At 74.5% G+C, this 56,760-nt stretch carries 51 protein-coding genes, 1 tRNA gene, 1 pseudogene and 1 riboswitch (2 of these 54 running past the window's edge); of the genes and pseudogenes, 21 read left to right on the top strand and 32 right to left on the bottom strand.

All coding sequences use genetic code 11. The features are described 5' to 3' along the window. The 3 genes from OU787_RS01840 to OU787_RS01830 all read left to right on the top strand — a co-directional run. Positions 1–538, top strand: the 3' portion of a protein-coding gene (locus OU787_RS01840; protein WP_268658284.1) for an ATP-grasp domain-containing protein. It extends 344 nt beyond the left edge of the window; only the last 538 of its 882 coding nucleotides appear in the window; its start codon lies beyond the left edge, outside the window; the stop codon is at positions 536–538. Beyond that, entirely contained in the window at positions 535–1,293 is a 759-nt protein-coding gene (locus OU787_RS01835) for an ATP-grasp domain-containing protein (RefSeq protein WP_268658283.1), read from the top strand. The genes OU787_RS01840 and OU787_RS01835 overlap by 4 nt, the downstream gene beginning before the upstream one ends. A gap of 150 nt (positions 1,294–1,443) precedes the next feature. Then, entirely contained in the window at positions 1,444–3,156 is a 1,713-nt protein-coding gene (locus OU787_RS01830; protein ID WP_268658282.1) for a sensor histidine kinase, read from the top strand. A gap of 50 nt (positions 3,157–3,206) precedes the next feature. Here OU787_RS01830 and OU787_RS01825 read toward each other — a convergent pair whose 3' ends face one another. After that, entirely contained in the window at positions 3,207–4,562 is a 1,356-nt protein-coding gene (locus OU787_RS01825) for an RNA polymerase sigma factor (protein ID WP_442788409.1), read from the bottom strand. Beyond that, positions 4,562–4,981 carry a YciI family protein gene (locus OU787_RS01820; protein WP_030464190.1) on the bottom strand — a complete coding sequence of 140 codons (420 nt, stop codon included), beginning with the start codon at positions 4,979–4,981 and terminating at the stop codon, positions 4,562–4,564. The genes OU787_RS01825 and OU787_RS01820 overlap by 1 nt, the downstream gene beginning before the upstream one ends. A 236-nt stretch (positions 4,982–5,217) precedes the next feature. Here OU787_RS01820 and OU787_RS01815 point away from each other — a divergent pair, with 236 nt between their 5' ends. After that, entirely contained in the window at positions 5,218–5,760 is a 543-nt protein-coding gene (locus tag OU787_RS01815) for a hypothetical protein (protein WP_268658281.1), read from the top strand. A 33-nt stretch (positions 5,761–5,793) separates the two neighbouring features. Here the strand turns inward: OU787_RS01815 and OU787_RS01810 are convergent, their stop codons facing one another. The 5 genes from OU787_RS01810 to OU787_RS01790 form a co-directional block, all read right to left on the bottom strand. Continuing rightward, positions 5,794–7,839: a hypothetical protein gene (locus OU787_RS01810; RefSeq protein ID WP_268658280.1), complete on the bottom strand. Its 2,046-nt coding sequence runs from the start codon at positions 7,837–7,839 to the stop codon at positions 5,794–5,796. Continuing rightward, complete coding sequence (locus OU787_RS01805) at positions 7,836–8,762, bottom strand: VWA domain-containing protein (protein ID WP_268658279.1); 927 nt, start codon at positions 8,760–8,762, stop codon at positions 7,836–7,838. The genes OU787_RS01810 and OU787_RS01805 overlap by 4 nt, the downstream gene beginning before the upstream one ends. A gap of 200 nt (positions 8,763–8,962) precedes the next feature. Continuing rightward, positions 8,963–9,427 carry a DUF5682 family protein gene (locus OU787_RS01800; RefSeq protein ID WP_268658278.1) on the bottom strand — a complete coding sequence of 155 codons (465 nt, stop codon included), beginning with the start codon at positions 9,425–9,427 and terminating at the stop codon, positions 8,963–8,965. A gap of 137 nt (positions 9,428–9,564) precedes the next feature. Then, a complete protein-coding gene (locus OU787_RS01795) occupies positions 9,565–11,556 on the bottom strand; it encodes a DUF5682 family protein (protein ID WP_268658277.1) in 1,992 nt (663 codons plus the stop codon). Further along, on the bottom strand, positions 11,556–12,647 hold the full coding sequence (locus tag OU787_RS01790) for an AAA family ATPase (RefSeq protein WP_030463336.1): 1,092 nt from the start codon (positions 12,645–12,647) through the stop codon (positions 11,556–11,558). The genes OU787_RS01795 and OU787_RS01790 overlap by 1 nt, the downstream gene beginning before the upstream one ends. A gap of 280 nt (positions 12,648–12,927) precedes the next feature. On the opposite strand from OU787_RS01790, the gene OU787_RS01785 reads away from it, so the two are divergent. After that, on the top strand, positions 12,928–13,713 hold the full coding sequence (locus tag OU787_RS01785; protein ID WP_268658276.1) for a GNAT family N-acetyltransferase: 786 nt from the start codon (positions 12,928–12,930) through the stop codon (positions 13,711–13,713). Between the two features lie 40 nt (positions 13,714–13,753). Here OU787_RS01785 and OU787_RS01780 read toward each other — a convergent pair whose 3' ends face one another. The 7 genes from OU787_RS01780 to OU787_RS01750 form a co-directional block, all read right to left on the bottom strand. Continuing rightward, on the bottom strand, positions 13,754–14,386 hold the full coding sequence (locus OU787_RS01780) for a hypothetical protein (protein WP_268658275.1): 633 nt from the start codon (positions 14,384–14,386) through the stop codon (positions 13,754–13,756). Positions 14,387–14,489: 103 nt separating this feature from the next. After that, positions 14,490–17,972: a DUF4132 domain-containing protein gene (locus tag OU787_RS01775; protein ID WP_268658274.1), complete on the bottom strand. Its 3,483-nt coding sequence runs from the start codon at positions 17,970–17,972 to the stop codon at positions 14,490–14,492. A 268-nt stretch (positions 17,973–18,240) separates the two neighbouring features. Then, positions 18,241–21,897 (bottom strand): WGR and DUF4132 domain-containing protein, encoded by a 3,657-nt coding sequence (locus OU787_RS01770; RefSeq protein ID WP_268658273.1) that lies wholly within the window; start codon positions 21,895–21,897, stop codon positions 18,241–18,243. A 140-nt stretch (positions 21,898–22,037) separates the two neighbouring features. Further along, the gene (locus tag OU787_RS01765) at positions 22,038–22,604 is read right to left on the bottom strand and encodes a hypothetical protein (protein WP_157852534.1); all 567 of its coding nucleotides are present in this window, start codon (positions 22,602–22,604) and stop codon (positions 22,038–22,040) included. 32 nt (positions 22,605–22,636) lie between these two features. Then, complete coding sequence (locus tag OU787_RS01760) at positions 22,637–23,896, bottom strand: DUF7224 domain-containing protein (RefSeq protein ID WP_268658272.1); 1,260 nt, start codon at positions 23,894–23,896, stop codon at positions 22,637–22,639. A gap of 2 nt (positions 23,897–23,898) precedes the next feature. Continuing rightward, positions 23,899–24,630 carry an ATP-binding cassette domain-containing protein gene (locus OU787_RS01755; protein WP_327059346.1) on the bottom strand — a complete coding sequence of 244 codons (732 nt, stop codon included), beginning with the start codon at positions 24,628–24,630 and terminating at the stop codon, positions 23,899–23,901. 526 nt (positions 24,631–25,156) lie between these two features. Then, a complete protein-coding gene (locus OU787_RS01750) occupies positions 25,157–25,834 on the bottom strand; it encodes a response regulator (protein ID WP_030463344.1) in 678 nt (225 codons plus the stop codon). Between the two features lie 340 nt (positions 25,835–26,174). Between OU787_RS01750 and OU787_RS01745 the strand changes: the two genes are divergently transcribed. Then, positions 26,175–28,136, top strand: a complete 1,962-nt coding sequence (locus OU787_RS01745) for an APC family permease (RefSeq protein WP_030463345.1) — start codon at positions 26,175–26,177, stop codon at positions 28,134–28,136. Between the two features lie 49 nt (positions 28,137–28,185). On the opposite strand, the gene OU787_RS01740 is transcribed toward OU787_RS01745, so the two are convergent. The 6 genes from OU787_RS01740 to OU787_RS01715 all read right to left on the bottom strand — a co-directional run bounded on the left by OU787_RS01740 (position 28,186) and on the right by OU787_RS01715 (position 33,394). Next, the gene (locus OU787_RS01740; RefSeq protein ID WP_268658271.1) at positions 28,186–29,148 is read right to left on the bottom strand and encodes a DUF4232 domain-containing protein; all 963 of its coding nucleotides are present in this window, start codon (positions 29,146–29,148) and stop codon (positions 28,186–28,188) included. Between the two features lie 134 nt (positions 29,149–29,282). Beyond that, positions 29,283–29,819, bottom strand: coding sequence for a GNAT family N-acetyltransferase (locus OU787_RS01735; protein WP_268658270.1), 537 nt, complete (start codon positions 29,817–29,819; stop codon positions 29,283–29,285). Between the two features lie 60 nt (positions 29,820–29,879). Further along, a complete protein-coding gene (locus tag OU787_RS01730; protein WP_442788408.1) occupies positions 29,880–31,223 on the bottom strand; it encodes a DUF5685 family protein in 1,344 nt (447 codons plus the stop codon). A 183-nt stretch (positions 31,224–31,406) separates the two neighbouring features. Next, entirely contained in the window at positions 31,407–31,793 is a 387-nt protein-coding gene (locus OU787_RS01725; RefSeq protein ID WP_268658268.1) for a DUF6188 family protein, read from the bottom strand. Between the two features lie 165 nt (positions 31,794–31,958). Next, complete coding sequence (locus OU787_RS01720) at positions 31,959–33,035, bottom strand: NUDIX hydrolase (RefSeq protein WP_268658267.1); 1,077 nt, start codon at positions 33,033–33,035, stop codon at positions 31,959–31,961. Between the two features lie 170 nt (positions 33,036–33,205). After that, positions 33,206–33,394: a YegP family protein gene (locus tag OU787_RS01715; protein ID WP_030464552.1), complete on the bottom strand. Its 189-nt coding sequence runs from the start codon at positions 33,392–33,394 to the stop codon at positions 33,206–33,208. Positions 33,395–33,696: 302 nt separating this feature from the next. Between OU787_RS01715 and OU787_RS01710 the strand changes: the two genes are divergently transcribed. The 3 genes from OU787_RS01710 (at position 33,697) to OU787_RS01700 (ending at position 37,500) form a co-directional block, all read left to right on the top strand. After that, positions 33,697–34,943, top strand: a protein-coding gene (locus OU787_RS01710; protein WP_442788407.1) for an IS3 family transposase whose coding sequence is annotated in 2 segments (ribosomal slippage) — positions 33,697–33,985 and positions 33,985–34,943 — 1,248 coding nt in all. Because the reading frame shifts where the segments join, the coding sequence is not laid out codon by codon here. 132 nt (positions 34,944–35,075) lie between these two features. Further along, on the top strand, positions 35,076–36,305 hold the full coding sequence (locus tag OU787_RS01705) for a hypothetical protein (protein ID WP_268658265.1): 1,230 nt from the start codon (positions 35,076–35,078) through the stop codon (positions 36,303–36,305). 46 nt (positions 36,306–36,351) lie between these two features. Continuing rightward, positions 36,352–37,500, top strand: a complete 1,149-nt coding sequence (locus OU787_RS01700) for a YaaC family protein (RefSeq protein ID WP_268658264.1) — start codon at positions 36,352–36,354, stop codon at positions 37,498–37,500. A gap of 87 nt (positions 37,501–37,587) precedes the next feature. On the opposite strand, the gene OU787_RS01695 is transcribed toward OU787_RS01700, so the two are convergent. Beyond that, positions 37,588–38,386 (bottom strand): IS5 family transposase gene (locus OU787_RS01695; RefSeq protein WP_268658263.1). Its coding sequence is split into 2 segments (ribosomal slippage): positions 37,588–38,089 and positions 38,088–38,386, totalling 801 coding nucleotides; the frame shifts between segments, so codons are not numbered across the junction. Positions 38,387–38,457: 71 nt separating this feature from the next. Between OU787_RS01695 and OU787_RS01690 the strand changes: the two are divergent. Both OU787_RS01690 and OU787_RS01685 read left to right on the top strand, forming a co-directional pair. Next, positions 38,458–38,634 (top strand): annotated as a pseudogene (locus OU787_RS01690) (transposase); the annotation flags it as partial. Positions 38,635–38,866: 232 nt separating this feature from the next. Further along, positions 38,867–39,478, top strand: a complete 612-nt coding sequence (locus tag OU787_RS01685; RefSeq protein ID WP_268658262.1) for a DUF4190 domain-containing protein — start codon at positions 38,867–38,869, stop codon at positions 39,476–39,478. A 209-nt stretch (positions 39,479–39,687) separates the two neighbouring features. Here OU787_RS01685 and OU787_RS01680 read toward each other — a convergent pair whose 3' ends face one another. Next, positions 39,688–39,831 (bottom strand): hypothetical protein, encoded by a 144-nt coding sequence (locus OU787_RS01680; RefSeq protein WP_268658261.1) that lies wholly within the window; start codon positions 39,829–39,831, stop codon positions 39,688–39,690. 785 nt (positions 39,832–40,616) lie between these two features. Here OU787_RS01680 and OU787_RS01675 point away from each other — a divergent pair. The 3 genes from OU787_RS01675 to lysA all read left to right on the top strand — a co-directional run bounded on the left by OU787_RS01675 (position 40,617) and on the right by lysA (position 42,677). Next, positions 40,617–40,823, top strand: coding sequence for a hypothetical protein (locus OU787_RS01675; RefSeq protein ID WP_268658260.1), 207 nt, complete (start codon positions 40,617–40,619; stop codon positions 40,821–40,823). 32 nt (positions 40,824–40,855) lie between these two features. After that, complete coding sequence (locus OU787_RS01670) at positions 40,856–41,191, top strand: SAV_915 family protein (protein WP_268658259.1); 336 nt, start codon at positions 40,856–40,858, stop codon at positions 41,189–41,191. 112 nt (positions 41,192–41,303) lie between these two features. After that, positions 41,304–42,677, top strand: a complete 1,374-nt coding sequence (gene lysA, locus OU787_RS01665; protein WP_051817061.1) for a diaminopimelate decarboxylase — start codon at positions 41,304–41,306, stop codon at positions 42,675–42,677. 202 nt (positions 42,678–42,879) lie between these two features. Here lysA and OU787_RS01660 read toward each other — a convergent pair whose 3' ends face one another. The 4 genes from OU787_RS01660 to OU787_RS01645 all read right to left on the bottom strand — a co-directional run bounded on the left by OU787_RS01660 (position 42,880) and on the right by OU787_RS01645 (position 47,083). Beyond that, positions 42,880–43,164 (bottom strand): hypothetical protein, encoded by a 285-nt coding sequence (locus OU787_RS01660; protein ID WP_268658258.1) that lies wholly within the window; start codon positions 43,162–43,164, stop codon positions 42,880–42,882. A gap of 74 nt (positions 43,165–43,238) precedes the next feature. Next, positions 43,239–45,557, bottom strand: a complete 2,319-nt coding sequence (metE, locus tag OU787_RS01655; RefSeq protein ID WP_268658257.1) for a 5-methyltetrahydropteroyltriglutamate--homocysteine S-methyltransferase — start codon at positions 45,555–45,557, stop codon at positions 43,239–43,241. Positions 45,558–45,701: 144 nt separating this feature from the next. Beyond that, a riboswitch (cobalamin riboswitch) is annotated at positions 45,702–45,939 on the bottom strand. Between the two features lie 68 nt (positions 45,940–46,007). Then, positions 46,008–46,769 (bottom strand): precorrin-6A synthase (deacetylating), encoded by a 762-nt coding sequence (cobF, locus tag OU787_RS01650; protein ID WP_268658256.1) that lies wholly within the window; start codon positions 46,767–46,769, stop codon positions 46,008–46,010. 59 nt (positions 46,770–46,828) lie between these two features. Next, positions 46,829–47,083, bottom strand: coding sequence for a hypothetical protein (locus tag OU787_RS01645; protein ID WP_268658255.1), 255 nt, complete (start codon positions 47,081–47,083; stop codon positions 46,829–46,831). On the opposite strand from OU787_RS01645, the gene OU787_RS34510 reads away from it, so the two are divergent. Next, the gene (locus OU787_RS34510) at positions 46,976–47,239 is read left to right on the top strand and encodes a MarR family transcriptional regulator (protein ID WP_327059449.1); all 264 of its coding nucleotides are present in this window, start codon (positions 46,976–46,978) and stop codon (positions 47,237–47,239) included. The two genes, OU787_RS01645 and OU787_RS34510, sit on opposite strands and share 108 nt — an antisense overlap. Positions 47,240–47,271: 32 nt before the next feature. On the opposite strand, the gene OU787_RS01635 is transcribed toward OU787_RS34510, so the two are convergent. Beyond that, on the bottom strand, positions 47,272–47,598 hold the full coding sequence (locus tag OU787_RS01635) for a DUF1330 domain-containing protein (RefSeq protein WP_123558254.1): 327 nt from the start codon (positions 47,596–47,598) through the stop codon (positions 47,272–47,274). Positions 47,599–47,841: 243 nt separating this feature from the next. On the opposite strand from OU787_RS01635, the gene OU787_RS01630 reads away from it, so the two are divergent. Next, positions 47,842–48,540 carry a DUF3152 domain-containing protein gene (locus tag OU787_RS01630; RefSeq protein WP_268658254.1) on the top strand — a complete coding sequence of 233 codons (699 nt, stop codon included), beginning with the start codon at positions 47,842–47,844 and terminating at the stop codon, positions 48,538–48,540. 97 nt (positions 48,541–48,637) lie between these two features. Then, positions 48,638–49,933: a M20 metallopeptidase family protein gene (locus tag OU787_RS01625; RefSeq protein WP_268658253.1), complete on the top strand. Its 1,296-nt coding sequence runs from the start codon at positions 48,638–48,640 to the stop codon at positions 49,931–49,933. A gap of 21 nt (positions 49,934–49,954) precedes the next feature. Here OU787_RS01625 and OU787_RS01620 read toward each other — a convergent pair whose 3' ends face one another. Next, positions 49,955–50,761 carry a phosphotransferase gene (locus OU787_RS01620; RefSeq protein ID WP_268658252.1) on the bottom strand — a complete coding sequence of 269 codons (807 nt, stop codon included), beginning with the start codon at positions 50,759–50,761 and terminating at the stop codon, positions 49,955–49,957. 178 nt (positions 50,762–50,939) lie between these two features. Between OU787_RS01620 and OU787_RS01615 the strand changes: the two genes are divergently transcribed. Then, on the top strand, positions 50,940–51,188 hold the full coding sequence (locus tag OU787_RS01615) for a hypothetical protein (RefSeq protein ID WP_268658251.1): 249 nt from the start codon (positions 50,940–50,942) through the stop codon (positions 51,186–51,188). A 60-nt stretch (positions 51,189–51,248) separates the two neighbouring features. Here the strand turns inward: OU787_RS01615 and OU787_RS01610 are convergent, their stop codons facing one another. Both OU787_RS01610 and OU787_RS01605 read right to left on the bottom strand, forming a co-directional pair. After that, complete coding sequence (locus OU787_RS01610; protein WP_030460817.1) at positions 51,249–52,646, bottom strand: NADP-dependent succinic semialdehyde dehydrogenase; 1,398 nt, start codon at positions 52,644–52,646, stop codon at positions 51,249–51,251. A 68-nt stretch (positions 52,647–52,714) separates the two neighbouring features. After that, positions 52,715–52,785, bottom strand: a tRNA-Cys gene (locus tag OU787_RS01605). Positions 52,786–52,999: 214 nt separating this feature from the next. Here OU787_RS01605 and OU787_RS01600 point away from each other — a divergent pair. Next, complete coding sequence (locus OU787_RS01600) at positions 53,000–53,470, top strand: helix-turn-helix domain-containing protein (protein ID WP_268661783.1); 471 nt, start codon at positions 53,000–53,002, stop codon at positions 53,468–53,470. Positions 53,471–53,480: 10 nt separating this feature from the next. Then, positions 53,481–53,894: a VOC family protein gene (locus OU787_RS01595; RefSeq protein ID WP_030460815.1), complete on the top strand. Its 414-nt coding sequence runs from the start codon at positions 53,481–53,483 to the stop codon at positions 53,892–53,894. 148 nt (positions 53,895–54,042) lie between these two features. Here OU787_RS01595 and sph read toward each other — a convergent pair whose 3' ends face one another. Then, positions 54,043–55,023: a sphingomyelin phosphodiesterase gene (sph, locus tag OU787_RS01590; protein ID WP_268658250.1), complete on the bottom strand. Its 981-nt coding sequence runs from the start codon at positions 55,021–55,023 to the stop codon at positions 54,043–54,045. Positions 55,024–55,213: 190 nt separating this feature from the next. Between sph and OU787_RS01585 the strand changes: the two genes are divergently transcribed. Beyond that, a complete protein-coding gene (locus tag OU787_RS01585) occupies positions 55,214–55,945 on the top strand; it encodes a Clp protease N-terminal domain-containing protein (RefSeq protein WP_268658249.1) in 732 nt (243 codons plus the stop codon). 171 nt (positions 55,946–56,116) lie between these two features. Here the strand turns inward: OU787_RS01585 and OU787_RS01580 are convergent, their stop codons facing one another. Then, positions 56,117–56,760, bottom strand: partial view of a type 1 glutamine amidotransferase domain-containing protein gene (locus OU787_RS01580; RefSeq protein ID WP_030460812.1) — the 3' portion only. It continues 67 nt past the right edge of the window; 644 of the gene's 711 nt are visible here — the last part of the coding sequence; the start codon falls outside the window, past its right edge; its stop codon occupies positions 56,117–56,119.

Here is a 56,760-nt window from a genome sequence, read left to right as displayed (position 1 = left end):
GGCCGCGTTCGCCGCGGTGGACGCGGACCGCTACCCGCTGGTCGTCAAGCCCGCCGACGGGTCCTCGGGGCGCGCCGTCCACCTGGTCGAACGGCCCGATCAGCTCGCCGAGTTGGCCGCGCCCGCGGACGGCGGCCTGCTGATCGCCCAGCCGTACGTGCCCAACGACGGCTGCGACCTGAAGGTGTACTGCGCGGGCGGCGAGTTCTTCGCCACCCGGCGCACCTCGCCGCTGCACCCGCACCACCCCGCCGTGGAGCGCCCCGTCCCGCTGCCGCGCGAGGTCGCCGCGCTGGCCGCGCAGGTCGGCGAGGTGTTCGGCCTCGACCTGTACGGGCTGGACGTGCTGGTCGGCCCGGACGGGCCGGTGGTCGTCGACATCAACGACTTCCCGAGCTTCCGCCAGGTGCCGCGCGCCGTCGAGCGGGTGGCCGACGCCGTGGTCCGGCTCGCCCGCAGCGGCTCCTCCTGGCCGACCCCCGGCGCGGGCCCGCTGCTCACCGACGCCGGGGTCCCCGACGCCCGGGCCGCCCGGTGACGCCGCCCCGGCCGCTGCGGATCGCCCTGGTCGCCCGCGAACCCGGCCACCCGCTGCTCGCCGGGGCACTGCGCCTGCTGGAACGGGACGGGCACCTGACGGCCGGTCCGGACGAGCCGGCCGACGTGGTGCTGCTCAAGGCCCGCGACGCCCGGTCGCTGCGCCGGGCCGAGGCGTACGGGCGGGCGGGCACGCCGGTGCTCAACTCCGCCGCCGTCACCGCCCGTTGTCAGGACCGGGACTGGATGGAGCGCACCGCCCGGGCCGCCGGACTGCCGTTCGCCCCCACCCTGGGCGGCGGCGTCCTGGCCGCACTCGGCTGGCCCGGGCCGGTGGTGGTGAAGAGCCGGTACAGCCGCAAGGACGACCTGGTGGCCCGCGCCGACACCCCCGCGCAGTGGCACGCGCTCGCGCGGGCGTGGCCGGACGAACCGGTGCTGCTGCAGCGGCCGGTGGCCGGCGACGGCTGGGACCGCAAGGTGTGGGTGGTCGGCGGGCAGGTCTTCGCCGAGCAGCGCCGCTCCGAACTGGAGCCCGGCGGCCCGGAGCGCCGTCCCTGGGCGCCCGACCCGCAGGAGCGGCGGATCGCGCTGGCCGCCGGGACGGCGTTCGGACTCCAGGTGTACGGCGTCGACCTGCTGCCGGGCCCGGACGGGCCGGTAGCCGTCGACGTCAACGCCTTCCCCGGCGTCCGCCTCCAGCCCGGCGCCCCCGAGGCGCTCGCCGCGCTCGTGCTGCGCACCGCCGGGCGCTGAGCGCCGCCACCCCGCCGGCCGCGACCTGCCGTGTGACCTGCCGGTTCCCGGGCCGGCGGGCCCTGCCGCGGGCCCACCCCGTCGGTCCGCCCGGTCGCGGGCGTCTGCGAGAATCGGTGCGCGGCGGAGCCACGGACGAGGAGGAGCGCGGTGCGCGAGGAGGAACCGCGGTCGCGGATCCCGCAGCTGAGGCTGGACGAGCTGCTGGCCGAGCTGCAGGCCCGGATCGACGTGGCCCGGGGCACCCGGGACCGGGTGCACAGCCTGCTGGAGGCCGTGCTGTCGGTCGGCCGGGAGCTGGAGCTGACCCAGGTGCTGCGCCGGATCGTGGAGGCCGCGGCCGTCCTCGCCGACGCCGAGTACGCGGCGCTCGGCATCATCGGCCCGGACGGCGACACCCTCTCGCAGTTCATCACCGTCGGCCTGACCGAGGAGGAGATCGCCCGGATCGGCCCCTACCCGACCGGCAAGGGCCTGCTCGGCGAACTCATCCGGCACCCGCAGCCGCTGCGCCTGGAGGACCTCACGTCGCACCCGGCGTCCACCGGCTGCCCCGCCCACCACCCCGAGATGCGGACCTTCCTCGGCCTGCCGGTGCGGGTGCGCGACGAGGTGTTCGGCAACATCTACCTGACCGACAAGCGCGGCGCGACCGGGTTCGACGACGACGACGAGTCGGTGATCGCCACCCTCGCGGTCGCCGCCGGCGTGGCCATCGACAACGCCCGGCTGTACGAGGAGGCGCAGCGCCGGCAGCGCTGGCTGACCGCCACCGCCGAGATCAACCGCCGCCTGCTGTCCGGCAGTTCGCGCACCCAGGTGGTGGAGTTGATCGCCCAGCGGGCCTGCGACATCTCCGGCGCGCAACTGGCCGACGTGCTGACCGCACTGCCCGGCGGCGCCGCCCTGCGGGTCGAGCTGGCCTTCGGCGGGAACGTCGACGGGCGGGTCGGCGTGGAGGTGCGGGCGGCGGGCACGATCTCCGGCGCGGCCTGCGCCACCGGCTTCCCGGTGACCTCGCACGACCTGGCGCGGGACCCGCGCTTCCCCGGCTGCGTGCCCCGGTTCGCGGGCATGGGCCCGGCCGTCGCGGTGCCGCTGGGGCGGGCCGAGGGCCACACCGAGGGGGTGCTGCTGCTGGTGCGCGGCAGCGGCGAGCCGGAGTTCACCGAGCGCGAGATCGACCCGCTGCTGGGCTTCGCCGACCAGGCCGCGCTCGCCCTGGAACTGGCCGAACGGCGGCGCGACGCCGAGCAGTTGGCCGTCCTGGAGGACCGCGACCGGATCGCCCGGGACCTGCACGACCTGGCCATCCAGCGGCTGTTCGCCACCGGCATGACGCTGCAGAGCGCGTCCCGGTTCATCGACCACCCCGGGGCGTCCGACCGGGTGCTGCGGGCGGTCGGCGACCTGGACGAGACCATCAAGATCATCCGCTCGACGATCTTCGGGCTGCGGGTCCGCGAGGCCGGTGCCGGACAGGGCCTGCGGGCCCGGGCCGTGCACGTGGTCGAGGAGGCGCAGGCCACCCTCGGCTTCGCACCCCGCCTCAGCATGGAGGGCCTGCTCGACACCGACGTGCCGCCCGCCGTCGCCGACCACCTGGTCGCCGTCCTCGGCGAGGCGCTCAGCAACGCCGCCCGGCACGCGAAGGCCGGCCGGGTCGAGGTCGCCCTGCAGGCGGTCGGCGGCCACGTCGCCCTCACCGTCCAGGACGACGGCGTCGGCATCCCCGCCCAGGGCCGCCGCAGCGGCCTGCGCAACCTCGAGGAACGCGCCCGCGCCCTCGGCGGCACCCTCGCCGTCACCAATCCGCCGACCGGCGGCACCGTCCTCAACTGGACGGTACCGCTGGGGCACTGACGGTCCGTCAGGAACCGGTCGAGTTCTCTCGATTGGTTGCTGACGGTCCGTCAGGGGGCTTCCAGCGCCGCCGCCTTGCGCAGCAGCACGGCCCGCTCGCGGGCGTTGCGGCACAGGCGGGCGGCGAGTTCGAGCTCGGTGCGGGCCTCGGCGGTGCGGCCCAGGCGGGTGAGCAGTTCGCCGCGGACGCCCGGCAGCAGGTGCGAGCCGGGCAGGCGGTCGGCGGCGAGCAGCTCGTCCACGAGGGCCAGCGCCTCGGCCGGGCCGCTCGCCATGGCGACGGCCACCGCCCGGTTCAGCTTGACCACCGGGGACGGCGCCACCCGGCCGAGCGCCTCGTAGAGCAGCACGATCCGCTCCCAGTCGGTCTCCGCCACCGACGGCGCCACCGCGTGGCAGGCCGCGATCGACGCCTGCAGCCCGTACGGGCCCAGGCCCCGCCCGGCCGTCGCGGCCCGGCCGAGCGCCGCCAGCCCGCGCCGGATCGCGGGGCGGTCCCAGCGGGTGCGGTCCTGGTCCTCCAGCAGCACCGCCTCCCCGTCCGGCCCGGTCCGGGCCGGGAAACGGGCCGCCGTCAGCTCGAACAGCGCCAGCAGGCCCTGCGGTTCGCCCTCGCCCGGCAGCAGGGCCGCCAGCGTCCGGGCCAGCCGGAGCGCCTCGTAGGCGAGGTCCGGGCGCAGCAGGTCCTCGCCCGCCGTCGCGGTCGACCCCTCCGTGAACACCACGTACAGCACGCTCAGCACCGCGCCCAGCCGCTCGCGCCGCTGCTCGGCGGGCGGCAGCCCGAACGGGACGCGGGCCGCGGCGATCGTCTTCTTCGCCCGGGTGATCCGGGCCTGCACGGTCGGCACCGGCACCAGGAACGCCCGGGCGATCTCCTCGCTGGACAGGCCGCTCACCACCCGCAGCGTCAGCGCCACCCGGGCCTCCGGCGCGAGCACCGGGTGGCAGGCGGTGAACACCAGCGCCAGCACGTCGTCGTCGATCCGGTCCGGGTCCCACGGCAGGTCGTCCGCCCGCCCGCCGCCGGGCGCCGCCCCCGCGTGCGCCTCGCCCTCGGCGAGCGGGCCCGCCAGCAGGGCGTAGCGCCGGTCCAGCGCCGCGCGGCGGCGGAAGGCGTCGATCGCCCGCCGCCGCGCGGCCGTCAGCAGCCAGCCCACCGGCTCGGCGGGCACGCCGTCGCGCGACCAGGCCACCAGCGCCTCGGCGAGCGCCTCCTGCGCGACGTCCTCGGCCAGCGCGAAGTCCCCGCCCCAGCGGGCCAGCGCGCCCACCACCCGGGCGGACTCGATCCGCCAGACCGCGGCGACGGCCCGCCGGGCCGACTCCGTCACCGGCGGGCCCTCGGAGCCGGGCCCGGCCGGGTCGGCGCCGGCCGGCGGCGGGCCGTCGTGGGTGGAGGGCATCAGAGCTGGCCGGTCCGCTCGCGCCAGGCCCGCTCCATGGCGACCCACTCGTTGTCCTGCGGGAACTCGTCGATGCTCGGCACCCGGCGCACCTCGCACTTCGCCCCCGGCATCGCGGGCAGCCGCTTCGCCCACTCCACGGCCTCCTCCTTCGAGGCCACGTCGATCAGGTAGAAGCCGCCGAACAGCTCCTTGGTCTCCCCGTACGGACCGTCGGTGACCACCGGCACCTCGCCGTCGTAGTCCACCACCACGCCCTGCGACGGGTCGTCCAGCCCCTCGGCGGCCACCAGCACGCCCGCCCGGATCAGCTGCTCGTTGAACCGGCCCACCGTCTCGAGCATCTCCTCGAACGGCGTCTCCCCCATCTTGGCCATGGTCTCGTCCGTCGCCCGCATGATCAGCATGTACTTCGCCATCGTCGTTCTCCTCGCTCGGGGGGCCTTCTCACGACCCCTTCTATCCCAAGGTCGAACGGCGCGGACCCGGATCGACACCGGAACCGGAAAAGTTTTCCGCTTTTCCCCGCGGCTCCTCGCGGCTCCCCGAAGCTCCCCGCGGCTCCTCGCGCACCGGCCGCCCGGCGGCTTCCGGTAGGCTCCGGACCTCCGCGCCGATGATCATCCGGACGGGCGCGGGGGAGGGGAGCCGAGCGGTGAAGCGGGTCGTGCGGTGGGGCGCGGTGACGGTGATCGGCGCCGTGGCGGCGGGCGGGTACGCGTTCGGGGTCCTCGACGAGTCCGCGCCGGGACGCGGCTGCCGGGGCACCGGCGACCGGGTGCGCAGCATGGAGACCGCGATGACCGCCCTGGACCTGCCCGCCGGCGCCGCCCCCGCCCCCGGGAGCCCCGACCGGGACGGGCGGAGCGGCCCGGTCACCGAGTCCGGCTGCTTCACCGACCACTCCGGCGTCCCCTGGGCGTACGCCGCCGGCAGCTACACCGGCGCCGGCCCGCGCGAGCAGGTGCGGGAGTTCTACCGCACCGCCGCCCTCGCCGACGGCTGGCACCACCAGCCCGACCCGGACGAACCGGACGGCGGCCTGTGCTTCACCCGGACCGTCGACGGCCACCCCAGCCTGCTGACGGTGGGCTTCACCGGGTACGCCGCCGACAGCGGCGCCTACCGGGTCGAGGTCGGCCACTTCGTCGACGACGGCGCCACCCGCTGCGCCGCCCCGGCCACCGTCCGGTACTGACCGGCACTCAGACTCGGCCCGCGGCCGGGGTGCTCAGGGCCGGGCCTCCTCCCGGTGCAGGTCGAGGGCGGTGAGCAGGTGGAGCGCCGCGTCCGTCCAGCGGTCGGGGGACGGGTCGGCGGCCAGGGCGTCCAGCAGGGCGGCGGCGGTGCGCAGGCCGGTGCGGCGCAGAGCGGCCGCGGCCGGGGCCAGTTGGTGCGGGAGGGCAGCGTCCAGGCCGGTGCGGGCGAGTTCGGCGAGCGCGGTGCGGGCGGCGGTCAGGGCCGCGGCCAGCGGGTCGGCGGCGGCCGGGGGCAGGGCGGTGAACGGGTGCGGGTCGGTCTCGGCCGCCAGGTCCGGGTGGACCAGCCCGGCGGCCGTGCGCACCGCCAGCGGGTCGAGGACGGGACGGCCCGCCTCCGGCCGCAGCAGGCCGCTGACGTGCGTCACCGTGCCGGACTCCAGGGCCGCCGCCAGGGCGTCGATCCGGCCCGGGCAGAGCACGTCGTGCTCGGCGGAGAGCCGCACCTCCGTGCCCGCCGCGTCCCGCAGGACGGCCTCCAGCCGCTGCCGGGCCGGGTCGTAGCCCAGCGGGCCGACCTCCGCCACGGCCAGCACGTGCGCGTTCTCCGCCTCGATCCGGGGCCGCACCGGCCGCGGCGGACGCCCGCCCAGCGCCCGCAGCCGGGCCGCCGCGTCGTGCAGCAGCAGCGGCGCGGGCAGCGACGCCCAGGCGTCGCCGAGCGGCGTGACGCTGGTCGAGGCGATCCGGCCCCGCTCCACCGTCACGGCCCGGCCCGCGCTGCGCGAGACCGACTCGCTGACCAGGTTCGACCCGGCCAGCGCCCGCACCGAGTGCCCGAGCAGCCGCCGCCCCGCCAACTCCGCGCCCGTGCCCGGCCGTCCCTCCGGCACCGCCCACTGCTTGCGCAGCACCAGGGCGATCCCGGCGTCCGGCTGCGCCAGGTAGAGCTCCGTGCACCGCTCCGCCCCGCCCCGGCCGGCCGACACCCGGCAGCCCAGCGCGACCAGCCGGGTCCGGCGCAGCTGGGTGACCGCGCTCTCCCCGGTGCCCAGCGCCAACGCCCGGTCCGCCGCCCGCAACCGGGCCCGCAGCTCCACCAGCAACTCGGCCACCCGGTCCGGGTCGTGCCGGGTGTCCCGGTCCGCGTACGCCGCCAGCTGCACCCGCAGCTCGGCCGCCGCGGCGGCCGGCCAGTGCGCCGACGCCGCCGTCAACTCGGCCTCCACCCGGGACAGTTGGGCCAGCAGGACCGGACTCGTCCGGGCCGTGCCGGTGCGCAGCAGCTCCTCGGTGAGCGCCGCCACCGCAGCCGTTGCTGTCGCCGCAGCCGTCGCCGTTGCGGGAGCCGGCTGCGCCCGGTCCGCCGTCGCCGCCGCCGTTCCGGCATCCGCCTGCTTCGGGCCGCCCGCGGTGCGTGCCGAACCGGACGGCGTGCCGTCCTCGTCCGCCGCCCGGAACGCCCACACCGCCAGCGTCACCAGCTCGCCGTGCCGGGCCGCGGTCGCCCCGCTCAGCGCGAAGTTCAGGCTGCGCGGGACGGGGAAGCGGACGGTGCAGCTGGGCAGCTCCACCGACGGTGCCGGGTGCGCGGCGTCCATCCGCTGCACCGTCACCCGCACCCCCCGCTCCCAGGCCCGCCGGGCCGCCGCGAGGGCCGGGCGGCCGAACGCCGCCAGCAGCGCCGCGTCGTCGAACTCGGCCGGAGACCAGGGGAGTTCGGGCTCCGGAGGCGGGACGGTCGCCTTTGCCCCGGGTGCGGAATCGGATTCGGACGAGGACTCGGATGCGGATTGCGGCTGGGCCTGGGCCTGATAGGCGAGGACCAGGCCCACCAGGTGGCGGCAGACGCCCGGGGCCGGGCAGCTGCACGTCCCCGCCTCCAGCGGGACCCCGGCGGGCAGGGCCGCCCGGCTGCCGTCCGGGAACGCGGCCGTGACCTCGCCGGTCGCGTCGAGGGACACCGCGGCCCCGGCGCCCGAGTCGAGTTCGCGGGCCGCCCGCTTCACCAGGCCGCGGTTGGCCAGCGCGGCCAGCGTGTCGGCGTCCAGCGCCAGCAGGTCCGCCCGGGCGTTCACCGGCCCACCTTCTCCGCCACGAACGCGGCCAGCGCGCCCGGTGTCATCGCGCCCACGTGCGCCCCCAACCCGACCAGCCGGGCCGCCAGTTCGCGGTCGTACACCGGTTCCGCCTCCTCGTCCAACGCGGCCAGCCCGAGCACCGTGCTGCCCTGCTCCACCAGCGTCCGCACCCCGCGCAGCAGCCGGCCGGTGTCGCCGCCCTCGAAGAAGTCCGACACCAGGACCACGATGCTGCGCCGCGGGTTGTCCAGCAGCCCGGCCGCGTAGTCCACCGCCCGGGCGATGTCGGTGCCGCCGCCGAGCTGCACCCGCATCAGCAGCTCCACCGGGTCGCTCACGTCCTCGGTCAGGTCGACCACCGAGGTGTCGAACGCCACCAGGTGGGTGCGCAGCCCCGGCAGGTTCCACAGGCAGGCCGCCGTCACCGCGGAGTGGATCACCGACCCGGCCATCGAGCCCGACTGGTCGACCAGCAGCACGAGTTGCCACCGCTCCAGGGTGCGCCGCGTCCGGGAGTGGAAGTACGGCCGCTCGATCAGCAGCCGCCGCTGCTCCGGCTGGTAGTGCGCGAGGTTCGCCCGCACCGTGGACCGGAAGTCGAAGTTCCGGGCCAGCGGGACCAGGCTGCGGCCCGGCGCCCGCGCCCCGGTGAACGCCCGGCGCACCTCCGGACGCAGCCGCGCCAGCAGCTCGCGCACCACCGCCTCCACCAACCGGCGGGCCAGAGAGAGGAGTTCGGGGTTCATCAGGTGCTTGGTGCGCAGCACCGCGCGCAGCAGCGCCGGGCTCGGCTCCACCCGGGACAGCACCTCCGGGTCGGTGACGATCTCGTCGATGCCGTACCGCTCCACCGCGTCCCGCTCCAGCCGCTCCACGGTCTCCTTCGGGAACAGCCGGTGCACGTCCTCCAGCCAGTCCACCGGCGTCACCACGGACGGCCCGTCGCCCCCGTGCCGCGAGCCGCCGCGCCGCGAACCGCCGCGCCCGCTGCCGCCGGAACGCCGGACCCCGCGCCGTCCCGCCTCCGGGTCGCGCCCGTACAGCCACTCCAGCGCGGCGTCCTGCGCGGCCGCCCGCCCGTCGAGTGGACCGGTGCAGCGCTCGGCGGGCGCGCCGAGGATCAGGCGCCAGCGTTCGAGGCCCTCGTCGGGGAGGTGGGAGGACGGGGTCGCGGGGGAGGACGGGGGCGCGGGGGAGGACGGGGGCGCGGGGGAGGGGCCGGTGTCTTCGGGTGCCGGGAGGGGGTGAGCGCGGCCGGGGACGGGGCCGGGGCCAGGCCGTAGCGGGTCAGCAGGTCGGTGACGGCGAGTTCGAGGCCGGCGGCGCGGGCGAGCAGGGACGGGTCGGCGGTGGTGCGGAGCAGGCCGCGGGCCGAGCCGGTGCGGCCGCGGCGGGCCAGCAGGCGTTCGGCGATCCGCTCGCGTTCGCGGGGCGGGAAGTAGCCGAACGCCTGGCGGAGCGCGGGCAGGCCGCGCAGGAAGTCGCCGGTCGGCAGCCGGGTGACGATCGCGTCCAGGGCGTCGAACAGGGAGGCGTCGTCGGCGGCGTCGAGGGCGGGACCGGTCAACTGCTCGCGGGCCAGCACGAACAGCCCCGACAGCCAGTCGCCGAGCCGGGCCGGCTCGCCCGCCAGCGCCCGGGCCTGCCGGGCGACTTCGTCGGGGGAGACCGCCGTCGCCGGGTCGTCCGCGCTTGCGCTCTCGGCCCCGGGCCCGTCGGCGGTCAGGGACCAGCGCAGGCCGAGGGCGGCGCCGCGCAGGTCCGGGGTGCGGCGGGGTCGGCGGCGACGCGGGTGGCGGTGGCGAGGGCGGCCGGGCGGGTGAGGGTGAGGACGGGGGCGGCGTGGCGGAGGGCGTCGCGGACGGCGGTGGCGGCGCGCAGGCGGGCGTGGTCGACGCCGGTGCCGCCGTGCAGGCCCTCGGCCAGCCACAGGGCGCGGTGCAGGGCCGCGTCGACCAGGCCGGCCAGCCGCGGGTCGGCGGCGACGCCGTACACCCGGTCGTGCCGCCACAGGTCCAGGGTGGTGGCCAACGCCTCGCCCACCGCGCCGAGTTCGGGCACGTCGCCGAGCCGGGCGGTGAGCGTGTCGAGGAGTTCGCCGGTCAGCGTGCTGACGCCGCACAGGACGGCGTCGAACAGCAGCCCGGCGAGGGCGGCCGGGTCGGTGCCGGTGTCGCGGGCCCGGCCGGCGAGGGCCACGGAGGCCGCGTCGGGCAGCCGGGCCCCGTACGCCCCGGCCTCGATCAGGGCGGCGTCGCGCCGGTGCGCCCAGCCCTGCGGGTCGGGCTCCCAGCGTTCGGTGAAGACCGGGTCGCCGCCGCCGGTCGGGCCGTCCGCCCTGAGGTGGCCGGGCACTCCCAGCACCCGTAGCCGGTGCAGGAAGCGGCTGCGGCGCAGGCCGTCCGGGGTGGTCAGGTCGGCGGTGGCGGGGCGGCCCGGTTCGACGCCGCAGACGGCCTGTTCGGCCGCCACGTCGTGGACCAGCGGCGGCGCGGGCGTGTCCGGGTGCAGCCGGCCGCGCCGGGTGCCGGTGCCGGCCGCGACCAGCGCCCGGACCAGCGGGTCGGCGCCGCTGGTCGGACGTTCGCGCCCCTGCCAGGGCAGCGGCTGCTCCAGCGCCTCGCCGACCAGCCCGGAGGCCAGGCCGTCCAGCACGTCGGCCCGCGAGCGCACCCGGTGCCCGCGCATCGCCGCCAGGCCCTCGGCCAGGGTGCGGGCCGCGATCAGGTCGGCCGTCGACACCGGCACCCGCTCCTTCCGCAGCCGCCGCACCACCTCCTCGACCAGGCCGTCCGCCGCGCCCTGCGGCCCGCGCTCCCACAGCAGTTGGTAGTAGCCGGGGGAGGGCATGCCGGACTGGTAGCCGCCGAACGCGTCCAACTGGGCGAAGGAGTACGGCACCAGGTGGCTGCCGCCGACCGCACCCTCCGGCGGTCGCGGCACCTCCGGCCAGCCGTCCGCCGCCGGGTCGTCCGCGGCCGCGCTGTTGGTGGCCGGGTTGTCCGCAGCCGCGCGGTCCGCGGCCGGGTCGTCCGCAGTGGGCCCGGCCGCGACCAGCGTGCGCAGCGCGGGCGTGTGGAAGCCGCCGGTGACCACCAGCACCGGTCCGTCGCCGCGGGCCAGCGCGGCCCGCACCCAGCGCGCCATGTACGCCTCGCGGGCGGTGTCGCCGGCGTCGGCGGCCGCGTCGCCGCGCACCAGCGCGAAGTAGGCGTCCAGCCGTTCGGCCAGGCCGGCCGGGTCGGGGAGTTCGACCAGGCCGTCCCACAGGGTGTCCGGCGAGTCGGTGCCGAACGCCCGGCACAGCCGCTCGGTGGCCTCCGCGTACCGGGCCTCGGCGTCCGCGAACCGGTTCGCCAGCGGGCGGGCCCGGTCGGTGAACGCCGGGTGCCAGGCGGGCAGGTCGACGAAGCGCACCTGCGCGCCCGCCGCCCGGCCCTCGGTCAGCGCCACCCACTCCGGCGAGTACGCGCACAGCGGCGCCCAGGAGGTGGCCGTCCGCTCCTCGTCCCGGTAGTGGCTGAACACCGCGACCGGCAGTTCGTGGCCGAGCAGCAGTTCGTCCAGCCGCGGGTTCAGGTCCGCCGGGCCCTCGATCAGCACGTGCGCGGGCCGCAGCCGCGCGACGGTGCGGGCGACCAGCGCCGCGCAGGCCGGGGAGTGGTGCCGGACGCCCAGGAAGACCGCCTCCGGGCGCTGCGCCGTCCCCGCCATCAGTCGGCCAACAGGTGCCGGGCGTCGTACAGTTCGCGCCAGCGGCCGCCCTTGCGGCGCTCGGCCTGCTGCTCCAGGAAGCGGCGCAGCCGGGCCAGGTCGTCCGGGCTGTCCTTGGCCGCGGTGCCGGCCAGGCAGGTCACCAGGTCCGCGGCGCTGCCCGGCTCCTGGCGCAGGAACCAGCCGCGCACGCCGACCGCGTGCGCCACCGACACCGCCTCCGCCGTGCTCAGCACCGCCGAGGACGGGCCCTTGCCGCCGTCCGGCGCGCGCAGCTCCCGGAAGGTCGCCACCAGCACCTCCAGCAGGTCCCGGTCCGGGGCCGGCTCGACGCCCGAACGGCGCAGCAGCGCCGCCGACTCGGCCTCCACCAGGGCCACTTCGGTGGCGAAGTCGGCGATCGGGAAGACCGTCTCGAAGTTGAACCGCCGCTTGAGCGCGGCGCTCATCTCGTTGACGCCCCGGTCCCGGGTGTTCGCGGTGGCGATCACGTTGAACCCGGGGACGGCGAACACCATGCCGTCCGGACCGTCCAACTCCGGTACCGCCAGCACCCGTTCGGACAGCAGCGAGAGCAGGCAGTCCTGCACCTCCAGCGGGCAGCGGGTGATCTCCTCGAACCGGACCACCTTGCCCTGCGCCATCCCCTTGAGCATCGGCGCGGGCACCAGCGAACGCGTCGACGGGCCCTCCGAGACCAGCAGCGCGTAGTTCCAGCCGTACTTGATCTGGTCCTCGGTGGTCGCCGCCCCGCCCTGCACCGTCAGCGTGGACGTGCCGCTGACCGCCGCCGCGATCAGCTCCGACAGCAGCGACTTCGCCGTCCCCGGCTCGCCCACCAGCATCAGCCCGCGGTTCGTCGCCAGCGTCACCAGCGCCCGTTCCACCAGCGCCGCGTTCCCGACGAACTTCCGGCTCACCCCGGCCCGTTCGTCACCCACCACGAAACTGCGCGCCGCCCGCAGGCTCAACTCCCAGCCCGGCGGCCGCGGATCCCCGTCCCGCTCGCGCAGCACCGCCAACTCCTCCGCGAAGCGCACCTCGGCGGGCGGCCGCTGCAGGTCGGGACGGTCGGCGGTCGGAACGGGCATCGCGCAATCCTCGGGGCAGGCATCGGTCGGGTACGGGGCGATCCTCTCAAGCCCCCGCGGGCCGCCCGGTCCCGGGCTGCCACCCGGCGGGCCGACCACCGCGCACCGACGGTATCCGGCACCGCCGACAGCGGCAGCGGCAGCGAACGGGCCGGGCCGGGCGGGAGCGGGCCGGGCCGGGCGGAAGGGGCGGGAGCGGGCCGGGCGCGGACCGTCATGGTTCTGCAACAGCTCAGGCCGCCGCCCGGGACCGCCACCGGGCGGTGGTTAGGTTGGGCCGATGAGTCTGACGATCGAAGAGGTCACCGCCGCCGGGGCGGCCTGGGTGTGGCTGCCGGACGACGCCGAGGTCGTCGAGGACGCCGGCTACACGATCCTGCGGCTGCCCGACTACTACAACTTCGACCTGTCGGTCGTCTCCTTCACCCCCACCGGCCCGCTTCCCGCCGCCGTGGACGCCGTCCTCGCCCGGGCCCGGACGCTCGGACCGCCGGTGCTCGACTGGCAGGTCCTGCTCGGCGGCCCGCCCGGACTCGGGGACGAACTGGCCGCCCGCGGCGGCCGGATCAAACTCGACCTGGAGATCCTGGCCGCGGACCTGTCCGCGGGCGCCCCGGACCTGCGCCCGCCCGAGGTGGCGGTGGAACTGCGCTGGGCCACGGACTTCCCGACCGTCCGGGACGGGGCGCTCGTCGAGACCACCGGCTTCGGCGGCGCCCTCCCGCCCGCCTCGCAACTGGAGCACGCGGCGCACCGGAACGCGCGGGCCGTCGCGGAGGGCCGGGGCGGCCGGCTCGTCGCCTACGTCGACGGCGAACCCGTCGGCACCGGCGGCGTGGCCCTGGTCGACGGCGTCGCCCGCCTGACCGGCGGCGTGGTCGCCCCGCCCTGGCGGGGCCGCGGCGTCTACCGCGCCGTCCTCGGGGCCAGGCTCGCCCACGCGGCGGCCCACGGCGCACGCATGGCCCTGGTCAAAGGCAACCCCCGCACCTCCGGGCCGATCCTGCGCCGCTCCGGCTTCACGGCCTTCGGCCAGGAACCGGTCTACGCCCTCCCGTTGGGGTGAGCCGCCGCCCGGCAGAACCCGAGGCCGCCCGTCCCGGGGCTCAGACGGGGACGTTGCGGATGACGGCGTCGGTCAGCGGGCTGAGCTGCTTGACCAACTCGTTGAAGTCCCCGGTGCGGCCGTCGGACCACTGGGCCATGCCGATGAGCATGCCGGTCCCGTAGCTCACGAAGTCCTGCACGAAGCCGCTCTCGGGCGGCAGTTCGCGCAGGCCCGAGTCCCGGGGCGGGTGCTGGACCGCGACCTGGTAGTGGGTGGCGTCCAAGGCCAGCTGGTTGATCAGGTGCGGGAGGGTGGTCGGGTCCTTCATGGTGAACAGCGCCAGCCGGTACTGGTTGCCGGTGGCGTCCCGGTACAGCGCCAGGTCGATGCCGAGGCAGCCGTGGGCCTGGGTGATCAGCCCGGCCAGGGTGGGGGTCACCAGGTCCGCCCCGGTGCAGTCCGAGTCGGCCGCGTCCGCGACCAGGGTGTAGCCCTGCACCTTCTCCGGGAAGACGGACAGCGGGATCACCGCCCCGGGCCCGCCGGACGCCGCCGGGGCCGGAGCGGACGAGGCGGACGACATGGCCGGTGCGGACGACACGGGCGGGGCGGACGGCGCGGGCGGTGCGGCGGCGGGGGCCGGCTTCCGGTCGTGGTAGGCGTACGCGCCCGCGCCCACCGTGGCCAGCACGATGGCGGCCGACAGGAGCAGCAGCCCGCGCCGGGAGCGGTGACGGGGCTGCTGCTGCTGTTGCGCGGTCTGCCGGTCCGCCTGCCGGGCCCGGTCGGCGGGGTCAGCGCAGGCCGGTCAACTCCTCCAGGTCGGCGAGGATCTCGGAGGCGGTGACGGGGTCGAGCCGGGCGAACGGGCGCAGGTGGCGGGCGGTGGGGGAGTAGGGGCCGGTGCGGGTGCCCAGCCAGACCTCGCGGAGGGTCTGGTCGGGGAGTTCGGCGGCCGGGCCGAGCGGGAGGCCGGGGTCGAGGGAGACGGTCAGGCGGTGGCCGTCCGGCAGGAGTTTGCGCAGTGAGAAGCGGGTGCCGTTGCCGTCGGTCTCGCCGTGCGACCAGTCCGGGCCGCGCCGGGCCAGCGCCTGCGCCGCCTCGGCCGGGACGGTGCGGCCCTCGAACCGGGGCAGCCGGTGTCCGGCGGCCTCTTCGGCGGTCAACGACCGGACCGGGCGGCCGAGTTGCGGGAACGGCTGGATGACGAGGTAGTCGGTGAAGAGTTCCGCCCAGGCCGGCAGGTCGGTGCCGAGCCGGGCGGGGTGGGCGAGCCGGACGGCGGCGTCCGCGGGCAGCTCGAAGGGCTTGTCGTCGAGGTCGGCGAAGGTGCGGTCCTCGGCGATCCGGAAGGCCCCGGCGGCCTGCGCGGCGCCGCTGCCGGTGGTCCACAGCAGCCGCCGGCCGAGGTGGGCCAGCAGCGGGTGGGCCAGGAACAGCGTCCGGAACTCGTCCGCCGCCCAGGCCCGTCCGGTGACCATGGCGGTCTCCAGCCGGGCGGTCTGCTCGGCGCCGACCACCCGCAGCTCCTTCTTCAGTGCGGCGTACCGCTTGCGGGCGGCGGGCGCCAGCTCCGGGTCGTCCTTGGCGGCGGGCGCGGGCGGCGCGGCCCGGCGGCGGCCCGTGCCGTCCAGCACGTACGGGAGCAGCTGGTCGTCCAGGGCGACGGTGAACGTCCGCGTCCCGTAGTCGAGGACGGCCGTGCCGTCGGCCGCCAGGCCGAGGTCGGGCACCAGCCGGTCGGCGAGCCGGTCGGGCGTCAGGCCCAGCTCCAGGGCGACCTCGGCGATCTTCTCCTGGGCCCGGGCTCGGACGCCCTGGTAGCGCACCCGCTGGGCGATGCCGTGCAGTTGGGACAGCGCGGTGTCGGTACCGATCGCCGCCAGCACGTCCAGGCCCTCGGCGGCCCGCCGCCCGGCCTGCTGCCCCGGCCACCGGCGCACCACCGGCGCCAGTCGGCGGGCGGTGTCGTCGTCGCCGAACTCGCCCAGCAGCGACAGCGCCCAGCTCTCCCGCGCGGGCATCCCGGCCAGCCGCCACTCCTCGAACACCGCCCAGCAGAACGCCGGCCACGCCCCCGGCGCGCACGCCTCGGCCACCAGCGCCAGTCCCGGGTACGGGGCGCCGGACTTCGACAGCGCCAGCATGACCAGCACGTCCCGCACCGCCGCCGCGGGCAGCACCGCCCCCGAGCGCAGCGGCAGCGGCGGCAGCAGCACCGGGTCCAGCCACGGCGGCGGCTCCGGCAGCCGCGCGGGCAGCACCCCCACCAGCGGATCCACCGCCAGCACGGCACCCACCGCCTCCGCCGCCGCGGCCCCGTACCGCCCGGCGACGGCCGCCCGCAGCGCACCCGCCCCGCCGCCGTCCGCAGCCCCGCCGCCGTGGCCCTCCGGCCCGCTGCCGCCGTCCGCAGCCCTGCTGCCGTGGCCCTCCGGCCCGCTGCCGCCGTCCGCAGCCCTGCTGCCGTGGCCCTCCGGCCCGCTGCCGCCGTCCGCAGCCCTGCTGCCGTGGCCCTCCGGCCCGCTGCCGCCGTCCGCAGCCCCGCCGCCGTGGCCTTCCGCTCCGCTGCCGCCGTCCGCTCCGCTGCCGCCGTCCGGCCCGGACGCGATCAGGCGCAGGGCCTGCTCGGCGGCCGTCCGGCGCGGGCCGGGCTCGCCCAGGGCGTCCGGGACGAGCAGCAGCGCGCCCGCGGTCCCGTGCCGGGCGAACCACGAACGGGCCGTGGTGCGAACGGACTTGCGGGTGGTCAGGCCCTCCGCCATCAGCCGGGCCGCCGCCACGTCCAGCACCGGCAGCAGCAGCGGCGCCAACTGCGCGGGGCGCATCAGGGCGGTGCGCACGGCCACCGGGACGGCCGCCCGGCCGTACTTGGCGAGCACCGGGCGCAGCGTCTCCAGCCCGTAGTACAGCTCCTCGGGCCGCCAGTCGGCCAGCAGCGGGGACATCACCTCCACCGGGGCCTGCCACAGCACCTGGCAGGCGGCCCACAGGCTCCGGGCGGCGGCGAACTCGGCCGCGCCGACCGCCGCCCAGTCGGTGTCCTCGGGGTGGCTGTGCCAGGCGTCGGAGCGCCGCGCGGGCTCCGTCCACAGCTCCCGTTCACCGTCCTGCCAGTGCAGTTCGGGCTCCTCGTCGGCGGGCAGGCCGGTCAGCACCTGCGGTTTTCCGGCCCGGCGCGGCCGCTGCCACGGCGGGGAGGCCAGCACGGCGGGCCACTCCGCCACGTCGGCGACCGGCCCGGCCGGGTTCGCGGCGGGCAGCGCGCGCAGGAACGCGGCCGTCGCCGGGTCGAGCCGCTCCAGCCGCTCCAGCAGCGCGGGCAGCCGTCCGGACGCGGCCGCCCCGCGCAGTGAGCGCTCCAGCAGGTGCCGGGCCGTCACCCCGCCGTCCTGCGCGGCCGCCGCCAGCAGGCGCAGCGCCCGCACCGGGTAGCGTTCCACGGCCCGCAGCAGGACGGGCTGCACGGCCCGGTCGTCGATCCGCGCCAGCAGTGCGCCGAACGCCTCGTCGGAGGGGAACTCCAGCAGCAGTTCGGCCAGTTGACCGGCCTCCCGGCCGCTGTCCAGGTGGCGCAGCGCCAGGGCTGGCATCGGCGCCGCGGCGGTGCCGAGGCCGTCCGCGGCGGTGGCCGCCGGACGCGCCCACCACTGGTACCGGGTCAGCCGGGGGAGCAGCCGGTCGACCTGCTCCGGGCGGCCGAGCGCGCCCACCAGCAGCGACCACACCGGCCGGCTCGGACGCTCCGGCAGCTCGTCGATCCACTCGTCCACCCAGTCGGTCCGCTCCGGGAACAGGAACGCGGCCCCCACCCGCCGCTGCGGCCCCCCGGTCCGGGCCGCCCCGACCTCCGCCAGGGCCGCCCGGTACGCGTCCTCGTCGGCGACGGACAGCAGGTGGCGGGCCCAGCGCAGCACCTTGGACTGCGCCTCGCCGTAGCTGAACACCTGGTTCGGGTCGGCGGGCCGCAGGCACGGCCGGGGATAGCCGGGCCGGGAACGCCAGTACTCGACCTCCATGGTCTCGACGGCGGCCCGGGCGGCGAACGCCGGCCCGTGCCGGACCGTCCAGGCGTCCATCAGCGCGGCCCCGCCCGCGTCGTCGTCCGCGTACAGCGCGGGCAGCATCGCACTGACGCCCGCCGCGCCGCCCGGATCGGCCGTCCCGCCCAGGTACGCCCGGACCGCTCCGACCAGCGCCGGGTCCGACTCGTCGGCCGCGCAGACCTGTTCGATCCACTCCCGGTGCTCGGCGATCAGCGCGTCCTCGAAGGCCACCGCGTCCGGCCCCGGCCACTCGGCCGGCGATACCGCCCGGCCCCCGCGCCGCGGCACCACCGCCGCCCGTCAGGCCGCCGGCCACTGGAAGGCGTCCTCCCCGGCCGCGCCGCCCCCGCGGACCTGCTCCCCCTGCTCCCGCTGCTCCCCCTGTTGCACCGCACCCTCCGCACCGCCGTCCGACCGCTCGTCGGACCTCACCCTAGCCAGCCGCCCCGACAGCGCCGCCCCGGGCCGGGGAGGGGCCCGGGGCGGCCGGCCGGGCCGGTCAGTCGGCGGTCAACTCCTCCAGGTCCGCCAGGAGTTCGGACGCGGTGACCCGGTCCAGGTCGGCCAGGCGCTGGTCGTAGGTGCGGTGGTTCGGCCAGTAGTCGCCGGGGCTGGTGCCCAGCCAGACCGCGTCGAAGCTCTGGTCGCCCAGCTCGTTGACGATGCCGACCGCGATGCCCGGGTTGAGGTCGAGGACCAGGCAGCGGCCCGCCGGCAGCGGCTTGTAGAACCAGCGCTCCACGCCCGCGTCCTGCGGGGTGCCGCGCTGCCAGCCGCGCTTGGTCAGCCCGAGCAGCCGGCCGACCGGGACGCGGCGGCGCTCGAACCGGTGCAGCCGGTGCCCGGCGCCCTCCTCCTCGGTCAACTCCACGACCGGGCGGCCCAGTTGGCGGAACGGTTGGAGCAGCTCGTAGTCCGCGAACACCTCCGCCCAGGCCGCCGTGTCCGCCCCCAGGTGCAGCGGGTGGGCGAGTCGGACGACGGCGTCCTCGGGCAGGGTGTACTCCTCGTCGTGCAGGTCGGCGAGGGTGCGGTCCTCGGCGACCCGGAACGCAGTGCCGTCCGCCGTCCAGACCAGTCGGCGCACCAGGTGCCACAGCAGCGGGTGGCCGAGCAGCAGGGTGCGGAACTCGCTTGCGCTCCAGGCCCGTTCGGCCACCATCGCGGCCTCCAGCCGGGCGATCTGGTCGGCGGCCAGCGTCCGGACGTCCTTCTTCAGCGCGGCGAACCGCTTGCGCTCGGCGGGCGCGAGTTCCGGGTCGTCCTTCGCGCCCGGCGCGGGCAGGTCCTTGCGCCGCTTGCCGTCGGCGTCCAGCACGTACGGGCGCAGCTGCTCGTCGAAGCCGACGGTGAACGTCCGGGTGCCGTAGTCGATGACGGTGGTGCCGTCCTCGTCCAGACCGAGGTCCGGCACCAGGCGGTCGCCGAGCTGTTCGGGCGTCAGGTCGAGCGCCTCGGCGATCTCGGCGATCTTCTCCTGGGCGCGGGCCTTCAGGGCCTTGAACTTCACTCGCTGGGCGATGCCGTGCAGCTGCATCAGGGCGACGTCGGTGCCGATCTCGGCCAGCACGTCCAGCCCCTCCACCGCCCGCTGGTGGGCGCCCTGGCCGGGCCACTCGCGCAGCAGCGGGGCCAGCCGGCGGGCGGTGTCGTCGTCGCCGAACCCGCCGAGCGCGTGCAGCGCCCAGCCGTCCTTGGACGGCATCCCGGCCTGCCACCACTCCTCGAACACCGCCCAGCCGAACGCCGCCGCCGTGTCGGCCCGCAGCACCTCCGCGACCGCCGCCAGCCCCGGGTACGGCTCGCGCGGCCGGCCCAGCTGCAGCGCCGTCACCAGGTGCCGCACCGCCGACACCGGCAACGCCCCGCCGCCGTCGGCCAGTTGCAGCTGCGGCAGCACCTCGGGTCGCAGCCAGTCCGGGAACTCGGGCAGCTTCGCGGGCAGCGCGTTCTCCAGCGGATCGGAGCCCAGCGCGTCCCCGACCACCGCCGCGGCCTCGGCGCCGTACCACTCGGCCACCGCCGCCAGCAGGACCTCCGCGCCCTCCTGCGCGGCGACCAGCCGCAGCGCGTGCTCCGCCGCCGCCCGGGCCCGCCCGGCCTTGCCGACCGCCGCCGGAACCAGCAGCAGCGCACCCGCCACCCCGTGCCGGGCGAACCACGAACGGGCCACCGGCTGAACGGACTTGAGCCGCACCAGGACGTCCGCCATCACGCCCGCGGCGGCCGCGTCCAGCACCGGCAGCAGCACCGGCGAGGTCTGCGCGGGCTGGGACCGCGCCGCCTCGTGCAGCATCGGCAGCACGGCCGTGCCGTACTTGGCCAGCAGCGGCTGCCCGGACAGGCCGATGTCCAGCAGCGCGCGCCGGTCCCAGGACGCCAGCAGCGGGGTCATCACCTCCACCGGGCCCTGCATCAGGACCCGGTAGCGGTGCCAGACCGAACCCTGCGTCCGGGCCCGCTCCGCCTCCGCCGCCCAGTCGGCGCCGAGCGGAAGCTGCCAACGCACCTCGGCGGAGCCCGCGAACTCCGCCAACTCGCCCTCGGACCACAGCAGTTGCGACGACTCGTCGACGCTGAGGCCGGTCAGCACCCGGGCCTTGCGGACGGTGCGCGGCCGGCTCCACGGCGGGGCGACCAGCAGCTCGGGCAGCAGCTCGGGCCCGGCCTCCGGCAGCGGCTCCCGCGCGCCCTCCAGCGTCCGGACGAAGTCGGCGCTCTCCCCGTCCAGCCGGGACAGCAGCTCCGGCAGCCGCGAACGCAGCGCCCCCACGTGCCCGTTGAGCATCCGCCGGGCCGTGCTCCCGGCGCCGCCGCCGCGCCGGGCCGCCGCCACCAGCACCCGCACCGCCCGCACCGGCTGCCGCCGGGTCGCCTCCAGCAGCGCCACCCGGACGTGCTTGTCGGCGATCCGGTCGACCATCTCCGCCATCACCCGGTCGGTAGGGAACGCGCCCAGGCACTCCGCGTACCACTGCGAGTCGTACCCGGGACCGTCCGGCGCCGCCCCGACCCGCACCAGCTCCGCCGCGGCCGACCCCACCCCGTCGGCGAGGGTCGACACCAGCGCCTGCCGCCAACTGCCCGACAGCAGCCCGCCCGCGCCCCCGAACCGCTCCACCTGCTCCGCACTGCCCAGCGCGTACGCCAGCAGGGTCCGCACCAGCGGATCGTCCGACCCCTCCGCCAGGCAGCCGTCCACCACCCGGGCCCGCTCCGGCGCCAGGTACGCGGCCACCGCCCGCCGCAACGCCGGGTCGAACCCCCCGCCCGGTACCGCACCCAGCGCCCCGTCCAGCTCCGCCAGCGCCTCCCGGTACGCGCTCTCCCCGACCCCGGCCAGCACCTCGCGGACCGCCGCCAGGACGCCGAACTGGAACGACAGGTGGTACGTCGCGATGGGCGGAGCGCCGGCGAACGCCACCCGGCCGGTCCGCCACCTCTCGCGCACCGGGTGGACGTCCAGGTCGAACAGCCGCAGCGACGCCCGCAGCGCGAACCCCAGACCGAACCGCACCACCCAGGAGTCGACCAGCCGCCGCGCCCAGCCCTCGTCGGCGCGCGCCCGCAGCAACCGGGCCACCCCCACCGCCCCGAGCGGATCCGGCACCCCCGCCAGGTGCGCCCGGACCACCCGCACCGCCTCCGGATCCGACTCCTCCGACGCCAGCGCCAGCTCCAACGGCTCCCGCTCCTCCGCGAGTTCCCGCTCCTCCGCCGCCACGGCCCCCGCCGCGTCCCACACCGGCCGCCAAGCCGCCACCGGCACCGTGCCACCCCGCCGCGGCACCACCCACGGCCGCCACGCCCCGGGCAGCACGAACACGTCCTCGTCCGGCAGCCCGACCACCTCGACGAGCGCCTCGACGGGCTCGGCGGCCCCGACCACCTCGACGGCCACCTCGACGGCCACCTCGGCGGGCTCGACGGCTTCCGCGGGCACCTCCGCCCCGCCCACCGCCCGGTAGCCCTTGCGCTCCTTCTCCGCGACCAGCTTCGCCAGGTGCCCGGCCGCCGCCCCCGCGTCGGCGAACTCCTTCACCTGCAGTCGCCCGTCACTGCCGATCCGCCCGTAGCGCACCCGCACCGAGACCCCGTCGGCCTCCGCCTCCCAGAACTTCGACGAACCGTCGCCGACCAGCTCCCAGCGCCGCACCGTTCCTCCCAACACCCCGACCGGCAGCGAACACCGCCAGACCGGCCCCCGATCGGCCGATCACCTCCCGGCACCCTAACGAGCACCCAGGACAGCAGAACGGCCCGGTCGGTCAGAGCCCTCGGTCCGCTGCCGGGTTCTCACTCCTCGACGTCCGCCGGCGCCCGGCGGAGCTCGGGGAGAGCCAGGGTGCCGGCGCCGATGAGCAGCAGGAGGGCTGCTTGGGCGGCTCCAGCGCCGGACGAAGGGTCGTGCAGCGGCCAGGCCCAGATCCTGGGCCGGTTGAAGACGAGTCCGAAGGAGACGCAGAAGAAGGGGAAGACGGCCGTGGCCACCGAGGCGAAGCGTTCCCCCACGAGCCACCGGAGGACGAGGGCCAGACCGAGGTAGCCGGCGAAATCGCGGGCCATAGCCGCCGCAGCCTGACCGGCTCCGCCCACGGACAGAGCGGTGCCGGTAGCCACGCCGACCAGTACGCACAGGGCCATGAAGGCGGCGTCCCAACGGCCGACGGCGCGGACCGCGACGCGTTCCGCCAGGCGGTCGGCCCGGCCCTGTCCCTGCAGGATCAGGCAGACGGGCAGGAGCGGGAGCAGGCTCGGCAGGGGCAGGTCGAAGGTCAGGCCCCCGATGACAACGGGAACCGGCAACGTGACCGAATCGGTGGCGGAGCCCAGGGCGATGCACAGCAGGAGTCCGGCAGCCACCGCGGGGACCTGCCTGACGCGCAACCACCAGATCACCGGGCCGCCCCGGGCTGTGCACTGACGGCCTGGTGGAAGTGGGACGGATCGAGGTCCGGCTCGGCGTCGCACCCGGTCAGCGTGGAGGCGTTCCGCTGGAACCACGCGTGCTGCTCTTCGGCCGGCAGCGCCATGACCTGGCGGGCCAGTCGCACCGGGGATTCGCCGTACCGGGCCTCCACCGGCTGGAGGGCCACCCCCGCGGTCAACTCCAGCCAGGCCGCCAGCGGAGCGACGGCCCGGGCGCCCGGCCACCGGGCGCCGCGTCCGGCGGCGCACTGGGGCGGGTGGTCCGGGACGGACCTCAGGGCGACCAGGGACTGGATCTCCTCGTGCGTGGGCCGGTCGGACAGGGGCTCCACCGGAGCGAGTCGAGTCACGCCGACAGCGGCAAGGCGCTGCTGAGCCTGCGTGGCCCAATCGGTGATGTCCGCGCCCGCGGACCGCTGTTCGGGCCACAGGCACACCTGCGGAGTCCCCTCTGTGCAGGTCTGTTCACTCGCGGAGCGGGGCTGGGCGGCCCGGAAGCCGAGGGGCTCGGCGATCCAGGCGCCCGCGGCGGTGGCGGCGGCGAGGGCGAGGAACGCGGTCAACCGGAGGGGCGCGCGGAGAGCGTTCCAGAGCCAAGCGGCCGCGATCGGCCCGAGAGCGGCCACGGCGGCGGCGCACACGGCCCGGGTGGCCGGCACCTGGTCCAGCGCGCAGCACTCGGTGAGGTTGCGCCCGTTGAGCTGGCGGACCCAGAAAGCGTCGAGCGTCGAGGGGTAGGCCATCCACCCGAAGCTGGCGACGAGAACCAGCGGAACGGCGAGCAGCCGGGGCAGCGCCAGCCCCAGCACGTAGCCGGCCGCGGCGTGGGCGAGGACGACGAGCAACTCCAGGAGGAGGACGACCGGAACCGACCAGCCGGGGAAGCCACTGGCCTGCGGAACGAACAACGCCACGGCCAGCAGGACGGAGACCGCACCGAGCACCAGGACCGGCGCCAGGACCGACAGTGCGATGGTGGCGGAGGACCGGGCGGGAGCCGTGGCCGGCACGGCGGACCTGCGCACCTTCAGAGCCTCCCAGGCCCCGCAGGCTGCGACGGCGGGTGCGGTGAAGTTGAGCAGGAAAGTGCTCTGGGAGACGACGGACGGCCAGTAGCCGTCGGTGATCCACCCGGTCATGTTGCCGCTGTACATCACGAGCCACACGAACAGCACGGGCGCGACCCGCAACGCGGAGGACGTACGGACGAGGCTGCGCCAGGGCACGGTCACACCTCCCCGGTGACGACACCGGCGTAGGCCGCCTCGGCGCGCCGCTCGGGGGGAACGCCTTCCGGGGCGAGTGCGAGGAATGAGTCGATCGGCCCCTGATGGCGCACCTGCCCGCGGTCGAGCAGCACGACCGCGTCGTAGATCTCCGCGAGGTCCTCGGTCTGGTGGGTGGAGACGACGAAACTGCTGAGGTTCTTCAACTCGCCGATCAGCTCACGGAACACCCCGCGCTGCACCGGGTCCAGCCCCGCGGTCGGCTCGTCCATCAGCACGAGCTGCGCGCCGTGCACCAGGGTCTGGGCGATACCGAGGCGCCGTAACTGTCCTCCCGAGAGCGCGGCGCTGCGCCGGCCCGCGAGCGGGGCGAGTCCGACCCTCCCGATCGCCTGCTCCGAACGCTCCCAGGCTTCGCTGCGGGACATGCCCTTGAGCCAGCCGGCATAGGCAGCCTGTTCCCGCACGGACAGGCCCGGCACCGGGCGGACCTGCTGGGGGAGCCAGCCGACCTTGCGCCGGTACGCCTTCCGGTCCTTCCTGCTGCGGGTGTCCAGCCCGTCGAGCGTGATGCGTCCGGTCTCGGGCCGGAACGCGGAGGCGATCAACCCCAGCAGGGTCGACTTCCCCGCCCCGTTGGGGCCGAGCAGCACACTGCAGCCCGGGTCGAGCCGCAGGCTGAAGTCTTCCAGGACCCGGGTCCCCCGCCGGTAGCCGAAGGAGCAGTCAGTCACATGAACAGGCACAGTCATCTATCCACTTCGCGGAAACGGGCAGGGGATCTCCGAAACGGGAAGCGGCGACACCTGCGGGATTTCACCGACGGGAAGACCTGCCTGTGCTGCAGGGTGTGCCGTGAAGGTGTCGGAAGCGTGGTGTCGATCTGCTTTCCTCCCTCGCGGATGGAGAGGAGTCGATGCCTCCTGGGGGTGGCGGGCGGGATCCCGGATCGATCCTGCCCCAGGAGCGGGCCGGGCGCAGGGCCTTCCGCGAATACCGCCCGACAAGTGGCTCAGCCCGCCCATCGTGGCGTGCGGAGCGCCATTCGCCCCGTTTGTCGATTTTTGGAAAATTGCGCACCGGGCCGACTTCATCGAATTTCCACCAAGCCGATGGAACCGACTTCGGCGCACGGCAATCTTCCTGCATCGAGCAGGTGTGCCGGTCCGGCTCGAACTTCGCGCGGCTGGAATGCGGATGACCGCCCGCAGGTGTTCGTGCAGCGCCGTGCAGGCATCGTCCCGGGGGCTGCCCGGACGGTCAGAGCCCCCGGTCGCCGCCGGGCTGGGCGGCCAGGGTCTGGGTGGCGATCACCGCGGCCTGGACGCGGCGTTCGACGCCGAGTTTGGCGAGCAGGCGGGAGATGTGGTTCTTGACGGTCTTCTCGGCGAGGAACACCCGCTCGCCGATCTGCCGGTTGGTCAGGCCCTCGCCGATCAGCGCCAGGATCTCCCGCTCACGGTCGGTCAGGTGCGGGAACTCCGGTGCGGGCGCCGGGGCCTCGCCGCGCAGCCGGGCCATCAGCCGGGTCGTCGCGCCCGGGTCCAGCATCGACTGGCCGGAGGCGACGGTGCGGATCGCGGTGACCAGGTCGGTGCCGCTGATCTGCTTGAGGACGTAGCCGGCCGCGCCCGCCATGATCGAGTCGAGCAGCGCCTCCTCGTCGTCGAAGGAGGTGAGCATCAGGCAGGCGAGCTGCGGCATCCGCGAGCGCAGCTCCCGGCAGACCGTGACGCCGTCGCCGTCCGGCAGCCGCATGTCGAGCACGGCGACGTCCGGGCGCAGCGCCGGGACCCGGGCCAGCGCCTGTTCGACCGTTCCGGCCTCGCCGACGACCTGGAAGTCCGGTTCGGAGTCCAGCAGGTCGTGCACCCCGCGGCGGACCACCTCGTGGTCGTCCAGCAGGAACACCCTGATCGGCGCCGGACCCTCGGACATGGCAGTACTCCTCCTCGCGGACCCCTACCCCCGCAGTCTGCCAAACCCGGCCGGCCCGCCGACAGGGCCGGGCGGTCCCGTCCGGCGGACCGTTGGTCCCGAAGCGCGCACGAACGGACATACCGTCACGAACCGGGGCGTGCGGGCAAACCGTCCCCCAAACCCGCCCCATGGACCGGTCAACGCCCCGGGACCGGTGATCCGCTGGGCCAAAGGGTGGGGCTACGCTCCAGCCTGCCCCGGACGGCGGCGGACGTGACCTACATTGACGTGGGAGTTCGCCCGGCGGGCCGGAGCGTCCGGCGGCCGGGGCGCCCCCACCCCGGACAGGAGCAGCACAGTGGTCGATTCCGCCCCCACGGACGGAGGGACGGCCCGGCAGCGGCTGCGCGCCTGGCTGCTGGAGGGCCTGTCCGACATGGCCAAGCAGCACCCCGGACCGCACGCCCAGGCCCCCGACCAGCAGCACGGCCAGCGCTGGTGGAAGGTGATGTGCCTGACCGGCCTGGACTACTTCTCCACCCTCGGCTACCAGCCCGGCATCGCCGCGCTCGCGGCCGGCCTGCTCTCCCCGGTCGCCACCATCGTGCTGGTGCTGGTCACCCTGTTCGGCGCGCTCCCGGTCTACCGCCGGGTCGCCCAGGAGAGCCCGCACGGCGAGGGCTCGATCGCCATGCTGGAGCGGCTGCTGTCGTTCTGGAAGGGCAAGCTGTTCGTCCTCGCGCTGCTCGGCTTCGCCGCCACCGACTTCCTGATCACCATCACGCTGTCCGCCGCCGACGCCACCGCCCACCTGGTGGAGAACCCGCACCTGCGCGGCGCGCTCGGCGGCCACCAGGTGCTGATCACCCTGCTGCTGGTCGCCGCCCTCGGCGCGGTCTTCCTCAAGGGCTTCAGCGAGGCGATCGGCGTCGCGGTGGTCCTGGTCGCCGTCTACCTGGCGCTGAACGTGGTGGTGGTCGCCGTCGGCCTGTGGCACGTGGTCACCGCGCCGTCCCTGATCACCGACTGGACGCACGCCCTCAGCCTGGAGCACGGCAACCCGGTCGTCATGGTCGGCGTCGCCCTGGTGGTCTTCCCCAAGCTCGCCCTCGGCCTGTCCGGCTTCGAGACCGGCGTCGCCGTCATGCCGCACATCGAGGGCGACCCGGACGACACCGAGCAGCGCCCCACCGGACGCATCCGCGGCGCCCGCAAGCTGCTCACCACCGCCGCCGTGATCATGAGCTGCTTCCTGATCACCACCAGCTTCATCACCACCCTGCTGATCCCCGCCGACGACTTCCAGCCCGGCGGCCCCGCCAACGGCCGCGCCCTGGCCTACCTGGCCCACCACTACCTCGGCGGCGCGTTCGGCTCGGTCTACGACCTGTCCACCATCGCCATCCTGTGGTTCGCCGGTGCCTCCGCGATGGCCGGCCTGCTCAACCTGATGCCCCGCTACCTGCCCCGCTACGGCATGGCCCCGCACTGGGCCCGCGCGGTGCGCCCGATGGTGCTGGTGCTCACCGCGATCGCCTTCCTGGTCACCTGGCTGTTCGACGCCAACGTCGACAAGCAGGGCGGCGCGTACGCCACCGGCGTACTGGTGCTGATCACCTCCGCGGCGATCGCCGTCACCATCGCCGCCCGCGCCGCCCGCCAGCGCGGCTGGACCATCGGCTTCGCGGTGATCGCCGCGGTCTTCCTCTACACCACCGCGATCAACATCGCCGAACGCCCCGACGGCGTGAAGATCGGCGCCTGCTTCATCGCCGGCATCGTGCTGGTCTCGCTCGCCTCCCGGCTCGCCCGCGCCTTCGAACTCCGGGTCACCGACGTCCAGTTGGACGAGGTCGCGGAACGCTTCGTGCGCGACACCGCGCACCGCACGATCCGCTTCATCGCCAACGAGCCGGCCGGCCGCGACCTCGCCGAGTACCGCGACAAGGTGCACCAGATCCGCGCCGACAACGACATCCCGCCCGAGGACGACCTGGTCTTCGTCGAGGTCACCGTCCTCGACCCGTCCGACTTCGAGGCCGAACTGCGCGTGCGCGGCGAAGTCCTGCACGACCGCTACCGGGTCCTGACCCTGGAGCACTCCAGCATCCCCAACGCGCTCGCCGCGATACTGCTGCACGTGCGCGACACCACCGGCCAGCTCCCGCACATCTACTTCGAGTGGACCGAGGGCAGCCCGTTCGCCCAGTTCCTGCGCTTCTTCCTGTTCGGCCAGGGCGAGGTCGCCCCAGTCACCCGCGAGGTGCTCCGCGAGGCCGAGGCCGACCGCTCCCGCCGCCCCCGCGTCCACGTCGGCTGACGCGAGGCCCCGGGCGCCCGGGCGTCAGGACCGCTCCGGCGCCCGGGCGTCAGGACTGCTCCGGCGCCCAGGCCCCCACGCCGATCCGCCCGGTCGTCCCCAGGTCCAGCTCCGGCGTCACCATCACCGGCGCCGCGTCCGCCGTCGCCCGCACCCGCACGTACGGGGCGTTCACCGGCGGGCCCGAGAGGTCGGTGGTGTTGCGCCACACCAGCCCCGCGGACGCCTTCCCGCCCGGCGCGACGGTGAAGCGGCGCGGCGGCGCGTCCGCCCCCGTGCCCGTCGAGATCGCCGAACCGCCCTTCAGCACCTGCACCCCGGCCACCGGGGCGTGCGCCTCGTCGAGCAGCTCGGTCCGCGGGTACCCGTCCAGCACGACGTCCCGCGTCCCGCAGTTCTCCAGGTGCAGCCCCACCACCCGCAGCCCCATCGCCGCGTCCCCCCGGTCCGCGTACACCCGCACCCCGGACGCCGGACACGCACCGCCGGTCGACGGCGCCTCCGCGGTCGGCACGCTGCGCACCCGCAGCACCTTCACGTCCGGGGCGGGCCCCGCGGCCCCCGACGGGCGGGGGGAGGCCGACGAGGGCCAGGAGTCCGGGACGGTGCGCACCGGCAGGTCCGGGACGACCGGCCGCCCGAGCGGCTGTCCGGTCAGCGAGACCCGCCCCCGGACGGACGCCCCCGGCGCCACAGCCGTCTGCGTCCCGGTCGGGTCGGACGACAGCCCGGTCCCGCTGCCCGACCAGCCGAACAGCACCGTCAGGTCGGCGGGCTCGGCGCCCTCGTTGGTCACCTCGTACTCCAGGCAGTCCGCGCTGACCGCGAGGATCCGCACCGCGTCCCGGGTCCACCCCGCCGGCCGCACCGACGGCGCCGCCCCGCACGGGCCCGCCTCCGCCGACGCCGACGGCGCCGTTCCCCCGCCCGCCACGACCGACCCGCACCCGGCGGCCGCCCCGACCGCCGCAGCCGCGACCACGACGCCCGCACCCACCCGAACCACCCGCATCCACACCATCTCCCGAGTCGACCACGAACCGTCCACCCGGGCCGTGACCCGCCTCACACCTCCTGCAACAGCCCTGCAACGACCGGCCGGTGACGACCGGCCGGTGACGACCGGACACGGCACGGCCGGCCTGCTCAGAACGGCAACGAGTGCAGCCGGGCCGGGCCGCCCTCCGGCCAGCGCGCCCCCGGTACCAGACCGAGCCACATCGCCCCGAGCGCCACGGCCGCCGGCCCCTCCGGCTGATCGGCCGTCACCGGGTCGGGCAGCGCCGTCCACCCGAGGTGCGCGTACAGCGGGGCCCGGTCGGGCAGGCAGAACAGCATCGCGTACTCCAGGCCGTCGGCCCGCGCCGCGTCCAGCGCCGCCCCGACGACGGCCCGCGCCAGCCCGTGCCCGCGCCAGTGCGGCGACACCAGCACCCCGCCGATCCCCGCCACCTCGAACCGCCGCCCGCCGACCTCGACCGGCGCCACCACGAACCCGGAGTGCGCCACCAGCCGCCCGCCCCGGTGCACCCCGAAGTGCCGGTCCTTCGGCCGCCAGACGCCCCCCACCGACGCCACGTCGAACGGGTCCTCCGCCTCGCCCAACTCCTGGAGCGCCGGCCGGCCGCCCCACGTCGCCGCCGCCAACTCCGCCGCCGCGGTGAACCCCTGCAACTCCGTCATTGCCCCGCTCCCGTATTCCGTTCCGTTGCCCATCGGCCCGGCCGCCCCGCGTCCCGCAGGTCAGGCACAGGCGCCGCAGCAGGCGAGGCACTCGCAGACGCCGCCGCACGCACCGCAGCACTCGGTGTCCGTCGAGGAGCAGTTGCGGTCGCAGAAGCCCTCGCGGCGCTCCCGGGTGAACGGGTCATCGTGGTCGCAGCACAGCAACTGGCACGTGCAGGCCATGGTCAGCCACACCGCACAGCCGAGGACCGGCCCCCGCGGCTTCTTCTTCGGCTGCCCACCCTCCGCCGGCTGCTGCGGACCCCCAGGACCCCCAGGACCCCCAGGACCCCCAGGACCCCCAGGACCACCTGACCCGCCCGGCCCACCCGGACCCCCCGACCCGCCGTGGCCCCCCGGACCGCCCTGGCCACCGGCCCCGCCCGGAGCGCCCGGGACGCCGTAGCCCTCCGCCGGGCCGAAACTGCCGGAAGTGCCGTAGCCCAGGACCCGGGGAGGCTGCCGGTGGCCCCCGGAATCCGGCGTCGAGGCCCGCGGATCGCCCCCGGCACTCGCACGCGCACTCGCACTCGCGCCGGCGTCGGTGTTGGCGCAGGCGTGGTGATGGTGCCGGTGCCCGAAGACCCGGTCGACGGCCTCGCTCGTCTCGTGCGCGAGCAGCCGGTGGACCAGGGCCCGGTCGGTGAACTCGACCTCGTTCAGGGCGAGTCGGATGCCGTGCACGGCGTCCCGGCACAGCCGTTCGGCCTCGGCCTGGCTCGTCCCGGAGACGATGAGCGGGTTCCACGCCCCGCGCGCCTCGTCCTCCGCGCGGTCCTCGGCCGCGTCCAGCAGGTGCGCCAGGCGCCCGAACAGCCGCCCGGCCTCGGCCAGTGCCTCCGCGTTGCCCGGACGGCCCGCCAGCACGGCGGTGTGGGCGAACGCCGCCGCCGTGGCCTCCTCCGTCGGCGCGGTCGCCAGCAGCAGCGACCCGCCCGCGCTCACCGCGGACTCGGCCGCCTCCTGCCGCCCGGCCGCCGCCAGCAGCACACCCGTGTCGAAACCCACCGCGGCCGCACTGCCGGCACTCTGCCGGTCCCACCGCCGCGTCACCCGCCGCGCCCCGGCCGCGACCGAGCGCCGGGCGAAGACCCCGTCCCCGTCCACCACATGGTCGCGCACCTTCACCGACGCCAGCGCCAGCGACACCGCCGCCGCCAACCGGGCCCCCTCGCCCCGCGCCACCGGCGCCGTGCGCATCCCGCGCAACGGACACGGCCCGGCCGTCCGCCGCTCCTCCGCCCGCGACGACTGCGCCTCCACCAGGACGGAGATCACCAGCCCGTCGTAGTTGGTCGCCGTCCGCGCCAACTGCCCGTGGTCGTCCCGCAACGCCAGGCACAACCCGCACAGGTGCGCCATCCACGACGCGTGCAACCCCTCCGACAACCGGTGCCGACACGGCCTGATGATCCCGAACACGCCCCGCCCCTTCCCCCGTCCAACCCTGCCGATCGGCCGTCATCCTAATGACGCCGGGTCCGGGCCGAAGGATCCCCCTTTCCCTCCTTTCCCTGAATTTGGCCCTACCGGGCCGCTGCGGGATCAGGGGGTGGCGGTGCCGTTCGGGCCGCCGGTGTGCAGGGGGCCGGTGGGGGAGGAGAGCTGCCAGGGGTGGGGCGGGCCGCCGGGGGCCGGGTCGGGGGCGACGGCGAGGAGGTGGCCGGTGTCGAAGGTGAGTTCGAGGCCGCCCGCGGGGGTGACCGTCGCGGTGGTGATGACGGCGTCGGCGAGGTGGCGGAGGGTGCCGGTGCCGGAGGGGGGCAGGCCGAGGGCGGGGTAGAAGTGTTCGACCTCGGTGCCGTGCCGCAGCCGGAAGTCGTTGCGGACGGTCAGCAGCAGCCCGTCGTCCAGGCGCAGCAGCAGCCGGTCGCCGCCGTCGAGTGCCCGCACCGTACGGCCGTCCAGTTCGGACCCGAGCGACTGTCCCACCCCGCACCTCCCGATCTTCCCGAAGCGATCTTCCCGAAGCGATCTTCCCGAAGCGGGCCGGGCCGCGCGCCGCACCGGCGGGCACCGTCCCGACCTGCTCATTCATACCCGGCCGGGGTCCCGGTACCCGCCCCGAACCGCCGCCGGGAACCGGGCCCGGGATGTTCAGGGAGCGGTGGCCGGGGGCGCGCCGTCCACCAGTTCGGCCGGTCCGGCGGTTGGTGGCAGGGCGCGGACCGCCAGGCAGGCGGCCAGCCGCCGGGCCTGGGGCGGGGTGAGCACCCGGGCGGCCTCGGCGGGGGTGAACAGCCGCCACTCGGCGATCTCCTCCTCCTGGACGCGGACGTCCGCCAGCAGTTCGGGGCCCGCCGTCCCGCCGTCGTAGACCAGCGACAGGTGCGGCAGGTCGTCCCGCGGGTGGCCGCCCACCCAGTCGACGGCCAGCAGCCGTCCGGGTTCGCGCCGCCAGCCCAGCTCCTCCAGCGCCTCCCGCCGGGCGGCCGCCCGGGGCAGCTCCCGGTCGGCCTCGACGGACCCGCCGGGCAGCACCCACGGCGACTCGTCCCGCCACGGCGTCAGGCGCACCAGCAGCACCCGCCCGTCCTGGTCGGTGAACAGCATCCGGGCCTTGGCCCGGATCCGCGGGCGGGTCGCGTAGTACGTCTGCTTGTCCATCGGCGGGGGCGGCGCGGCGAGCCCGGCGCCCGGCGGCAGCAGGCCCTCCAGCGCGGCCGCGCCGAGGTACGCGGGGGCCGGGCGCGGCGGCAGGTGCAGGGCGGAGTGGCCGACCGGCAGGCCGTCGGCGAGCTCCAGCGGCGCGGCCGCGCGCGGGGCCAGCACGCAGGCGCCCATCCGGCGCGACAGCAGCGGCGGCACGGCGGACAGCAGCAGGTCGGTCGGCAGGTGGACGATCGCGTCCAGCTCGGCGGCCTCCAGCCGGACGGCCGCGGTCTGCTCCGGGGTCAGCGGGTCGGCCCAGTACAGGAACGCGGCGATCGGCGGCCGGTCGTGGTCCCGCGACCAGTCCAGGCAGGCGAGTTCGCGCAGCACGGGCGTGACGCCCAGCTCCTCGCGGATCTCCCGGACGGCGGTGTGCCGGGGCGACGGGTCGGCGGGCTCCCAGCCGCCGCCGGGCACCGCGACGGGGTGCTTGGCCCGGTAGGAGGTCCGCACCACCAGCACCCGGCCGTCCCGGTCGGGGAACAGCACCCCCGCCGCCGCCATGATCTCCCGTCCGCTCACCGCAACCCCCTCGCTCGTGTCCGGCCGTTCCCGGTCAGCATGCCCCGTGCCGCCCCCGCCGCGCCGGAACGGTTGCGAGCCCGTGACGGACCGACAACTCGGTCGTCACGGGCTCGCGGTCCCGGCCCGCCGCGGTCCACCCCGCGGCCCCGGCCGGTGCGGCTCCGCGGTCAGGCGTGGGCCGGCGTCTCCAGCAGCTGCGCGTACGGCGCCAGCTTGCGGATCGACTCGATGTTCTTCAGGCACTGCTCGCGGGACTCCTCCGGCTCGCCGGTCACCACGACCGAACCGTTGCTCGCCTTCAGGCGGAAGCGGTGGTTGCCCGACTCGTCCACGTACAGCTCGAACTTCCCAGCCATGGAAATGCACACCTCTCGTTCGGATGACCCCCGGCAGCCAACGTAGGGTCAACTTCCGTTCCACGCCTCCCGGGTGTGCCGTTCGGGTGCGTGGCCGAACCCGCAGCGGGACCACCGAGGGAGAGGACAGCGCGACGGTTGAGAGCCGTCCGCTGCCCCATTTCACATCCATTGCACATCGAGGCGCGGGGACCACGGGCGGCGATGCGTTGTCAGCCGATGGCGCCTCGGGCTTCGTCCAGGTCGCATCATGAACCGTTCCGGCTTTGGTAGAGACTCGAACGCATGTAAGGATTCGAGTCATGGCACGTCCCTCCTCCTACCCGCTTGAGCTGCGCCGTCGTGCGGTGCGCATGGTCTCCGAGGTCCTCAGCGATCACCCCAACGAGTCCGCCGCGCTGAAGTCGGTCGCCGAGAAGCTCGGCATCGGCTCGACGGAGACGCTTCGCAAGTGGGTGCGGCAGGACCAGGTCGACTCCGGGCAGCGGCCCGGGACGACGACGGAGGAGTCCGCTCAGGTCAAGGCGCTGAAGAAGGAGAACGCCGAGCTGAAGCGGGCGAACGAGATCCTGAAGGCCGCGGCGCATTTCTTCGCGGCCGAGCTCGACCGGCCACACCTTCGCTCGTAGCGTTTATCGACGAGCACCGGGGCCGCTTCGGCGGCGTCGAGCCGATCTGCCACGTGCTGACCGAGCACGGCTGCAGTATCGCCCCCTCCACCTACTACGCCTTCAACGCCCGCCCTCCTTCGGCGCGTTCGGTGCGCGATGCGGAACTGAAGACGCTGATCAAGCAGGTCTTCGAGGCCAACTTCCGCGTCTATGGAGCCCGCAAGATCTGGCACGAGCTGAACCGCCAGGGCCACTCGGTGGCCCGCTGCACCGTCGAGCGCCTCATGCGCGAACTCGGCATCACCGGTGCCGTCCGCGGCAAGCGCGTCATCACCACTCTCCCGGGCGGCCAGGTCGACCGCGCCCCTGACCTGGTCGAGCGCGACTTCGTCGCCGGCGCCCCGAACCGCTGCTGGGTCGCGGACTTCACCTACGTCAAGACCTGGGCCGGGATCGTGTACGTCGCCTTCGTCGTGGACACCTTCTCCCGCCGGATCGTCGGCTGGTCCGTCGCCACGGTCAAGCAGACGGTGTTCGTCCTGGACGCTCTGGAGATGGCGATCTGGCAGCGCGACCGCGACCAGAACCCGGTCGTACCAGGTGAGTTGGTACATCACAGCGACGCGGGAAGTCAGTACACATCATTCAGGCTCGCCGAGCACCTGGAAGCCGCCGGCATCGCGGCGAGCATCGGCACCGTGGGCGACGCCTACGACAACGCGCTCATGGAGTCCGCCATCGGCCTGTACAAGACCGAGCTGGTCAAGCCCGGTCGGCCCTGGCGCACGCTCGCCCAGGTCGAGCTCGCCACCGCCGAGTGGGTCGACTGGTACAACCACCGCAGACTCCACGGTGAGATAGGCCACGTCCCGCCCGTCGAGTACGAGAACACCTACTACCTCACAGCCACAAAACCGCAGGTCACAACCACAACCTGAGATCTCTACCGAACTCGGAACGGTTCATCACGCTGTGTGTCCGCTGTCGGAGCGTGACCGCTGGATCCTCGTGGCCTGTTCCACCTGTTGATGGGGAGGCCAGCTGTCAGCCCGTGGGTGCATCATGCTGCGATGAGTGCGCAACCCGAGTGGTCGATCGTCTCGATGGCGATGGATCGTACGTCGTCATCCATGATCCTCACGCGTTCCGACGGCAAGGAAGCCCGGTTCCCGCTGCGGAAGAATCCGTTCGGTGAGACCAGCACATTGTCCCAGTTCACTTGCTTTCCGGGTCTCAACGTTCTCCTTGCCACCACGAAGTCCGGTGACGACGTTGCCTTCGAGATGCCCGTCCTCGATGGCGCCGACCAGCTCGACGGGCGTCTTGCGGTCTACCTGGACCAGAACAAGTGGCGCGTCATGGCCAACGCGCTCGCCGGTATCGGTGACGTTTCCCCGCAGGAGGACGAGGCAGCTTGGCGTCTCGCGAACTGGGTGCGACAAAGAAAGATCATCTTGCCTGCTTCCGCCGCGCATTACGCGGAGACCACGAAGTGGTCCGACGCCACCAAGCGGTACCAGCTCGGTTTGATGATCCTCCAACTGAGCCTGGGGTGGCAGATGCGGGACCCGCTGCAGGTACGTCGTGACGAAATCCGTGCTGCTTTCGATAGCCGGGCGGGAGGAAACAGCGGAACTTCCGTGGGGGCGGTGTTCAGTCTCGCTCCGAACGTCATTCGTGGAGCTGCTCGCGGGGCGAGCCCCATTCCTATGCCTGAGGGCCTCCCGCAGGAGATGGCGTTCCAGACCGTGGCGCTGACCTCGGCCACGGCTCTGATCGAGGTGATGCTTGATACCGAACGCGTACCGGCCGGCTCGGTCACCGATTGGGTGGAAGCCAACCAGCAGTTCAGTGACTGGCTGGACGGAGAGAAGCGCGATGCGCAGCAGAAGCGCAAGAGCATCGACGCCTTCCTCCTGAACGACATCCGGCTCGACCTCGCAGTCGAAGCCCACGCGGCGCAACTGACATCAGAGGCCGTCTTCGAATGGATGACGAAGCACGCCCAGCACGATCTGGCCGCTGCTCCAGCGCTCGGACTGCTGCGCGAGATGTTCCACGAGCGCCATCTCAACAAGGGGACGATCTGGAGGGGCAACGACCTGACGGATATGATCTACCTGTCCTGTGCCGCCGGGTACGCGGATTTCGTGGTCTGCGAACGAGCCATGGGAAATGCGCTGAGGCAAGGGATCAAGCGGTTGCAGCGGCCGGTGCGGGTCTTCCGCTACCTGAGTGATGCCGCCGAGGCTATCGAGACGGTCTTGACCACGACCGGGCCTGGGCAACAGGAGTCGTGACCGAATTCGAGTGCCGTGTCGGCGGCGAGGCCGCTACCGTCTGGCCATGTATTACGAGCGCACTGCCTGGGACATTCTTCGCGCCACACGATCAGCCCTGCCCGGTTCCGCAGGAAGCACCCCGGAGCGGCGAGCGGTGTACGTCTCTGCTCTGGAACAGGCCGAGCAGTTCTTCAAAGCGGCCCGCACGGTCGGGCCAGCCACTCAGCCGGTGCTCATTTTCTATGGTCTGAGCCAGGCCGGCCGCGCGATCACCGCTGCGGCGACAGCCCTGCCTGGCAAGAACGCGGATGCCGAAGACAGCGTTGACGAGTGGAAGCTCAAGGGGCACGGTATCCAGACACTGGATGAAGAGGGCCCGCTGCCGGACGTCGTGATGAAGACCGATGTGAGGAAGAAGAGCGGGAGCTTCGTCAGGCTCTCTCGCCTGCTCGGTTCGCCGCTGTGGGGCAACAACCCACTTCCGCTGTCCCGGTTGTGGGACTGCCTGCCCTGCAACTACGACGATCCGATCGCCGACCCTGACAGTCGGATCATGCCGCTCCTTGTAGAGGAATGGCACCTCGTCTCCAACCATCGGGAGATGCAGGGTGAATCTCACGCCATGCTCTGGGCACCCGTCGTCAATTTCCCCGCGAGGGTGACCACCGCGCAAGACACCGCCGGTGCGGTTGCGGACTACATCGCTCACTTTCCCGGTGGCCGTGACCACCACAGCTACCGCCGGCGCTCGACCAACGGCGGACAGAGCCAGTGCCCGGACCTCCATGTCCATGTCGGCGGCCAGTGGTCCGAGCTGACCATGAACTGGATGCTCCCCGGAGGACCCGGCACTCTCGCAGACCGACAGCACTACCTCCGAAGCATCACCCGCCCCTACTCCGGGACGCGCTACTTCTTCCCCGCACTGGGCGGGAGCGCCACCAGCGTTCACCCCCTCATGGCTTGGTGGGCGGTCCTCCACACCCTCTCGACGATCTCCCGCTACCAGCCGGCCGAATGGGGCTGCCACATCGACGTCGACCGCAGCCAACACGCCGTCCCGATCGAACGGCTGCTCACGGAGTCCATCCGGATCCTGCCCCAGCTCGTGGCAGAGACCATCGGAGAAGTATCCGATCCCCAGCGCCGGCCACCGCAACGCTCGGCTCAGCCTGAAGCATCTGGTGCTGCGCATGACATCGGGTTTGTATAGCGGGGGAGCGGCGCTGAACAGGTCAAGTCGGTCGGGGCCCTGTGATCTGTGGCAAGAAGATGGTGCTTCGTAGAACTCGTAACAGGATCACGGCGTCGGCTTGTTGAGGCGTCGCCAGCAGATGAGTGCGCATGTGAGTGAGACGAAGGCGTTGTGGAGGTCGAGGCGCCTTTCCCAGCGGATGGCGAGGCGCTTGAACTGGTGGAGTTGGGCGAAGGTCTGCGCGACGACGTAGCAGAGCTTGCCAATGTCGATGATGTCGGGCTCGTCTCGGTGGGAGATGACGGGCAGAATCCGACGTTTGTGCAGTTCGCGGCGGTTGGGGTTGCTGTCGTAGCCCTTGCCGCCGAGCAGGGCGGCCGGGCACTTGCGGGGACGGCCGACGCGGCCTGCGACCGGCGGGACGCCGTCGACCAGGTCGAGGGTCCGGGTGACGTCGTTGACGTTGGCGGCGGTGACGATCACATGGAACGGGATGCCGCCGCCGTCGCTGATCACGTGGTGTTTGCTTCCGGTCTTGCGGCGGTCGACCGGTGACGGGCCGGTGGCCTCACCCCTTTTTTCCGCGTGCACGTGGGAGGCGTCCACGCGCGCGGGTCCAGCCGATCAGTCCGGCCGCGTTCAACTCGGCCAGGAGCAAGCGGTGCAGGGCCTCGAACACCCCGGCCTCCTGCCGGCGGCCGAGGCGACGCCGGCAGGTCTGCCCAGAGCCGAAGCCCCACTCGGGCGGCAACTGATGCCAGGCGATCCCGGTGTACGACACGAACGGAATTCCCTGCAGGCACAGCCGGTCGTCCACCGGACGCGGACCCGGCGACCGCTCCGGCAGCAGCGGCTCGATCCTGACCCACAGCTCGTCGTCCACGACCCACGGCTTCTTGCCCACACCATCACGAACGGACGAATCGTCACATCGGTCACGCCCTGCCAGTGACGATCGGCAAGATCGTGTTACGAGTTCCAAGGAGATGGGTGGTCGAGCGCACTTTCGGCTGGATCATGATGCACCGCCGACTTGCCCGCGACTACGAAACCAAACCCGAGCACCCCGAGAGCATGATCTGCCTCGCAATGACCTCGAACCTCACCAAACGAGCAACGGGCAAAACCGCCATAAGCTGGCAGAATCCATGAAATATCCCGCATTCGAGCAGGACGTCCTCTCAGCCCCAACGACTATGAACACCGACGCCACACGGCTAAGCTCGCGCTCGCCGCGTGACAACCAACCCCGTGTTCACCTGCACGTGCGAAGGCCATCGGTTCGTTCGAGAACGACATGGCCGCAAACTTAGCCGACGCGCGACAGGATGGCGCTGGTGCTCAGAGCATGTAATCTCCGGCTTCTGTGCTTGAAGGGGTAGGAATGTCGCAGGCAAAGCCACGGGTGGTGTCCTGGGGAGCTGGGCGGGTCGAGGACGACGGGCCGCCGATGGGGACCAACCGGCTGGCGCTCTGGTCGGCGATATCCGGTGTGTTCGGGCTCGTGCCGTTCGCACTTGGGTTCGGCGTGTTCGGGCTGATGCAGACTCGGCGCAGTGGGCAGCCAGGGCGGGGGCTTGCCGTGTTGGGTCTGGTCACGTCGGTTCTGTGGACAGGGGTGCTGGTCAATGTGGTTGCCGCACCGGGCGTTGGGGTTGACCGCGATTCGACGGGACGAGTCTCCACGGCTCAGTACTCAAGCGTGTTCGACATGAGGAGCGGGGACTGCTTCACGTGGGCACCACTTGCGGCCGACGGGTCAGTGGAGATGGTCAGGTTGGTCCCGTGTGCCCAGGGACATGACGCTCAGGTCTACGGCGCACCCAGCCTTGCGATGATGGCGGACAGTCTGATCGAGGCCGCAGCCGAGGACGCCTGCGCTGATGCACGGGCCGGGCGCGAACTGCCAGCCGGGGCGAGGCTTGGCCTCATCTACCCGGACCGCACCTCTTTCGCCAAGTACGATCGGCGGGTTGTCTGCTACACGAGCTCCTGACTACGGCGATGGGCCGGCGTGTTGGGGAAGCCACCCCAGGCCGGCTACCGCTGCGCCTACCTGACCGACTGGACGGTAGTGAAGGCCCGCTGGGGCCTGAGCGCCGATCAGGTCGAAGCGGATGCGCTGCACCGCTTGGCCGCCGCCTGCCCTGCCGAGCCTCTGATCGTCACCCCGGCCCCTGACCGCCCGGGCCGGGCAGGGGCCGGTCACAGGTTCAGGTCGATGCACTCGGCGATGTAGGCGCCGTCGTCGAGCCGGGTGCCGGTGGCGAGGTGGCGCGATCCGGCGGCGGAGAACTCCTGGCCGGAGACCAAGGTGGTCAAGCCGATGTGGCGGGCAGCACGGCCCATGAGCAGGATGACGCGGCGGCGGGCCGGGGCGGCGGGGTCGGCTTCGGGCAGCGGATCACGGAGTCCTCCTCGGGGCCAGGCCGAGCGCGCCCCGGCCTCCCAGCCCTGATGCTCGGGACCCGGCACTCGACAGGGAAGCAACGCCGAGCGCCTCTTGAGCCCGCCGTCGGTCCGGGAGCGGGCCCGGGTGCGGTGCGGAGGAGAATCGGTGGTGACGTGTGCCGCGAACCATTGCCTACCGCACGCGCCGTTAGACGACCCGTCAGGGCTGCCGCGATAGCCAGGTGATGGGCACGGTGGCGTGCAGCAGGCGCACCGTGGCCCTGGGGGTGAGGGTGCCGGGGCCGGCGCTCCTGCGCTTCGACGTGCGAGCCCATGACGGCGGTGCGGTCGCGGAGGAGACCGGAGTGCTCGGCGGCGTCGGCGGTGATGGGGGAGGCGGCGACGAACAGCCGCCTCCCCGGCGGCCACGGCGTACGCCTTGCCGACTCCCGGTGCGACGCCGAAGCGGACGTGCAGTGTGCCGGTGCCGACCGTTCGAGGCGCCTGGGGGATCCCGGTCGGCCGACCCGGGCCGACCGGGATCCCGTACCGCCCCGCCGCGGGGGCGCCGCTGCCCGCAGGACGCGGCGGGCCGCCCGGCAGACGTCAACGTCGTGTCAAGGCCGCCCCGGTGCGCGTAGGCCACGCGTCAAGGACCGCTCCGACCGGCGGCCGAAGGGGCTCCACTGGGAGGGAGGGCAGGAACACCCAGCTCCTCGCCTCGACCGGAAGGAACCGGGACCATGACGGACACCCAGCTCGTCACCGCAGTGGCCGCGGAGCGCGGTCGGCCCGCCCCGCCTGACGGCGCGACGTTCCGACGGCTGCTGAGCGGAACGGTCTTCGGCCCCGGCACGGCAGAGGGCACCGATGGCCGCCCCGGTGACGCCCGGGAAGACGACCGCCGGACCACCGCGCACTGCCGGCACGCCATGCACTACGTGGACTGACCGGACACCGGACGATCCCCGTGGAGCGTGTGATGCCCATCGAAGACGAAGCACCCGAGGACCCCCGCGAACACTCCCTGCGGCACGTGCCGGTGCGCACCGCGGGTCCGGCCCAGGTCCTGCGCCTGTTCCGGGACCGTGACGGCACCCGCTGCGCGGTCGCGTTCAGCACCGCGGAAGCCCTGCACGCCGTGCTCGGCCCCGACCAGGAGTGCGCCGAGGTCACCGGGCCCGCCCTGCGCGCACTCACCGAGCCGCTCGGTGTCCACCGCGTGATCACCGACCCCGCCCTGGTCGCGGCGCCGGTCGCCGGCACTCCGGTGCCCGCGGCGGTGGGCACCGAGCGGGAACTGGCACCCCAGCGGTGACCCGCCGGCAGGACGAACCGGATCCGCTCGGGGCCCGCCCGGCCCGGTCCCGCCGCGTTCCGTCACCGACCGACCAGCCGTCGAGCCCCGTCCCCGACAGGAGCCCCGCACCGTGACCACGTTTCCCGTCCCCGCCGTCGGCCGTCCCTCCGCGGCGCCCCACCGGCCCGCCCGCCTCACCGACGGGCCGCCGCTCGGCAGCCCGTGGCCCGCCTCCGCCAGGCCCGGGCGCGACGGCGGCCTGCAGATCGCCGGGGTCGACGTGGCGCAGGCCGCGGACCGCTTCGGCACCCCGCTCTACGTCCTCGACGAGGGCGAGGTCCGCAGCAGGGCGCGCGCCTACCGCCGCGCACTGCCGACGGCCGAGGTGTTCTACGCCGCCAAGGCGTTCCTGTGCAGCGCGATGGCCGACTGGATCGCCGACGAGGGCCTCGGGCTGGACGTCTGCTCGGCCGGGGAGCTCCGTCTCGCCACCGGCGCGGGCTTCCCGCCCGAACGGATCCTGCTGCACGGCAACGCCAAGACCCCGGACGAACTGCGCCTCGCCCGACGGCTTCGGGTCGGCCGGATCGTCATCGACAACCTCGCGGAAATCCCCCGACTCGCCGCCCCCACCGCCGCGGACACCCCGCAGCGCGTCCTGGTCCGCGTCGTCCCCGGCATCGCGGCCGGGCACCACAGCGCCGTGCGGACCGGCGTGGACGGCCAGAAGTTCGGCTTCCCGCTCACCGGGGGCGACGCCGCCGGGGCGATCGCCCGCGTGCTGGCCCAGCCCGCACTCCGGCTGACCGGCCTGCACTGCCACCTCGGCTCGCAGATCACCGACACCGAGCCCTACCTGACCGCGGTGGACCGCCTGGTCGGCCTCCTGGCAGAGGTCCGCGACCGCCACGGCGTCGAACTGCCCGAACTCGACCTCGGCGGCGGGCACGGCATCCGCTACCTCCCCGACGACCCGGAGCTCGACCCCGCCCGCCTCGCCGCCGCGACCACCGCCCGCCTCCGGGCCCGCTGCGCCGAGCACGGCCTCGCCGTCCCGCGGCTGATGGTCGAGCCGGGCCGGGCGATCGCCGCACCCGCCGCGGTCGCCGTCTACCGGGTCCTGTCGGTGAAGCACTCGGCCGGCCGGACCCACGCCGCCGTCGACGGCGGGATGAGCGACAACCCGCGCCCCGCCCTGTACGGATCCCCCTACACCGTGCGGATGTTCGGCCGGATCGGCGCCCGGGCGACCCGGCCGGTCGACGTCGTCGGCCGCCACTGCGAGGCCGGCGACGTCCTGGTCCGCGACGCCCAACTGCCCGCCGACCTCCGCCCGGGCGACCTGCTCGCCGTCCCGTCCGCAGGGGCGTACCAGCTCTCGATGGCCTCCGGCTACAACCTGGTCGGCCGCCCGGCGGTCGCGGCCGTCCGCGACGGGCGGATCCGCCTGCTGATCCGCCGCGAGACCGTCGACGACCTGCGCGCCCGGGAGGTCGGCCGCTGAACCGCACCCCGGCCGACCGGTCCGCGGGCCCGACCGCCCCCCCCGGGTTCGGTCGGGGCGGCCGCGACGAGCGTCGCGAGCAGGACGACGGCCGACCGGAGCGGTGTCGAGTACGCCGCCCTGTCGGCCGTGCACCACGAGCGAAAGCCACCCGTGCCACCCGCGTCACCATTGTCAACGTCGGTGACACCGTCGCGCTGCACTACGGCAGCTGACGAGGTGTCAGGGGACCGCCGCAGTGCAGGTTCCAGCGCCCGGCGCGCCCGCTGAGAGAGGTGACGGTGAGCGGGGCGACGTCCAGCCGCCAGAACGCGGCGGCCGGCTCGGGCAGCGCCTCCGCCAAGGCGTGCTGCAGGGCGCGCACCCGGGCGCTGCACGCGCCGACCTGGCACCGGTTCGCGAGCAGGGACTCGGACTCCCGCTTGGGGAGCACGACCAGCACCTCCTCGCCGACCCGGATCCGCCGCGCCCCGCCTCGTCCGGCCATCGGCCGCCCCTTCGAGCGCTCCGGCCGGCCCGGGCGAGCAGGCGGTGTGCCTGCCCGCCCGGACCGGTGCCTCGTCAGTCGATCCGCCGGTTCTGCAGTTCCGCGCGCAGGGTGCGGGCGGCCGTGACCAGGCTGTCGATCGAAGCCCGGGTCTCGGGCCAGCCGCGGGTCTTCAGGCCGCAGTCCGGGTTGACCCACAGGCGCTCGGCGGGGATCGCCGCCAGTCCGGCCCGCAGCAGGCGCAGCGCCTCCTCGGGGGAGGGCACGCGCGGGGAGTGGATGTCCCACACGCCCGGGCCGACCTCGGCGAGGTAGCCCGCCTCGGCGAGCTCGCGGGCCACCTGCATGTGCGAGCGGGCGGCCTCCAGCGAGATCACGTCCGCGTCCAACTCCTCGATGGCACGCAGGATGTCGCCGAACTCGGCGTAGCACATGTGGGTGTGCACCTGGGTGTCGGCGCGCACCCCGCAGGTGGCGAGCCGGAACGCGTCGGTCGCCCAGTCCAGGTAGGCGGGCCACCCGGCGCGGCGCAGCGGCAGGGTCTCGCGCAGCGCGGGCTCGTCGACCTGGATGACGGCGGCGCCGGCGGCCTCCAGGTCGGTGACCTCGTCGCGCAGGGCGAGGGCGACCTGCCGGGCGGTGTCGGCGAGCGGCTGGTCGTCGCGGACGAACGACCAGGCCAGCATGGTGACGGGACCGGTCAGCATGCCCTTGACCGGGCGGTCGGTGAGGCCTTGCGCGTAGCGGTACCAGTCGACGGTCATCGGCTGCGGACGGGAGATGTCGCCCGCCAGCACCGGCGGCCGCACGTAGCGGGTACCGTAGGACTGCACCCAGCCGTGCCGGGTGGCGAGGTAGCCGGTGAGCTGTTCGGCGAAGTACTGCACCATGTCGTTGCGTTCGGGTTCGCCGTGCACCAGCACGTCCAGCCCGGCCCGCTCCTGGTAGGCGATCACTTCGCGGACCTCGGCCTCCATCCGCTTGCGGTAGTCGGCCGCGTCGATCCGCCTGGCGTTCAACTCGGCGCGGGCGGTGCGCAGTTCGGTGGTCTGCGGGAAGGAGCCGATGGTGGTGGTGGGCAGCGGCGGCAGCTGGAGCCGGGCGCGCTGGGCTTCGGCGCGGACGGCGTAGGGGGCGCCGCGGCGAAGGTCGGCCTCGGTGACGGCCGCGGCGCGGGCCCGGACGGCCGGGTCGCGGGTGATCGGGGAGGCGGTACGGGAGGCCAGGTCGGCGCGGTTGGCGGCGAGTTGGGCGGTGACGGCGCCGGTGCCGTCGCGCAGGGCGCGGGCCAGCAGCGCCACTTCGGCGGCCTTCTGCCGGGCGAAGGCCAGCCAGCGACCGATCTGCGGGTCCAACTCCCTTTCGGCGGCCGTGTCGAGCGGGACGTGCAGCAGCGAGCAGGAGGGGGCGACGTCCACCGTGTCGGCCAAGCCCAGCAGGGTGCCCAGGGTGGCGAGAGACTTCTCCAGGTCGTTGATCCACACGTTGCGGCCGTCGACCACGCCCGCGACCAGCCGCTTGCCGGGCAGGCCGCCGACGGCCGCCAGGTCGGTCAGGTTGCCCGCCGCCGGTCCGGTGAAGTCCAGCGCCAGGCCCTCGACCGGGGCCTTGGCCAGGGTGATCAACGCCTCGCCGAGCCGGTCGAAGTACGAGGCCACCAGCAGCTTCGGGCGGTCGGTCAGCGCACCGAGGTCCCGGTAGCTGCGGGCGGCGGCGTTCAGTTCGGCCGGGCTGCGGTCCTGCACCAGCGCGGGTTCGTCGAGCTGCACCCACTCGGCGCCCGCCGCCCGCAGGTCGGCCAGCAGCTCCGCGTACACCGGCAGCAGCCGGTCCAGCAGGGTCAGCGGCTCGAAGCCGGACGGTGCGTCGGGTGCGGGCTTGGCGAGCAGCAGGTAGGTGACCGGGCCGAGCAGCACCGGGCGCGCCCGGTAGCCCTGGCCGAGCGCCTCGCGCAGCTCGCCGACCTGCTTGGCGGAGTCGGCGGCGAAGACCGTGCCCGGCCCCAACTCGGGCACCAAGTAGTGGTAGTTGGTGTCGAACCACTTGGTCATCTCCAGCGGCGGCGCCTGCTGGGTGCCGCGCGCCATCGCGAAGTAGCCGGCCAGCGGGTCGGCCGCGTACGCGTCCCGGTGCCGGGGCGGGACGGCGCCGACGGCGACGGTGGTGTCCAGCACGTGGTCGTACAACGAGAAGTCACCGGTGGGGACTTCGGTGATCCCGGCCCCGGCCAGCTGCCGCCAGTTGGCGCAGCGCAGGTCGGCGGCGGTGGAGCGCAGCGCGTCGGCGGTGACGGTGCCCTTCCAGTAGCCCTCGATCGCCTTCTTCAGTTCCCGGTTCCCGCCCTGGCGGGGGTATCCGTGGACGGTCGCCGCGGCGACGGACGTCGTAGTCAAGGGGACTCTCCTCGCGAGCCTTGATCCTGGAACCGGTGCACAGGAGGGCGCGCGGGGGTGGCGAGACCGGGCGGAGGCCGGTGCGGCCCGCCTGGTGTCCGTGCCGACCCGCCCTCGAGGTCACCGGCTACCGGACGCGAACGGGTCGCACCCGGGCAACGGGCAGGTCTTCGGACTCGCGGGCACACCCGGGGAGTTGACGCCTCCCGGGCACCTACTGGCCGTCGCTTCCCAAGCCCTCCCGGGCCCAGTGCGTATGACGGCGGTCGTTCCCGCTCACCGCTGCGGGGCAGTCCCGGACTGGCCAGTCAAGGCGTCACCGGGTTCCCTCTTACGACGCCCCGCCTGGCGGACGGGGCGAACCAGTCGCGTCGCCAGTCTAGAACGGGCCGGACGGATTCCGGCGCGAAGTCCGGGATCCGCCCGGTCCGTGGGTCGGGCGGGAGCCGGTCAGCCGTCGGTGCGGCGCAACAGGTAGCTGTCCATGATCCAGCCCTTGCGCTCGCGCGCCTCCTCCCGCAACTCGACGATCCGGTCGGCGAGTTCGGCCAGCGGACCGGCGACCAGGATCTCGTCCCCGGTGCCCAGGTAGGCGCCGTAGTGGATGTGCACGCCCGCGGGGTCGATCTCCGCGAACGCGGCCTGCCCGTCCAGCATCACCACCGTGTCCTCCGCGCCGGGCCCGAAACCCTCGGCCGCCAGCCGCCGCCCGGTGGTGATCCGCACCGGCCGCGCGGTGCGGGTCAGCGTGGTGCGGTGCCGGGCCGCCAGCACGGAGACGCTGCTGATGCCGGGGACGACCGTGTACGCGAACTCCGTCCGCCCGCGCGCCAGGATCCGGTCCAGCACGGCACTCACGCTGTCGTACAGCGCCGGGTCGCCCCACACCAGCAGCGCACCCGTCCCGCCGTCCGGCACCTCCTCGACCACCGCCCGCTCCACCAGGTCCGCCCGCCGCTCCCGCCACTCCTCCACCGCCTGGGCGTACGCCGCCGCGGTGCGGTCCCGGGCCGGGTCGACCAGCTCGACCACCCGGTGTCCGGGGCGGCCGTGCTCGGCGATCATGTCCCGCCGCAGCCGCATCAGGTCCTGCCGCTCGGCGGGCTTGTCCAGCAGCAGGAACACGTCGGTGCGGCCGAACGCCTTGACCGCCTCCAGGGTGAGGTGGTCGGGGTCGCCCGCGCCGATGCCGATGACGAGAAGAGTGCGCATACCCGCGATTCTGCCTTCCGCCGCCGCCCGCCCCCGCACCGCGCCCGCCGCAGGGTGGATCAGGGCGCGGAGATGCCCGGCCGGGCGCCCGCGCCGAACGCCCAGCCCTCCACCTCGCCCGGCGCCGGCCCGCCCGGCCCGGCCGCCTGCAGGTCTTCAACGCCGAACGCGGCAGCCGACCGGCCTTCGAACGCGGCACCGGCTTCCTGCTGGCCCGCCTGGGCTCCCTCACCGCCCGCTCCTGGACGACCTTCCTCGGCGAGCGCCGGCTGACCCAGGGTCAGTACGCCGTCCTGGTCGCCCTGGACCGGCACGGCGACACGGTCCAGCGGCTCTTGGCCGAACTCGTCGCCATGGACGCTTGCAACATCGTGGCCGTCCTCGACCAGCTGGTGGACCGGCAGCTGGTGGAACGCCGCCCCGACACCGACGCCGGCTCCGATACCGGCTCCGGCTCCGGCTCCGGGTAGGCCGGTGGCCGAGGGCGCCGCCGGAGCCGGGGTCAGTGCTTGAGCGAGTCCGCGCCGCGGTAGCCGGACGGGACGCCCTCGATGAGGACGATGTCGGCGACCATGTGCCGGGTGCGCAGCGGCAGGATCTCCCGGTAGGCGGGCGAGTCCCACCAGGCGCGGGCCCGCGCGTAGTCGGGGAACTCGATGACGATCGTGCCGCTCTGGCCCCAACTGCCCTCCACCGTCTCGGACTTGCCGCCGTGGACGATGAACCGTCCGCCGAAGGGGTCCAGGGTGGCGTCGATGCGCTCGAGGTACTCGACGATGTCGGGGCCGAACTCCACCGAGTGGACCTGGGCCAGTGCGTAGGCGGTCATCTGCTGCTCCCGTGGGGTGTCGTGGGGTGTTCCGGCTGACGTCTTTGACGGTAGGCGGCGAGGGCGGGCGGCCGAATCAGTCACGTATCGGCAGACCCGCGCGGCCGCACCGGTCGTACCGGCGCCCCCACTCGCGTCCGTCCCTGTTGATCATCTGTTGATCGGCGGCTGGCAGAGTGGGGCCCGGACCGGAACCCGTCCGGTGACCGCCGTCAGCACACGTCAGAAAGCCGCTGCTCCACGATGCTCCGACACCTCAAGCCGAAACCGGCGCTCGCCGCCCTGCTCGCCCTGGCGGTGGTCGCCGCCCTGGCCGTCTGGCACCCGTGGCGGCGCCCGGCCGCACCGGCGGCGTCCGCGCCGATGGCGTTCACCACGGCGGGCGGCGGCACGGAGCCCGCCGGTACCGGGGGGAAGGCGTACCGGTACAAGGTGCGGGCGGAGGACGGGCTGGCCGAGCGGCCCGAGCAGTTCGCGGCCGAGGTGGACGCGGTGCTCGCCGACGTCCGCCGCGGCTGGTCCGCCGACGGCACCCGCACCTTCCAGCGGGTCGCCGCGGATCCGGTCGACTTCACCGTCTACCTGGCCACGCCCGCCTCCACCGACCGGATCTGCGGCCAGTACGGCCTGGACACCGGCGGCGAGGTCAACTGCGGCGCGGGCCACCAGGTCGTGATCAACGTCAAGCGGTGGACCGACCTCACCGAGTCCTACCGCGGCCGCCCCGAGGAGTACCACGCGCTGGCGGTCAACCACGAGGTCGGCCACGTCCTCGGCTTCGGCCACGTCGACTGCCCCGGCCCCGGCCTGCCCGCCCCCGTGATGCAGCAGCAGATCTTCGGCCTGCACGGCTGCCTGCCCAACGCCTGGCCCTTCTCCGACACCGGCACCCTCCTCACCGGCCCGCCCGTCCCCACGCCCCTGCCGACACAGCAGCCCTGACCCGGCCCGCCAGGCGCGCTGACGCCCCGTCGGGGCGGGGGCGTCGTACGCTCGATGCCGGAGAAAGCAGGGGGGACACCGAGACCGGAGGACGCCCGTGGACGCGACGACCCTGTACGCCGAGCTGGACCGCCGCAGTGCGGACGTCGCCGAGCAGGTGACCGCCTGGCGCCGCCACCTGCACCAGCACCCCGAACTGTCCAACCGCGAACGGGCCACGGCCGCGCTGATCGCCGAGCACCTGCGGGCGCTCGGCCTGGACGAGGTGCGCACCGGCATCGCCGGGCACGGCGTGGTCGGGGTGCTGCGCGGCGGGCGGCCCGGCGAGCGGGTGGTGGCGCTGCGGGCCGACACCGACGCGCTGCCGGTGGCCGACCTGTGCGGCGCCGGCTTCGCCTCCTCGGCCGTCGACCACGACTACCCCGGCGGCCCGTTCCCGGTCTCGCACGCCTGCGGCCACGACGGGCACACCGCGATGCTGCTCGGCGCCGCCACCGTCCTCGCCGGGGTGCGCGGACAACTGCCCGGCACCGTGCTGTTCGTGTTCCAGCCGGCCGAGGAGGGCCCGCCCGTCACCGAGACCGGCGGGGCCCGGCAGATGCTCGCCGAGGGCGCCCTCGCCGACCCCGAACCCACCATGGTCTTCGGCCTGCACCTCACCCCGCACCCCAAGGGCCACGTCGGCTACCGGGTCGGCAACCAGTACGCCGCGTCCTGCCTGGTCAAGATCACCGTGACCGGCCGCCAGGTGCACGGCTCCACCCCCTGGCAGGGCGTCGACCCGATGCCGCCCGCCGCCGCGATCGTCACCGGCATCGGCCAGCTCTACCGCCAGCTCGACGCCTACCACCCCGTCACCGTCACCATCGGCCACCTCGAGGACATCGGCCGATTCAACATCATCGGCGAGCACGTCACCCTCTGGGGCACCGTCCGCTGCGCCGTCGAGAGCGACATGGCCGACGTCCAGCGGCGCCTGACCCGCCTCGCCGAACACACCGCCGAGGCCCACGGCTGCACCGCCACCGTCGAACACCTCCAGGACGTCCCCGCCGTCCACAACCGCCGGGAGTGGCTGGAGGCCGCCCTGCCCACGCTGCGCCGGGTGGTCGGCGAGGACCGGGTCCTGGAGACCGGCGCGACCCTCGGCTACGACGACGTCTCCGAGTTCGTCAACGCCCACGGCGGCCTGTACCTCATGCTCGGCGCCCAGGACACCGAACTCGACCCCGCCGGGAACCCCGCCCCCACCCCCGGCGGCCGCGGCCTCGTCCCCAACCACAACCCGCACTTCTACCTCGACGACGACACCCTCCCCACCGGCGTCCGCCTGCACGCCCACCTCGCCGTCGACCACCTCACCGGCCGCCTGCTCCCGGCGGAGCCCCGGTGAAGTCCCGGTGACCCGCCCCGCTCACCCGCGCAACGCCCGTTCCAGCAGCGGGCGTTGGCCGGACAGCCAGGACTGCAGCCGGTCCCAGCGGGTCCAGCCGCCGTACGCGGCGAAGTAGGAGACGAACGCGGGGTCCCCGGCGGCGATCCGGCGGGCGACGAAGGTGCGGCAGACGGCGGTGGCCTGTTCGAGGGTGGTGGGGAGGGCCAGGCGGTCGGCGGGGGAGAGGCCGTAGGCGGCGGCGAACAGGCGCAGGCGGTGCGGGAGTTCGAGGTGGGCGCGGGCGGATTCGGCGGCGGTGGCCGGGTCGAGCACCGGGGCCCAGTAGCGGGCGGTCAGGGCGACGTCCCAGAGCGGGCGGCCGGGGGCGGCGAAGTCGAAGTCGATCAGGGCGGCGGCCCGGCCGGAGCGGAACACCACGTTCTCCGGGCAGACGTCGTTGTGGCAGAGCAGCGGGCCGCCCTCCGGGTCGGCGAAGTCGGCCGGCCAGGGCGCCGCCGGGTCGAACGGGGTGCGGGCGCTCGCCGCGTGCCAGCGCCGCAGCAGGCGGGCCACCGAGACCAGGGCGTCCTCGCTCAGCGCCCAGGCCGGGTAGGGCGGCAGGGCGACGTCCCCGGGCAGGAACTTCAGCCGCTCCCGTCCGTCCGCGACCGGGCCCGCCGGCAGCGGTGCGCCGGGGAAGCCGCCCGCCCGGAGGCCGGTCAGGAAGGCGTGCAGGGCTCCGGCGTGCGCGGGGGCGGGCCGTTCCACGGTGCCGCCGTGCCGCCGCACCGCGCCCGCGTTGGCCAGGCCGCCCGCCAGCAGCTCCCCCGACTCTCCGTCGTCCACGGTCGGTTCCTCCTCGGGGCAGGGCAGGGCGGGGCGGGGCGGCGCAGGGCAGGGCGGTGGGGGGGGCAGGGCAGCGCAGGGCGGTGCGGCTGCGAGGGTACTCGGGCTGCCGGGGGCGCCGACCGGCGGGATACGCGGGATACTCGAACTGACGCCGAACTCCGCGGAGGTGAGAGCGATGCCCGCGACCGCTGCCGGAACGCCCCGGCCCAATCCGGTCCGCCGACTGGCCGCCTGGCTGACCGCCAAGCACAACTCCTCGCTGGTCTTCCTGCTCGCCCTGTCACTGGGCCTGGGCCTGGTCGCCCCGCAGGTGGGCCAACTCTGGTTGCTGATCGTGTTCTCGGTGGTGTGGGGCGTCACCATCGTCGCGTTCGTCACCCAGTTCGCCGGCCGCCACGAGCACGCCCACCCGCACCACGCCTGAGCCGGCGGTGCCGGCCGCGCCCGGGCCCGGCGCCCTCCCGCGCCGGGCCCCCGCGCTGCCTCAGCTGCCGGACCACACCGTGGTGATGTTGCAGAACTCGCGGATGCCGTGACCGGACAGCTCCCGTCCGTAGCCGGAGCGCCGCACCCCGCCGAACGGGAACGCGGGGTGCGAGGCGGTCATCCCGTTGAAGAAGACCCCGCCCGCCCGCAGGTCGCGCACGCACCGCTCGCGGTCCGCGTCGTCCCGGGTCCAGACGTTCGAACTCAGGCCGAACGGCGAGTCGTTGGCGACCGCGACGGCCTCGTCCAGGTCGCCGACCCGGTACACGGTGGCGACCGGGCCGAACGCCTCCTCGCGGTGGATCCGCATCCGGGGGGTGACCCCGGTCAGCACCGTCGGCAGGTAGTACCAGCCGCCCGCCAGCGCCGGGTCGTCCGGGCGGCCGCCGCCGCAGGCCACCGACGCGCCGAGCGCGACCGCGTCCGCGACCAGTTCCTCCAGGTCGGTGCGGCCCTGCTCGGTGGCCAGCGGGCCGACCTCGGTGCCGTCGGCCGTCGGGTCGCCGACCGTCAGCGCCCGCATCCGCGCGGTGAACGCGGACAGGAACTCCTCGTACACGTCCGTGTGCACGATGAAGCGCTTCGCGGCGATGCAGGACTGCCCGTTGTTCTGCACCCGCGCGGTCACCGCCCGCTCCGCCGCGGCCGGCACGTCCGCCGAGGGCAGCACCAGGAACGGGTCGCTGCCGCCCAGTTCCAGCACCGTCTTCTTGATCTCGTCGCCCGCGACCGCCGCCACCGAGCGGCCCGCGCCCTCGCTGCCGGTCAGCGTCACCGCCACGACCCGCTCGTCCCGGATCACCGCCTCCACCTGGGACGAGGAGATCAGCAGGGTCTGGAAGCAGCCCTGCGGGAACCCGGCGCGGGCGAACAGCTCCTCCAGCGCGAGCGCCGTGCGCGGCACGTTCGAGGCGTGCTTCAGCAGGCCCACGTTGCCCGCCATCAGGGCGGGCGCGGCGAACCGCACCACCTGCCAGAACGGGAAGTTCCACGGCATCACCGCCAGCACCGGCCCCAGCGGCCGGTAGCGGACGTACGCCGACACGCCGCCCGAGTCCGCCACGTCCGCGTCCGCCGGGTGCTCGTCGGCGAGCAGCGCCTCCGCCCGGTCCGCGTACCAGCGCATCGCCTTCGCGCACTTCGCGGCCTCGGCCCGGGCCTGGGCCAGCGGCTTGCCCATCTCCAGGGTCATCGTCCGGGCGACCTTGTCGTTCGCCTGCTCCAGCAGCTCCGCCGCCCGGTGCATCAGCTCGGCGCGGTGCGCGAACGTGGTCAGCCGCCAGGACTCGAACGCCGACTGGGCCCGGGCCAGCCGGCGCTCCACACCGGCCTCGTCCAGCGGATCGAAGACCTCGACGGTACGGCCGTCGGCCGGATTGACAGTGGCGATGGCCATCGGGCCATTCCTTCCTCGACTGCCGCCCGGCCAACCGGGCGGGGGCGGACACATCGAGGGGAGCGAGGAGGTGGAGACAGGAATCGAACCCATGTACGCGGCCCTGCAAGCCGCTGCCTCGCCTCTCGGCCACTCCACCGGGCTCCCTCGCGTGACTCACAAGCTAGCAGCGGAAGGCGCGCGGACGGGCACCCGACCCACCCGGAACTCACCCGAATGCTGCGGTACGCGAGAAATGTGACGAATGGTCAGGAGATGATCGAATCATCCTCTGCCGATCGTCGGACCGGGCGACTACCCTGGGCGCCGTGCAGATCGACGACCTCAAGCGCCTCCGCAGGGCCCGCGACACCATGGACCGCGACTACGCCGAACCCCTGGACGTCACGGCCCTCGCCAAGGTCGCCCTGATGTCCGTCGGCCACTTCCAGCGCAGCTTCCGCGCCGCGTACGGCGAGACCCCGTACAGCTACCTGATGACGCGGCGGATCGAGCGGGCCAAGACGCTGCTGCGCCGGGGCGACCTGTCCGTCACCGAGGTGTGCATGGCCGTCGGCTGTACCTCGCTGGGCTCGTTCAGCACCCGGTTCACCGAACTCGTCGGCGAGAGCCCCAGCGCGTACCGGGCCCGCGACCACAGCGCCGCCGAGCACATCACCGCGTGCGTGGCGATGTACCTGACCAGGCCGATCCGCGGCACCGACACCGGGCGGCCGCGGCAGGAGGAGCCGGGGTCGGGGCCGGAGGCGCAGCCGGAGCCGGGTCCGGAGCCGGAGGCGCAGCCGGTCAGGAACGGAGAAGCACCGGCCGCGGCGGATCGGTAGCGTCGGGGGCATGGACATCAAGCTCTCGCAGTGCTTCATCGCCGTCGACGACCACGAGGCCGCGCTCGGCTTCTACCGGGACGCGCTCGGGCTGGAGGTGCGCAACGACGTCGGCTTCGAGGGGATGCGCTGGGTCACCCTCGGTTCGACCGCCCAGCCCGACGTCGAGGTCGTGCTGGAGCCCCCGGTCGCCGACCCGGGCGCCACCGACGCCGACCGGCAGGCCGCCGCCGAACTGCTCGCCAAGGGCCTGTTGCGGGCCGTCAACTTCCGCACCGCCGACTGCGACGCCACCTTCGAGAAGGTCCGCGCCACCGGGGCCGACGTGCTCCAGGAGCCGATGGACCAGCCCTACGGCGTCCGCGACTGCGCCTTCCGCGACCCGGCCGGCAACATGGTCCGCTTCGCCCAGCCCAGCCGGTAGGCCCCGGCCCGGCCGGCAGGCCCTTGCGGGCCCGGTGGGCCCTTGCCGGGCAGGTGGGCCCTTGCCGGGCAGGTGGGCCCTTGCCGGGTCGGCGGACGCCGCTCGCGGGACGACCCCGCGGGCGGCGTCCGCCGTCCTCGGCGCCGGATCAGCCCGCGAGCAGCGGGTAGTGGTCCGACAGGTCGGTGTACGTGTACGAGCTGCCCCAACTGCTCACCGTCCACGGCGCGGAGTGGAAGCGGTGCACGGTGTTGGTGTACTGCTGCGGGCGGGCGTGGTCGGCCCGGTACAGCACGTAGTCCAGGTCCTCCTTCGGCTCGCCGGGGTAGCGGTAGGCGGCGATCGAGTTGTCGACGGTGTCGAAGGAGTTCGCCCAGCCGGTGCGGGTACTGGCCGGGGCGAGGTTGCCGTTGGCCAGCAGCGCCGGGTACTCGCCGCCGTGCGAGTCGATGTTGAGGTCGCCGGCCAGCACGATCGGCTCGTCCGCCGGGATCTGCTTGGCGTCCAGGAAGGCCCGCATCGCGCGCAGCTGCCTGCCCCGGACGTCCGCGGCCTGGCCGTTGGCGCAGCCGGAGTCGGTGGACTGCAGGTGGGTGCCCACCACGTGGGTGCGCTGCCCGTTCACGTTGATCTGCGCGTAGACGAACCCCTTGTTGGACCACCAGTCCGAGCCGCAGGCGTCCTTGAACACGTACTGCTCCTTGCGCAGGATCGGCCACTTGCTCAGCAGCAGCACCCCGCCGTCCTCCGGGGTGGTGCTGCTGTAGCTGCCGGACGTCGCGTCCCAGCCGGAGGTGGAGCGGCCCACCACCGGCGTGCGGTACGGGTAGGCGCCGGCCGCCTTCGCCGCCAGCGCGTCCGAGACCGTGTTGTCGAACGCCTCCTGGAGGACCACCACGTCGTGGCCCTGGAAGAAGTCCGCGCCGGCGATCGCCTGGGCGCGCTGGGCCTGGCCCCAGTTCGGGTAGAGCGAGGTGCTCATCAGGAAGGTGTTGTAGCTGAGCACGTCCAGCGGGGCGACGGTGGCGGGCGCGGTCTCGGCGTGCGCGGCGGTGGTCTGAGTGGTCGTCAGCAGGGCGGCCGCGGCGGCGAGTACGGCGGCGGTGCGGGCGGCGCGAAGGGCGGGCATGGAGGCTCCGGTGGGTGAGGGCCGGTCGATGTTGTGCAGTCAACTCGGGCCGCCGTGACGCGGACAAGACAGCGGGCGGCGGGCGGGTGAACTCGGCCGAAACACCACCTACCGGCGGGTAGGAACCGGCCGCGCCGGGCGCTGTCAACGGAAGGTTGACACCCCCTGACTGTCAACCTAAGGTTGCCTCATGGCAGACACCTCCGGAGCGAAGCCCTCCGTCCGGCTCGACGACCTGATCGAGGGCATCAAGAAGTCGTACCCCGAAGCGCTCGACCAGCTGTCCAACGCGGTCCTGGTCGCCGACCACCTCGGCGACGTGGCCGACCACCTGATCGGCCACTTCGTCGACCAGGCCCGCCGCTCCGGCGCGTCCTGGACCGACATCGGCCGCAGCATGGGCGTCACCCGCCAGGCCGCCCAGAAGCGCTTCGTCCCCAAGGACCCCGGCGAGGTCACCGAGATCGACACCGCGCAGGGCTTCAACCGGTTCACCCCGCGGGCCCGCAACGTGGTGATGGCCGCCCACCAGGCCGCCAAGGACGCCCGCAACGACGAGGTCCGCACCGAGCACCTGGTGCTCGGCCTGCTCGCCGAACCCGAGGGCCTCGCCGCCGCCTACCTGGTCACCAGCGGCGTCCCGCTCGACACCGTCCGGGAGGCCGCGCTGGCCGCGCTCCCGCCCGCCGTCGAGGACGCCCCCGAACTCGTCCCCTACGACGCCGGGGCCAAGAAGGCCCTCGAACTCACCATGCGCGAGGCCCTCCGCCTCGGCCACAACTACGTCGGCACCGAGCACCTGCTGCTCGCCCTCCTCGAACACGAGGCGGGCACCGGCATCCTCACCTCGCTCGGCCTCGACAAGGCCGCCGCCGAGGCCGAGTTCCTCGCCATCCTCGCCCAACTGGCCAACGAGTCCTGACGGTTCGACCCGCACACCCCGCGAGCGGCGGGGCCGCCCTGGGACGGGAGCGGCCCCGCCGCTCACGGCTGCCCGGCGACGGCCGGACGAAACGCGGTGGCCGGGCGAAACGCGGCTACCGGGCGAAACGCGGGGGCAGGGCGAAACGCGGTGGCCGGGGGAGCGGCGCGGCTACCGGGCGAGCGCGGCGAGCAGCTGGGTGGCTAGGCGGGCCGAGGAGGCCGGGTTCTGGCCGGTGTGCAGGTTGCGGTCGGCGGTGGTGAACGGCAGCAGCGGCAGGCGGCCCTTGACGTAGTGGGCGCCCTCGGCGCGCAGCCGGTCCTCCAGCAGCCAGGCGGCCTTGCGGCCGAAACTGTTCAGCTTCTCCTCGGTGTTGGACAGCGCGGTCATCCGGTAGCCGGTGAACGGCCAGGACCCGCCCTCGTCGCGGGCGGCCAGCAGCGCGGCCGGGGCGTGGCAGAGCAGCCCGAGCGGGCGGCCGGAGCGCAGCACCCGGGTCAGCAGCGCGCCGGAGACCGGGTCCTGCGCGAGGTCCTCCATCGGGCCGTGGCCGCCGGGGTAGAAGACGGTGCCGAAGTCGTCCGGGTCGACGGCGTCCAGCGCGACCGGGCGGGCCAGCTCGGCCCGGATCGAGCCGAGGTACGCGGAGACCTCGCGCAGCGTGCGGGGCAGCCCGGCGGTGCGGGACATGCTGAGCCGGTCCAGCGTCGGCGGCCGCCCGCCCGGCGTGGCCAGCGTGACCTGCCAGCCCGCCGCGGTGAACTCCCGGTGCGGGACGGCGAGTTCCTCGCCCCAGTAGCCGGACGGGTGCCGGG

The sequence above is a fragment of the Kitasatospora sp. YST-16 genome, from assembly GCF_026802215.1.
Classification (GTDB): Bacteria; Actinomycetota; Actinomycetes; order Streptomycetales; family Streptomycetaceae; genus Kitasatospora; species Kitasatospora cineracea.
The sequence above is the reverse complement of the archived record's forward strand: the minus strand, read 5'-3'. Positions and strand labels throughout refer to the sequence as shown.

Coding starts and splice junctions, on each gene's coding strand:
- OU787_RS01825 (WP_442788409.1), bottom strand. CDS start 4,562: ATGCCCTCCACCCACGACGGCCCGCCGCCGGCCGGCGCCGACCCGGCC.
- OU787_RS01820 (WP_030464190.1), bottom strand. CDS start 4,981: ATGGCGAAGTACATGCTGATCATGCGGGCGACGGACGAGACCATGGCC.
- OU787_RS01795 (WP_268658277.1), bottom strand. CDS start 11,556: ATGGCGGGGACGGCGCAGCGCCCGGAGGCGGTCTTCCTGGGCGTCCGG.
- OU787_RS01790 (WP_030463336.1), bottom strand. CDS start 12,647: ATGCCCGTTCCGACCGCCGACCGTCCCGACCTGCAGCGGCCGCCCGCC.
- OU787_RS01785 (WP_268658276.1), top strand. CDS start 12,928: ATGAGTCTGACGATCGAAGAGGTCACCGCCGCCGGGGCGGCCTGGGTG.
- OU787_RS01750 (WP_030463344.1), bottom strand. CDS start 25,834: ATGTCCGAGGGTCCGGCGCCGATCAGGGTGTTCCTGCTGGACGACCAC.
- OU787_RS01740 (WP_268658271.1), bottom strand. CDS start 29,148: ATGCGGGTGGTTCGGGTGGGTGCGGGCGTCGTGGTCGCGGCTGCGGCG.
- OU787_RS01735 (WP_268658270.1), bottom strand. CDS start 29,819: ATGACGGAGTTGCAGGGGTTCACCGCGGCGGCGGAGTTGGCGGCGGCG.
- OU787_RS01730 (WP_442788408.1), bottom strand. CDS start 31,223: ATGGCGCACCTGTGCGGGTTGTGCCTGGCGTTGCGGGACGACCACGGG.
- OU787_RS01715 (WP_030464552.1), bottom strand. CDS start 33,394: ATGGCTGGGAAGTTCGAGCTGTACGTGGACGAGTCGGGCAACCACCGC.
- OU787_RS01705 (WP_268658265.1), top strand. CDS start 35,076: ATGAGTGCGCAACCCGAGTGGTCGATCGTCTCGATGGCGATGGATCGT.
- OU787_RS01700 (WP_268658264.1), top strand. CDS start 36,352: ATGTATTACGAGCGCACTGCCTGGGACATTCTTCGCGCCACACGATCA.
- OU787_RS01685 (WP_268658262.1), top strand. CDS start 38,867: ATGTCGCAGGCAAAGCCACGGGTGGTGTCCTGGGGAGCTGGGCGGGTC.
- OU787_RS01680 (WP_268658261.1), bottom strand. CDS start 39,831: ATGGGCCGTGCTGCCCGCCACATCGGCTTGACCACCTTGGTCTCCGGC.
- OU787_RS01675 (WP_268658260.1), top strand. CDS start 40,617: ATGACGGACACCCAGCTCGTCACCGCAGTGGCCGCGGAGCGCGGTCGG.
- OU787_RS01670 (WP_268658259.1), top strand. CDS start 40,856: ATGCCCATCGAAGACGAAGCACCCGAGGACCCCCGCGAACACTCCCTG.
- OU787_RS01660 (WP_268658258.1), bottom strand. CDS start 43,164: ATGGCCGGACGAGGCGGGGCGCGGCGGATCCGGGTCGGCGAGGAGGTG.
- cobF (WP_268658256.1), bottom strand. CDS start 46,769: ATGCGCACTCTTCTCGTCATCGGCATCGGCGCGGGCGACCCCGACCAC.
- OU787_RS01635 (WP_123558254.1), bottom strand. CDS start 47,598: ATGACCGCCTACGCACTGGCCCAGGTCCACTCGGTGGAGTTCGGCCCC.
- OU787_RS01630 (WP_268658254.1), top strand. CDS start 47,842: ATGCTCCGACACCTCAAGCCGAAACCGGCGCTCGCCGCCCTGCTCGCC.
- OU787_RS01615 (WP_268658251.1), top strand. CDS start 50,940: ATGCCCGCGACCGCTGCCGGAACGCCCCGGCCCAATCCGGTCCGCCGA.
- OU787_RS01610 (WP_030460817.1), bottom strand. CDS start 52,646: ATGGCCATCGCCACTGTCAATCCGGCCGACGGCCGTACCGTCGAGGTC.
- OU787_RS01600 (WP_268661783.1), top strand. CDS start 53,000: ATGGACCGCGACTACGCCGAACCCCTGGACGTCACGGCCCTCGCCAAG.
- OU787_RS01595 (WP_030460815.1), top strand. CDS start 53,481: ATGGACATCAAGCTCTCGCAGTGCTTCATCGCCGTCGACGACCACGAG.
- sph (WP_268658250.1), bottom strand. CDS start 55,023: ATGCCCGCCCTTCGCGCCGCCCGCACCGCCGCCGTACTCGCCGCCGCG.
- OU787_RS01585 (WP_268658249.1), top strand. CDS start 55,214: ATGGCAGACACCTCCGGAGCGAAGCCCTCCGTCCGGCTCGACGACCTG.